We start from the raw sequence: 56579 nt of genomic DNA, 5'->3' as shown, positions 1-56579 counted from the left end.
GTCACAGGTCTGGCAGCTCTTTCGAATACAGCCAGGCCTGCCACAGCGGCTGCAGTGGCACGTCGGTGTAGGCGGCGGCCAGCCCGGTGAAATCGTCGGTGAATGCCGTGCTGTGGCGGTAGCGGGCCGTCCAATCCCTCAGCAGCGCAAAGAAATTGCGGTCACCGATCAGGGTGCGCAGCGCATGCAGGGTCAGTGCCCCGCGCTTGTAGACCCGGTCGTCGAACATGTCCTCGGGCCCAGGATCGGACAGCAGCAGGTCCTGGGGCTTGTCGCGCAGCCGCTGGTGATAGTGCTCGGCCCACTCTGCGGCGGTGTGGCCGCCGCTGTGTTCGGACCACAGCCACTCCGCGTAGCAGGCGAATCCCTCGTGCAGCCAGATGTCACGCCAGCGTCGCGCCGTCACCGAGTTGCCGAACCACTGGTGGGCCAGTTCGTGGGCGATCAGCCGTTCGGCGCCGCGGTGTCCGTCGCAGTGGTTGGCGCCGAAGATCGAGATGCCCTGGGCCTCCAGCGGTATCTCAAGGTCGTCTTCGGTGACCACCACGGTGTAGCCGCTGGCCAGCGGATAGGGGCCGAACATCTTGATGAAGAGCTTCATCATCTGCGGCTGATCTTCGAAGTCGTGGTCGAAATTGCGGCGCAACCGGGCGGGCAGCACCGCGTGCATCGGTACCGGTGTCTTGGCGAGCCGCTGGCTCTCGTACTGGCCGATCTGCAGGGTGATCAGGTAGCTCGATGTCGGTTCGGCCTGCTCGTAGGTCCACACGGTGTGTCCGGCGCGGGCTTTTCGGGAGATCAACTCGCCGTTGGCCAGGGCGTAATACGGGCTGTCGGTGCTGATCTGGATCCGGTAGCTGGCCTTCGAGCTGGGATGGTCGTCGCACGGGAACCAGGAGGCCGCCCCGTTGGGTTGGCCGGCCACCAGGGCGCCGTTCGACAGTTCTTCGAAACCGACTTCACCCCAAAAGGTTTCGATGGGGCGCGGGGTTCCGTTGTAGCGGATGACGACGGTCATCGCGGCGCCGGCCGGCAGTGCCGAGGACATGGTGACCGACAACTTCCCGCCCGAACATCGGTACCGGGCCGGACGGCGGCCGTTCACCGAAACCCGCGACACCGTAAGGGCGTCGGACAGGTCGAGGGTGAAGGTGCGCACCGCGGCCAACGTCACCGCGGTGATCGTGGCGGTCCCCGCCAGTCGGTTGATCGCCACCTTGTACTCGAGGTCGAGTTCGTAGCGCGACACCCGGTACCCGAAATTGCCGTTGGTGGGCAGATACGGATCGATGACGGGCGGAGGTACCAACTTCTTTGCGGCTTTCTTCGATCGGGTCACGCGGCGGGGTCTTCTGTCTTCTTCGCAGTCTTGTCGGAGGACTTGTCGGCCGCACGTTTCTTGCCGAACATGTTCCACGGCGCGATCGGGTTGCCCTGCCAGCGCGTCGACGGTGGTACTTCGTCGCCCCGCATCACCAGTGAGCCCGGCCCGACGGTGGCGCCGGCACCCAGGCGTGCCGCGGGCAGTGCCACGCAGTGCGGCCCCAGCGTCGAACCTTCTTCGAGCACAACGCTGTCCAACCGCATGATGCGGTCGTGGAACAGGTGGGTCTGCACCACGCAGCCGCGGTTGACGGTGGACGCGGTCGCGAGCGTCACCAGATCGGCTTCGGGCAGCCAGTAGGTTTCGCACCACACGCCGCGCCCGATCGACGCGCCCAGCCCCCGCAGCCACAGGTTCATCACCGGGGTGCCGCTGGCGGCACGGGCGAACCAGGGTGCGGCGACGGTTTCGACGAAGGTGTCCGACACCTCGTTGCGCCACACGAACGACGACCACAATGGATGTTCGACCGCGCGAATCCGGCCGACCACCAACCACTTTGCGATCACCGCGATGGTCCCGGCCACCGTGCCGGCGACCAGTAGGACCACGCCGGCGGACAGTGCCGCCCACAGGAAGCCGAACCGGATCGTCACGGCCTGCATCGCACCGAGCACCGCGATACCGATCGCGAAGGTGACGATCACCGGGATCAACCGGCAGGTCTCGACGGCCGAACGCATGATCTTGAGCCGGACCGACGGATGGAACGTGCGTAGCGCATCGGCGGCGGTGGCGTTGCGGCGCAACCGGACCGGTGGGCTGCCCAGCCAGGACGAGCCGGCCTTGGCCTTGTGAGGCGTGGCCGACAGCACGGCCACCAGGCCGTCGTTGGGCACCTTGCGGCCCGGCTGCGTGATGCCGGAGTTGCCGAGGAAGGCCCGCTTGCCGATCGTCGCTTTGGCGACATGGATCCAGCCGCCGCCCAGTTCGTAGGAGGCCACCATGGTGTCGTCGGCCAGGAACGCGCCGTCCTGCACCTCGGTGAACTTCGGGGTGAACAGGGCCGTCGAGATCTCGGTGTCCCGGCCGACTTTCGCGCCGAGCACCCGCAGCCACCAGGGCGTGAGCAGGCTGGCGTAGATCGGGAACAGATAATTGCGGGCCGCGTCCATCAGCCGTTCGGTGGTCCACAACTGCCAACCCACCCGGCTGCGCACGGGGTGGTAGCCCTCCGAAAGCCGGACCGAGAGTAGGCGGACCCCGATCACCGTCAGCGCTGCATACGTCAGCATTGAGACCGCGGCCGCGGCCGGCGTCCAGGCCAGCGCGGGCAGTAGCGCCTCGGCCGGCGAGGCAGTGCCGTGCACGCCCCAGACGATCACCGCGAGCCCCGCGGCCAGTGCCAGTAGCGGCAGGCCTGCCAGCAGTAATGAGGACACCCCGTACACCGCGACCCACACCGGCGCGCGCCGCGGCCGGTGATCGGGCCACGGGTGGCGGGCCTTGCCGGACTTCACGGCGGGTGAGCCCTTCCAGAACTGACCGTTCTTGACCTTGCCGGTCACTGCCGATCCGGGCGCCACATCGGCGTTCTTGCCGACGCTGGCCCCGGGCAGCAGCGTGGTGCGGGTGCCGATCGTGGCGTCGTTGCCGATCGACACCGGCCCGACATGGAACAGGTCGCCGTCGATCCAGTGCCCGGTCAGGTCCACCTCGGGTTCGACCGAGGCGCGGTGACCGAGTTTGAGCATGCCGGTCACCGGCGGCGCCGAGTGCATGTCGACGCCCTTGCCGACGCTGTTGCCCAGGGCGCGGGCGTAGTAGACCATCCACGGCGCACCGGCCAGGTTCTCCGCGCCGCTGGCATCGGCCAGCCGCTCGGCGATCCAGACCCGTAGGTGGACCGCGCCGCCGCGGCGATAGGTGCCGGGTTCGAGTCCGGTCAGCAGCATCCGGGCGAACAGCACCGCGATGCCCATGCGGCCCAGCGGCGTGACGAACAGCAGGAAGCCGGCCAGTACCCACCACCAGCTGAGCGGGTGCGCCCACGACACGATTCCCGAGACGGCGGCCAGGTTGTTCAGCAGTGCCAGCCAGACCACCCACTGCATGCCGGTCAGGGTGGCCAACGGGAGCGACAGTGCGACCTGTGCGGCCTGCGTCAGCAGCGGCGTCGGTTTTACCTCGCGGGATTCGATCTTCGGTGGCGGCTTGAGCTCGTCGAGGTAGCCGGCCAGTGAACCGAGCCGGGGGTGGTCGTAGAGGTCGGCGACGGTCACCAGCGGGTAGCGCTGGCGCAGCGCGGCCACCAACTGTGCGGCGGACAGTGAGCCGCCGCCCAGCGCGATGAAATCGGCCTCCGGGCCTTCGACGGGCGTACCGAGCACGTCGCGCCACAATCCGGCCAGCCAGCCCATGGTGCCGTCGAGTTCGGGGGCGGCGTGATCGGCACCTCCGGGCGGCGGCCACGGCAGTGCGTTGCGGTCCACCTTGCCCGACGTGCGGGTCGGGAGTTCGTCGAGCAGCACCAGGCGGGGCACCAGGGCGGCCGGAAGCGACTCGGACAGGGCGGTCCGGGCGGCGGCCAGGTCGAATTCCGGATCGGCACTGGCGATGTAGCCGACCAGCAGCGGGGTGCCGCTCGCGGTCTTGCGCACCGCGGCCGCGCCGCCGCTCACGCCGGGCAGGTGCACGAGTGCGTTGTCGACCTCACCCAGCTCGATGCGCCGTCCGCCGACCTTCACCTGATCGTCGGCGCGGCCCTGGAAGTACAGGCCGTCGGTCTCGAGCCGCACCAGGTCGCCGCTGCGGTAGGCCCGGCTCCAGCCCAGTGTCGGCATCGGGCCGTACTTCTCTGCGTCCTTCTCGGGGTCGAGGTAGCGGGCCAGCCCCACGCCGCCGATCACGAGCTCGCCGACGTCGCCGATCGCTACCGGCAGGCCGTCTTTGTCCACGACCGCCAGATCCCAGCCGGCCAGCGGCAGGCCGATGCTGACCGGGCCCTGGCCGTCCAGTTGTGCCGCGCAGGCCACGACCGTCGCTTCAGTGGGGCCGTAGGTGTTCCACACCTCACGGCCGTCGACCGCGAGCCGGGCCGCCAGCTCGGGTGGGCAGGCCTCGCCCCCGAAGATCAGCAACCGGACCGCTTCGAGCGCCTCGGCCGGCCACAGCGCCGCCAGCGTCGGCACCGTGGACACCACGGTGATGTCGCGGCTCACCAGCCACGGGCCCAGATCCATGCCGCTGCGCACCAACGAGCGTGGGGCGGGCACCAGGCAGGCGCCGTGCCGCCAGGCCAGCCACATCTCCTCGCATGAAGCGTCGAAGGCGACCGACAGCCCGGCCAGCACCCGGTCACCGGGTCCAATCGGGTTGTCCTGTAGGAACATCCGCGCTTCGGCGTCGACGAACGCGGCGGCACTGCGATGGGTGACGGCCACACCTTTCGGGGTGCCGGTCGAGCCCGAGGTGAAGATGATCCACGCGTCGTCGCGCCCCAGCGGCTCGGCGGCCCGCCAGCCGCGCGACGAACCAGGCCCGCGGACCAGGCCGGCCTCGGTGATCACCCCGACCACGTTGGCCTCGCCGAACACCAGCTCGGCCCGCTCGTCGGGGTCGTCGGCATCCACCGGGACGTAGGCCGCGCCGCAGGCCAGCACCGACAGGATCGCCACGTACAGCGCATAGCTGCCCGAGGGCATCCGGATTCCGAGCTTGTCGCCGCGGCCGATCCCGCGCGCTGCCAGCCAGGACACACTGTCGGCGACGTCGGCGATCAGCTCGGAGTAGGTGAGCTGTACGGAGCCGTCGTCGAGGGCCGGTGCATCGGGAAAACGCCGGGCCGTGTCGTGCAGGATGTCGACGAGCGTGCGTGGCTCGGGGGCCAGTGGGGATAGCACGTATTGCGGTGGAATCTCGTGTGCACTGGCGGCAGCTGTCACGACTACAAACTACTAAGCCTGCGGCGCGACGGCTCACCGGTCGGGCGCGGCGTGCCGGTTCGATTTCGATTCGAGGGTCCGGTCAGGCAGACTGGTCGGCGGAGGGGAGTATTCCTTTCGCCGCGATGTCGTCATCACGTCGGTCGTCAATGGATCGATCGGTGTCGCGGGCCGGTGCCGGTCACCGGTGGAAGAGACCTCCGGCGTTTTGACGACCGGAGGATTTCTCGATGCAGGTAACCCAGCTGGAATGGATCATCACCCTGGCGGTGACGATCGCCGTTCTGCTGTTCGACGTCGTCGTGATCGGGCGACGCCCCCACGAACCCAGTACGCGGGAGACCGCGACGTACCTATCGATCTACATCGGCATGGCGGTGGCCTTCGGCGTGTGGGTGTGGTCCTTCCACGGCAGCCAGTTCGGGGTGGAGTTCTTCGCCGGGTGGCTCACCGAATACAGCCTGTCGGTCGACAACCTGTTCATCTTCTTGATCATCATGGCCAGCTTCAAGGTGCCGAGGATCTACCAGCAGCAGGCCCTGCTGGTCGGCATCATCCTGGCGCTGATCTTCCGCGGCATCTTCATCGCGCTCGGCGCGGTCGCGATCAACGAGTTCTCCTGGGTGTTCTACATCTTCGGCGCGTTCCTGGTGTACACCGCGATCAACCTGGTCCGGAACACCGACCACGACGACGACGGCGACAACGGTGTGGTGCGGTTCGCCCGTAAGCACCTGCGCACCACCGACAAGTGGGACGGCCTCAAGCTGTGGGTGCACGAGAACGGCAAGCGGCTGATGACGCCGATGTTCCTGGTCATCGTCGCCCTGGGCACCACCGACCTGCTGTTCGCGCTGGACTCGATCCCGGCGATCTACGGGCTGACCCAGGAGCCCTACCTGGTGTTCACCGCCAACGTGTTCGCCCTGATGGGTCTGCGGCAGCTGTACTTCCTGCTCGGTGACCTGCTCAAGCGGCTCGTCTACCTGTCGCAGGGGCTGGCGTTCATCCTGGCCTTCATCGGCGTGAAGCTGGTGCTGCACGCGCTGCACGAAAACGAGTTGCCGTTCATCAACGGTGGCGAGCCCGTGCATGTCCCCGAGATCCCGACATTGGCCAGCCTGGGCGTGATCATCGTGACGCTGGCCATCACCACCGCAGCGAGCCTGTACAAGACCCGGGTGCGTGACGCGCGGTAATCCCTTGGATTCCGGCTGAGCGCAACTATTCGTCCCGGCGCGACGTATCTCTAACGTGGCCGGGGTGCGGATATTCGTGGCGGATGCCGAGGCGTGGACCGAGCTGACCGACGGTGAGGCGCCGACGGCGCGGATCTCCGCGCCCGACCTGGCTCAGGCGCGCCGGATCCGATCCGGCCTCAAATCCGAGGACGACGACGTCTCGGTGATTCTCGACGTCACCGTCGCGGTCGCCGGGGACTACCGCTCGGCCCGCTGCAGCCTGACCGTGGCCGGGCCCGAGGCGCAGGTGCGCTACATCGGGACGGTTGACGGCCTGGCCGGCCTGATCGCCGACATCGAGGCCGCCGAGGTGGCCGACGGGGTGACCCTGATCCCGGCTACGGCGGGCCAGGACCCGCGCGGGCTCGGGACCGATGTGCTGCGCCGCCTCGAGCTGCGGTCTCAGACCCGGGCTTCCTGGATGGCCTCGTAAAACAGGTTGAGGTAGCGGGCGGTGCGTTCGGATCCCTCGACGCCGGGCCCCATCCTGTTCATCACATAGGCGAACGTGGCGCGGTGATCGGGGTTGCACGTCTCCCACGAGCCACCCCAACCGCCCCAGAAGCAGATCTTGCCGTCCGGGACGTAGGACACGGTCTGCGGCTGCGGCAGACCGAATCCCAGACCCCAGCGCAGCGGGTGGCCGAGCAGCACCAGATCGGGGCCTTCGAGTTGCAGCTCGAAGATCGACTCGACCGTCTCGGGCTTGAGCAGGGTGACGCCGTCCACCGTGCCGCCCATCGAGATCACCGACAGGATCCGGGCCAGCGACCGCGCATTGCCGTGCCCGTTGCCCGCACCGATGTCGGCGGCGCGCCAGGCCGCGGAGTTCGCGATCTCCGGGGACGGCGTCCCCATGAACGTTTTGAGCGCGATCTCGGAGAGCGCCTCGAGTGGAATGTCGAGGGGTTCGTCGGCCGCGATGATGTCGGCAGTGCGGTGGTGGTCTTCGGGTCGGGCGCCGATCTGGAAGTCGGCGCCCAGCGGACCCGAGATCTCGTCGCGGACAAAGTCTTTGAGTGTCTTTCCGGTGACCCGCCGCAGCACCTCCCCGATCAGGTGTCCATGGGTCAGGGCGTGGTAGCCGGATGCGGTGCCCGGCTCCCACCACGGCGCCTGGGCGGCCAGCGCGGCCGTGGACTTCTCCCAGTCGTAGCTGTCTTCGATGGCGAACGGCTGGTCCCAGCCTGACAACCCTGAGCTGTGGGTCAACAGATGCCAAAACTCGATGTCCTGCTTGCCGTTTGCGGCGAAATCGGGCCAGTACTCGGCCACCTTCGTGTCAGCGGTGATCAGGCCGCGGTCGATCAGCATGAGTCCGGCCAGTGCCGTCACCGTCTTGGTGGACGAGAAGACATTCACGATGGTGTCGGCGTCCCACGTGCGGGTCCGCGCCGCATCGGCGTATCCGCCCCACATGTCGACGACGGGCCGGCCGTCGATGTCGATCGCGATGGCCGCGCCGGTTTCCTCCCCGCTGGCGATCGCCTCTGCCAACGCATCGCGGATCGAAGTGAAGCGGGCGTCGCAGTGGCCGTGCACGAGGTCATCCATCGCGACATCATGCGGGACCGACGCCCGCCGCGGGCGCGATTGAGTCGACGGGTGAATCCGCCGCAGCCCGCGGTCCGGCCGCAGGCCAAAGTCGCCTGCGGATGTAGTTGCGGATCATGCAGTTCCGGTGCGCACTGCCACAACATGGGACCGGCTGCAACGTGCGGTAACGCCCCGATTCACCGAACCGGCGTGACCAGCTCGCCGGACTCCAGAAACCGGTCCAGGTTGGCCAGGACCAGCGCTTCCATGGCCGCCCGCGTTTCCACCGTGCCACTGGCGACATGGGGCAGCAGCACCACGTTGTCCAGTTCCGTCAACGCCGCGGGGACGTTCGGTTCGTCGGTGAACACGTCGAGGCCCGCGCCGGCCAGGCGGCCGTGTGTCAGCGCCTCCACCAGGGCGTCCTGGTCGACCACGGTGCCGCGGGCGATGTTGACCAGGTAGCCGTCCGCTCCGAGTGCATCGAGCACCTCCCGGTCCACGAGGTGGCGGGTGCCGGGGCCGCCGGCCGCGGCGACCACGAGTACCTGAACGCGGTGGGCAAGCTCGACCGGTGAGTCGACGTATTGGTATGGGCTGTCGGGGATCTGCCTGCGGTTGTGGTAACTGATCGAGCAGCCGAACGCCGCCAGGCGGGTGGCGATCGCCCCGCCGATCCGGCCGAGCCCGAGAATGCCCACCTGCGACCCTGAAACCTGATGCGTCAGTGGGTAATTCCCGTCAGAAACCCAGCGTCCGGCCCGCAGGTAGCGGTCGGCGGCCGAGAACTGCCGCATGGTGTCGATGAGCAGGCCCACCGCGGTGTCGGCGACGCAGTCGTCGAGCACGTCGGGGGTGTTGCTGACGCCGATACCGCGGGCCGCAGCCGCGTCCACGTCGATGTTGTCGTACCCGACGCCGAAGTTCACCACGGCTTTCAGATTCGGCAGTGCCGTCATCAGATTCGGGTCGACGCGGGTCACACCCGAGACCACGATCGCGGTGATCTCGGCAGCGTGTTCGGCCAGGAACGCGTCACGGGCGTTCCCGTTGGGCAGGGTGTAGGCCTGGTAGTCGGTGCGCAGGGTTGCCGCGAGCGAGGGCTTGAGCGGGCCGATTTGCAGCACGCGGCGGGCGGAAATGGGCATGGCCGTCCTCGGTCGCTGCACGTCAGGCGATGAAATCGATTCTGCTGCACCAGGCTACGCCAGTCTGTGGAACGAGGCGGCTACCAGTTGTAATAGCCGCCCTCGGGCCCGAGCATGCGTTCGAGCCGGGCCCGGTTGATGCGGGCCAGTTCGTTGCGGACCACCTTGCGTTCGGTGTCGCGGTCGTTGTGCAGCCGGTCGATGATCCCGGCCATGGCCCGGTGCGCACAGCAGTCCTCGACGAACATCACGAAGCCGAACCCGAACTGATCGTCGTAATGCCGGACCTCGGAGTTGAGCTGGGCCATCACCGCGGGATCGTCGTCCCACACCGAGCACTGTTCGCACACCGACTTCGGACTGCGGGGGCGCCGCCCGATGTGCGGATAGGCCTGCAGCACGCGGTCGATGGAATCCTCACCGAGACTGAACAGCAAGGCATCGGCCTGCCGGAACAGCGCGGCATGGTCGGTGAACGGACGCCCACCGGCCAGATCGGTCGCGAGCACCACGCTGTAACAGCACTCGTACACGGCGTGCACCGCACGGCGCGTCGGCAATGCGTTGTACGCCTCAAGCCCCATGCCCTGATGCATCAACACCTGGTCAAGCATGAAAGGCATAGAGCACAGGGGGGTTACCCCGTGTTACAGCCAGGGAAATTCAGTGATCTGAGCTCTTGAACCGCTCGACCGAACGCTGCAGCTCGGCTTCGGCCTCTTCGCGGCCCACCCAGTCGGCGGTCTTGACGAACTTGCCCGGCTCCAAGTCCTTGTAGTGCACAAAGAAGTGCTTGATGGCGTCGAGTTCGAACTGCGACACGTCACCGAGGTCCTGGATGTGGTCCCAGCGCGGATCCCCGGCGGGCACGCACAGCAACTTGTCGTCGCCGCCGGCCTCGTCGGTCATCTTGAACATCGCGACCGGGCGGGCTTCGACGGTGCAGCCGGGGAACACCGACTCCGGCAGCAGCACGAGTGCGTCCAGCGGATCGCCGTCCTCGCCGAGAGTGTCCTCGAAGAATCCGTAGTCGGCGGGGTAACCGAACGAGGTGTAGAGGTAGCGGTCGAGCTTGACCCGGCCGGTCTCGTGGTCAACCTCGTACTTGTTGCGCGAACCCTTCGGGATCTCGATGACGACGTCGAACTTCACCGTCGCGGCTCCTTCGCATCTGCGGTCAGGCTTGGGTCGTCGGGCGACGACGCGGGTCAACCCTAATCGAGCGATAGTCTGGCCTAAACGGGTGGCTCGTTCCCACCACCGGCAGAGCAGGAGAAATATGCGGCCCACTCGGTGGCGGCAGTCCACCCATGTGGCGGTTGGCGTCGTGGTCCTGATGCTGGTCGCCGGCGTCGTCGCGCTTGCTGCCGTGCTCACCGGTCACCGCTCCAGCGATGCCGCGGCGGTCACGCCCGCGCCTCCGCCGGCGACCGCCAGCCCGGGGATCGTCCCGGTCGACATGTCGGCGCCGACTCCGACCGTGAGCGGCCTGGCCGCGGCGCTGGCACCGGCGCTGGCGAACCCCGATCTCGGTCAGGTGACCGGCCGGATCACCGACGGCGAGACCGGCGCCGAACTGTGGGAACAGAATTCCGGGGTGCCGATGCAGCCCGCCTCGGTCAACAAGGTGCTGACGACGGCCGCCGCACTGCTCACGCTGGACCGCAATGCACGGCTGGCCACCACGGTTCTGGCCGTCGACTCGCAGCCCGGTCTGGTGGTGCTCAAGGGCGGCGGGGACACCACGCTCTCGGCGGCGCCCGATGACACCGACACCTGGTACAAGGGTGCGGCCCGGATCAGTGACCTGGCTCAGCAGGTGCGCGGCAGCGGTATCACGGTCACCGCGGTGCGGGTGGACACCAGCGAGTACAGCGGCCCCACGATGGCGCCGGGCTGGGATCCCGCCGATATCGAGGGCGGTGACATCGCACCGATGGAACCGGTGATGGTCGACGGCGGACGTATCCAGCCGACGACGGTGGAATCGAGACGGTCGACGACACCGGCGCTCGACGCGGGCCGGGCCCTGGCCACCGCCCTGCGGGTGGACCCGGCGACGGTGACGGTGCTGCCCTCCGAGGTCTCGGGCGGTAGGCAGATCGCCGCGGTTCAGTCCGCCCCCCTGATCGAGCGACTGCGTCAGATGATGAACGAATCCGACAACGTGATGGCCGAGTCGATCGCCCGCGAGGTCGCCGCCCAACTGCACCGGCCGCAGAGTTTCGACGGCGGCGTCGACGCGGTGACGAGCCAACTCGAGGGCATCGGCATCGACATGTCGGCCGCCAAGCTGGTCGATTCCAGCGGCCTGTCGACCGACGACCGGCTGACCGCCCGGATCCTCGACGAGGTGGTCAACATCGCGGCAGGCAACACCGAACCGGACATGCGGCCGCTGGTGGATCTGCTGCCCATCGCCGGTGGCAGCGGCACGCTGTCCAACCGCTACGTCGACACCGACGCCGGGCGTGACGCTGCGGGCTGGCTGCGGGCCAAGACCGGATCGCTGACCGGGACCAATGCGCTGGCCGGCATCGTCACCGACGACAACGGCCGGGTGCTGACGTTTGCGCTGATCTCGAACAACGCCGGCCCGACCGGACGTACCGCGATCGACGATCTGGCCGCGGTGCTGCGGTCGTGCGGATGTGGCACGTGAGCGAGCGGGTAGCGATGACCGCGGGCCGCGCGGTCGACTGGGACTTCGCCGCGACGGTCGGGGCGAAGCTGGCCCGGTCGTCCCCACCGTCCACGGACTACACCCGCAACCAGGTGATCGAGCAGCTCTCGGAGAGTTCGAAGGCCGCCGAGCTGCCGGTACGCGAGGTGACGGGTCTGATCGAGGGGGCGGAGGTGCCCGAGGCCCGCGTGGTGGATCGTCCCGAGTGGATCCGTGCGGCCACCCGTTCCATGCGGGTGATGACCACCGGAGCCCGATCCGGTGACGAAAGTGACGCGCAGAAGCCGGGGTTCATCACCGGACGGGTGACCGGGGCGCAGACCGGCGCTGTGCTGGCATTCATCTCCACGGGCATCCTCGGGCAGTACGACCCGTTCGGCCCCGACGGTGGCGAGCTGCTGCTGGTGTATCCCAACGTCATCGCGGTGGAACGCCAGTTGCGCGTCGCCCCAGCTGATTTCCGGCTGTGGGTGTGCCTGCACGAGGTCACCCACCGGGTGCAGTTCCGGGCCAATCCCTGGCTGGCCGACCACATGTCACAGGCCCTGGCGGTGCTGACCCAGGATGCCGGCGAGGACGTCACCGAGATGGTGGGGCGGCTCGCGGAGTTTGTCCGGAATCAGCGCAATGATCAAGCGCCGGAAGCCAATTCGACCGGTGTGCTCGGCCTGATGCGTGCGGTGCAGGCCGAGCCCCAGCGTCGTGCACTGGATCAGCTGCTGGTGCTGGGCACATTGCTGGAGGGCCACGCCGATCACGTGATGGACGCCGTCGGCCCTGCGGTGGTGCCCACGGTGTCGACGATCCGGCGTCGCTTCGACGACCGCAGACAGCGCAAACAGCCGCCGCTGCAACGGTTGGTACGCGCACTGCTGGGCTTCGACGCCAAGATGAGCCAGTACACCCGGGGCAAGGCGTTCGTCGACCACGTGGTCACGACCGTCGGGATGGCCCGGTTCAACACCGTCTGGTCGAGCCCCGACACCCTGCCGCTGCCCGAAGAGATCGACGAACCGCAACGATGGATCGCACGGGTGCTGTAGCCGCGCTGCGGCAGGCAGTGGTGGCCGCCGGCGAGCGGATCGACGGCGGGAACTGGTGTGTGGCCCTGTCCGGCGGCCCGGACTCCCTGGCGTTGACCGCGGTCGCGGCGGCCCTGCGGCCCACCACTGCGCTGATCGTCGACCACCGGCTGCAAGTCGGGTCGGATGCCGTCGCCGACACTGCGCGCGCCCAGGCGTTGGCACTGGGATGTATTGCAGCTCAAGTTATTTCAGTCGATGTCGGCCGTTCCGGGGGGCCGGAGGCCGCCGCACGTCAGGCGCGCTATGCGGCCCTGAACGCGGCCCGCGACGGCGCACCGGTACTGCTCGGCCACACCCTCGACGATCAGGCCGAGACGGTGCTGCTGGGGCTGGGCCGCGGATCGGGTGCCCGCTCGATCGCCGGCATGCGCCCGCACGACCCGCCGTGGCACCGGCCGCTGCTGGGGGTGCGGCGCACGCTGACCCACGCGGTCTGCGACGAACTCGGCCTCACCCCGTGGCAGGACCCGCACAATGCCGAACCCCGGTTCACCCGGGTCCGGTTGCGGCACGAAGTGCTGCCGCTGCTGGAGGACGTGCTCGGCGGCGGCGTGGCCGAGGCCCTGGCCCGCACCGCGATCGCGCTGCGGGAGGACACCGAGACCCTCGACGCCCTGGCCGGTGAGGCCCTGGCGGGGGCGCGCACCGAGGCCGGAGGTCTGGACACCGCCCGGTTGGCGCAGTTGCCCGCTGCGCTGCGCCGGCGGGTGATCCGGGCCTGGTTGCTGGACGGCGGCGCGTGTGATCTGACCGACATCCAGATCCGCGGGGTCGACCGGCTCGTGACGGCCTGGCGCGGACAGGGCGGCGTGGCTGTCGGGTCCGGGCTGCGCAAACAGCGGTTGTTCGCGGCGCGGCGCGATGGGGTGCTGAGGATGCACACCGAACCGGTCTAGCGATCCGCGTTGGAAAGCGGACCCCTCGCATGGCACGCTGTTGCAGTGGCTGTCGACTCTGCAGAGCTGTATGCGGGAGACATCAAATCGGTGCTGTTGTCCGAGGAGCAGATCCGGACCCGCACCGTCGAACTCGCCGAGATGATCGCCGAGCAATACCGAGACAACCTGGGCAACGACGACCTGCTGTTGGTCACCGTGCTCAAGGGCGCGGTCATGTTCGTCACCGATCTGGCCCGGACCATCCCGCTGCCCACGCAGCTCGAGTTCATGGCGGTCAGCTCCTACGGCTCGTCCACCTCCTCCTCGGGCGTGGTGCGCATCCTCAAAGACCTCGACCGCGACATCAATGACCGTGACGTGCTGATCGTCGAGGACATCATCGACTCGGGGCTCACCCTGTCCTGGTTGCTGCGCAACCTGGCCACCCGTCGTCCGCGCTCGCTGCGGGTGTGCACGCTGCTGCGCAAGCCCGAGGCCGTCAAGACCGAACTGGACGTCGCCTACGTGGGCTTCGACATCCCCAACGAGTTCGTCGTCGGCTATGGCCTGGACTTCGCCGAGCGTTACCGCGACCTGCCCTACATCGGCACCCTCGAACCGAAGGTGTACGAAACGCCCTGACCGGCGCAGAATTCGGGGGATGAGCACAGCCCTGCGGATCTGCCCCTTCTGCGAGGCCACCTGTGGCCTGACGTTGACCATCTCCGACGGCCGCGTGACCGGCGCCCGCGGCGATCGCGACGACGTGTTCAGCGCGGGATTCATCTGTCCGAAGGGCGCCAGTTTCGGTGAGCTCGACAACGACCCGGACCGGCTGACGCGCCCACTGGTCCGCCGCGCCGGCGTGCTGACCGAGACCACCTGGGATGAGGCCTACACCGGCATCACCGAGCGCCTCGGCGCGGTGATCGCCGCGCACGGCGGCGGCTCGGTCGGGATGTATCTCGGCAACCCGAACGCGCACACCATCGCGGGCAGCCTGTATGCGCCGCTGATCATCAAGGGCCTGGGCACCCGGCAGGTGTTCAGCGCCAGCACGCTCGACCAGATGCCCAAGCACGTCGCACTCGGCCTGATGTTCGGCAGCCCGGCCGCGTTCACCGTGCCCGATCTCGACCGCACCGACTATCTCGTCATCATCGGCGCGAATCCGCTGGTGTCCAACGGCAGCCTGGCCACCGCCGCCGATTTCCCCGGCAAGCTGCGGGCGTTGCGCAAACGCGGCGGCAGGCTCGTCGTGATCGATCCGGCCCGCACCCAGACCGCCAAACTCGCCGACCGGCACCTGGCCCCGCGGCCCGGTACCGACGCCGCGCTGCTGTTCGCGATCGTGCACGTGCTGTTCGAGGAGGGTCTCGTCGATGTCGGTGAGCTTGCCGAGCACGTCAACGGCATCGAGCAGGTCCGCACACTGGCCGACGAGTTCTCACCCGAAGCTGTCGCCGCGGCCTGCGGGTTGGACGCTGCGGAGATCCGGGAACTGGCCCGTGAGCTCGCGGCGGCGCCGACGGCGGCCGTCTACGGCCGGATCGGCACGTCCACAGTCGAGTTCGGGACCATCGGCAGCTGGCTCGTCGACGTGATCAACATCCTCACCGGCAACCTCGACCGACCGGGCGGGGCGATGTTCGCGCTCGGCGCGGCGGCCCCCGCGCCGCGTCCGCCGAAACCGGGGCGCGGCTTCAAGACGGGAAGGTGGGCGAGCCGGGTTTCGGGATATCCCGAAGTGCTGTCCGAACTGCCGGCCGCCGCACTCGCCGAGGAGATCGACACCGCCGGCGAAGGTCAGATCAAGGCGATGATCACCATCGCCGGAAACCCGGTGCTGTCCGCACCCGACGGCGACCGGCTCGACAGGGCACTCGACAGCGTCGAATTCATGCTGAGCGTCGACCCCTACCTCAACGAGACCACCCGCCACGCCGATGTCATCCTGCCGCCGCCCCCGCCGGCCTGCAGCGCCCACTTCGATGTCGCCCTGAACAACCTCGCGGTCCACAACAACGTGCGGTACTCGTCGCCGGCGCTCCCGCTCGACGGCCGGCCCGACGAGCCCGAGATCCTGTCCCGGCTCGCCCTCATCCTCTACGGCATCGGCGCCGACGGTGATCCCGCACTCGTCGACGCCCAGGTGATCGCCACGACCTTGGCGAAGGAGACGGGCGACCCCGGTTCGCCGGTGGCCGGGCGTGACGTCGATGAGCTCACCGCGATGCTGTACCCGGGCCCCGGCTATGAACGCCGCCTCGACATGATGCTGCGGCTCGGGCCCTACGGCGACGCGTTCGGCGCCAAGCCGGACGGGCTCACCATGGAGCGGCTGAAGGCCAACCCGCACGGCATCGACCTGGGGCAACTGCGACCGCGGATCCCGGAGATCCTGCGAACCCCAAGTGGGCGGATCGAACTCGCGCCGGAGCCGATCGTCGCCGACGTGGCGCGGCTGCGCGACGCGCTCGGCCGCACGTCCGGCGGGTTCCTGTTGATCGGCCGGCGCCATCTGCGGTCCAACAACAGCTGGATGCACAACCTGCCGGCACTGTCGGGCGGCTCCAACCGGTGCACCCTGCAGATCCACCCCGACGACGCTGCGGATCTGGGACTCACCGACATCGCGGTGATCAAGGGCCCGGGCGGTGAGCTGTCGGCCCCGATCGAGGTGAACGACGGCATGCGGCGCGGCGTGGTCTCGCTACCGCACGGCTGGGGTCATGACCGCGGCGGCACCGGCCAGCAGCTCGCGGCCAGTCGGCCCGGGGCCAACGTCAATCAGCTCAACGACGGCACCCATCTGGATCCGCTGTCGGGCACCGCGGTGCTCAACGGCATTCCCGTCGACATCGCGCCCGCGGGCTGAGCCGGTGAATAGAAACTCCTTGTTGACTTTGAGCTGACGCCGCATTTTTGCGGGTAGTAGTGTGCGTGGTTTCAAAGTGAACGGAAACCGCAGTACAGCTAGGTGAGCTCCCAGATCACCGTCACCGAGAAGTCCACGGTCTGCTGACCGGGTTCCAGCGGAACGGCCTGCATCGCGGCACGCGGCATCGGGGTGGGCGTGGGCGGGGTCGAGCCACCGGACTGTTCGGAAATCGAGATCACCTTGCCCAGGTGCAGTCCGGACAATCCGGCGTACTGCTCGGCGCGGTTCTTGGCGTCGTCGAATGCCCGGGCGCGGGCGTCGCGCACCAGGTCCGAGTCGTCCTCGATCGAATAGTCGACCGAGTTGATGCGGGTGGCGTCCCCTCCGGTGCCGGCGATCAACGCCAGGGTCTGCGAGGCCTTGGCGGTGTCGCGGATCTTGACCTTGATCGCGTTGCTGGCGCGGTAACCCGAGATCGTGTTGTCGTTGAACTGCGGTTGCACGCTGACCTGGGTGGTGCTGATGTCCTTGCGGTCGATGCCCGATCCGACCAGCGCATCGATCACGGCCTGCTGCCGTTGGCTGGACTGGTTGAGGGCGCCGGACACATCCGGGGCGGTGAACTCCACGGCGACATCGGCGGTCAGGGTGTCCGGAACGCCCTGCACCTGACCAGATCCGACGACGGTCACCTGCCGGGCGTCGGCCGGCGATGCCCCGCCGGGTCCCGAGGTCGCATCGCACGCGCTTGCGCTGACGGCGATCAATCCCGCCGCGGCAACGCCCAGCACCCGTAACTTCGCATTCCCAGCGATCGGCATGACCGAACCCTACCGGGACATCACGGCGTCACCAGGACTTTGCAGTGCCGCTCGGGGGAGGCGAGCTCGTCGAACGCGGTGCCCACGCCGTCGAGGCCCACCGTCCCGGTGATCATCGGTGCGACGTCGATCTCACCCTCGGCGATGGAGCGCAACGAGTTCGCGAACTCGGTCGGGTCGTAGCCGAAGACGAACTGGATGTTGACCTGCTTGGTGATCGCGTAGAACGGGTGCACGGTGTCGGGCTGCATGCAGACCCCGGCCACCACCAGTCGGACGCCCACGGGAGCGCGGCGCAGCACGTCGTCGATGAGCCCAGGGGCGCCGACGGCCTCGAACACCACCGCGGGCCGGCACTGGTGGAACGGTGAATCCGCGGCCGGATCCAGCGTGATGTGGGCGCCCATCGTGGCCGCGAGTTCGCGCCGGGTGGGGGAGAAGTCCGACGCCACAATGGTTTCCACGCCCCGTAGTTTCAGTGCGGCGACGATGGCGACGCCGACGGGGCCGCAGCCGATGACGAGTGCCGCCTCGCCGGGTTCGATGCGCGATGCGTTGACCGCGTGCAGGCCGACGGCCATCGGTTCGGTGAGTGCGGCGTGTGCGGCACTCAGACCGTTGGGTACCGGCAGCAGTAGCGGCGCCGACAGCAGCATCTTCTCGGCGTAGCCGCCGACGGTGGTGTTGCTGTACACAATCGGGGCGATCCCGCCGGTCGAGATCAGCACCGGTACGGAGGTCACCAGTGTCCCGGCGGCGGGGGCTTCAGTTCCCGGTCCGGCGTCGAGGATCTCGGCGCTGAACTCGTGGCCCATGAAGACGTCACCGGCCAGGTCGATGTCCATGTCGGGCACACCCTCCAGGTCGGCGCCCGCGGCCAGCATGTCGGCGCCGTGGGTGGCGAAATGCAGGTCGGACCCGCAGATTCCGCAGGCTTTCACCTCGACCAGCACCTGCCCCGGGCCGGGCACCGGGTCGGGCACGTCGTCGCGGACGATCATCCGGCCGTCACGCAGGACCGCGGCCTTCACCGATTCTTCTCCCCATTGCTCTCGGAAGTGTGTTCGGTGATGGCGTTGACGATCGCCTGCCCGGCGCGGCCCAGCAGTTGATCCCGCATGCCCTTGGCCCAGTCGTGCGATGCCCGTGCGGCCGTGAGCTGGCCTTTGAAGTGCGGGATCACCTCACGGGCGAAAAGTTCGTAGGAATGGAAGGTGGCCGCCGGTGGTGCCCAGTCGTGGCCGAGGAGCAGGAGGGTGCCGAACCCGCCGGAGCGGTCCAGCAGGTCCTGGATATAGGTGATCGCGTCGGTGGTGGTGCCGATGCAGCAATTGCCGCCTGCCGCACAGTTTTCCACGAACTCATAGGCGGAAGGGGCTGGACCGGTTTCGTTGGAGAGCGGCACGAAGCCGGCTGCGCCGAAGTAGTTGGCGAAATCCTGCAGGCCGTATGTGCAGTCCTCGATGGCCTGCTCGCGGGTGTCGGCGAGATGGATGATGCCGAGCACCCGCCAGTCGGCCCGGTCCGGTTCGGGCCGGCCTGATTTGGCGGCCTGCTCACGCACGGTGTCCCAGGTGGTCTCGATGGCCGCGTAGCCGCCGGGCACCGACATCGACAAGGACAGCAGGGATGTTCCCAAGGCCCCGGCCAGTCGCGGTCCGGACGGGGAAACCATTGCCGCGGTGGATATTTCGGGGTACGGCCAGGTGTAGGGGCGGATGTGCAGCGCGGCGTCGCGCAGGGTGAACCAGTCGGTCTTGCGGTTGATCCGCTCATCGGGCGCGGCGCGGAACAACGCCAGGATCGCCTCCAGGGATTCCTGCATCATCGGCCGCTGATCCACCGGGTCGATGCCCATCATGTAGGCGTCCGAAGGCAGCGCACCAGGCCCGGTTCCGAACATCACCCGGCCGCGCGTGAGGTGGTCGAGCAACACCCACCGGTCGGCCACCATGAGCGGGTGGTGATACGGCAGCGACACCACGCCGGTGCCCAGCCGGATGTGTCTGGTCCGTTCGGCCGCGGCGGCGATGAACACCTCGGGACAGGCGATGAGTTCGTAACCGCCGGAATGATGTTCGCCGAACCAGGCCTCGTCGTAGCCGAGCCGGTCCAACGCCTCCACCCGGTCCATGTCGTATTGCAGTGCGGTGGTCGGGGATTGGCCGACCGGGTGAAACGGCGTGATGAAAACGCCGAAATTCAACGGACTCACTTCAGATCCTCCAGGAACTCCAACAGCACTTTGTTCACCTCATCGGGACGTTCCTGTTGCAGCCAGTGCCCGGCGCCGTCGACCAGCACCTCGCGGTAGTCACCGGTGGCCACGTCCCGCACCCGGTCGCGCGGGGTGAAGCCCAGCACCGGGTCGCCGGTGCCGGCCACGAACAGCAGCGGGACGTTGATGGTCTGGGCCTTCATTCGACCTGAGCCCGGGTCGGTGAGCTCCCAGTTCCGGTCGAAGTTGCGGTACCAGTTCAGCGGCCCGGTGAAACCGGTCTCGGCGTAGGCCTGCACGTAGTGCTCGAACTCGTCGGCCGTGATCCAGTCCGGCAGGGGCGGCAGCGGTCGCTCCGACAGGCTGTCGGGGGGAGCGCTGATGCCTTCCATCGCGATCATGCGGCGCAGCGACTGACGCACATCGGCGCCCAGTGCGGCGTCGGCGACGCCGGGTTCCTGGAAGTACAGGATGTAGAAGAAGTTGTCCCCGACGATCTTGCGCCAGATCTGCGTCGGCGGCCCGGACGCCCGCGGGACCGGGGGCACGCTCAGCGCGGCCACCGCGGCGACCCGATCGGGGAAGAACAACGGAAAGTTGGTGACGACGGGCGAGCCCCAGTCGTGGCCGATGAGCACCGCCTGCTCGGCGCCGACATCATCGAGCAACCCCGCGATGTCGGCGGTCAGCTCCACGATGTTGTAGGCATCGATGTCCTCGGGCCGTGATGAGCCACCGTAACCGCGCTGGTCAGGGGCCAGGACGTGATAGCCGGCGGCCGCCAGCACGGGGATCTGGTGTCGCCACGAATAGGCCAGCTCGGGGAACCCGTGGGCCAGCACCACCACCGGATTTCCGTGCTCACCCGCCTCGGTCACCTTCAACGTCACGCCATTGGTGTCGACTAACCGCTCGGTCGGTGTGAGCACGATCTCACCCAAGCACAGCGGCCCGCCGTCGGCTAGATACCGTCGGGAACTGCCGGACGTTGGTGTAGCGGTAGCCTAAAACCCTCAACTGCGCACGTTGGAAGGACCGGGCCGAACTCGGCCGAGTGATCGATGAACCGCAAAAATGTGATCCGTACGCTGACCGTGATCGCGGTCGTGCTGTTGCTGGGCTGGTCGTTTTTCTATTTCAGCGACGACACCCGCGGCTACAAACCCGTCGACACCTCGGTGGCGGTGGCCCAGATCGGTGCTGACAACGTCAAGAGCGCCCAGATCGACGACCGCGAGCAACAGCTGCGGCTCGATCTGAAGAGCGGCAAGGACGAGACCGAGAACAGCGACAAGGTCATCACGAAGTACCCGACCGGCTATGCGGTGAAGCTCGTCGACCAGCTCGATGCCAAGCACGTCAAGTTCGGCACCACCGTCAACCAGGGCAGCTTTCTCGGCTCGATGCTGATCTACATGCTGCCGTTGCTGCTGCTGGTCGGCCTGTTCGTGATGTTCTCCCGGATGCAGGGCGGCGGCGGCCGGATGGGCTTCGGCTTCGGCAAGTCGAAGGCCAAGCAACTGGGCAAGGACATGCCCAAGACCACCTTCGCCGACGTCGCAGGCGTCGACGAGGCGGTCGAGGAGCTCTACGAGATCAAGGACTTCCTGCAGAACCCGTCGCGCTATCAGGCGCTTGGCGCCAAGATCCCCAAGGGCGTGCTGCTGTACGGCCCGCCCGGAACCGGCAAGACCCTGCTGGCCCGTGCCGTCGCCGGTGAGGCCGGCGTCCCGTTCTTCACGATCTCCGGTTCGGACTTCGTCGAGATGTTCGTCGGTGTCGGCGCCTCGCGCGTCCGCGACATGTTCGAGCAGGCCAAGGCCAACAGCCCGTGCATCATCTTCGTCGACGAGATCGACGCCGTCGGCCGCCAGCGCGGCGCGGGCATGGGCGGCGGTCACGACGAGCGTGAGCAGACGCTGAACCAGTTGCTGGTCGAGATGGACGGCTTCGGCGACCGTCAGGGCGTCATCCTGATCGCGGCCACCAACCGGCCCGACATCCTCGACCCGGCCCTGCTGCGGCCCGGCCGGTTCGACCGGCAGATCCCGGTGTCCAATCCTGACCTGGCCGGCCGTCGTGCGGTGCTCAAGGTGCACTCGGCGGGCAAGCCGATCGCTCCCGACGCCGACCTTGACGGCCTGGCCAAGCGCACCGTCGGCATGTCCGGCGCTGACCTGGCCAACGTCATCAACGAGTCCGCGCTGCTGACCGCACGCGAGAACGGCACCGTCATCACCGGTGCCGCGCTGGAAGAAGCCGTCGACCGCGTCGTGGGCGGCCCGCGCCGCAAGGGCCGCATCATCAGCGAGCAGGAAAAGAAGATCACCGCCTACCACGAGGGCGGGCACACCCTGGCCGCGTGGGCGATGCCCGACATCGAGCCGATCTACAAGGTCACCATCCTGGCCCGCGGTCGCACCGGCGGCCACGCCGTCGCGGTGCCCGAGGACGACAAGGGTCTGATGACCCGTTCCGAGATGATCGCCCGGCTGGTGTTCGCGATGGGTGGACGCGCCGCCGAGGAACTCGTCTTCCGCGAGCCCACCACCGGTGCCGTCTCCGATATCGAGCAGGCCACCAAGATCGCCCGCGCCATGGTCACCGAGTACGGCATGAGCTCCAAGCTGGGGGCCGTGCGCTACGGCACCGAGCATGGTGATCCGTTCCTGGGCCGCACCATGGGCACCCAGGCCGACTTCGGCCACGAGGTGGCCCGCGACATCGACGACGAGGTGCGCAAGCTCATCGAGGCCGCACACACCGAGGCCTGGGAGATCCTCAGCGAGTACCGCGACGTGCTCGACACGCTGGCCGGCGAGCTCCTGGAGAAGGAGACACTGCACCGCGTCGAGCTCGAGGCCATCTTCGGTGACGTCAAGAAGCGTCCCCGGCTGACCATGTTCGACGACTTCGGTGGGCGCGTGCCGTCCGACAAGCCGCCGATCAAGACCCCGGGCGAGATCGCCATCGAGCGCGGCGAGCCGTGGCCGCCGCCGGTACCCGAGCCGGCGTTCAAGGCAGCGATAGCCGCCGCCAGCCGGGAGGCCGAGCGGGCCAACGAGACCAACGGTGCCGGGGCGAACGGCGCCCCGCCGAACGGCTCTACCCAGCCCGACTACGGCGCGCCGGCCGGCTGGCACGCCCCGGGCTGGCCGCCCGCGCCGTCGCAGCCGGGATACCAGCCGCCGCAGCAACAGCAGGGCTACTGGTATCCGCCGCCGCATCCGTCGGGATGGCAACAGCCCCAGCCGTACCCCTATCAGCCTTATCCTCATCCCGGCCAGCCCCCTGCTCCGAATGAGGAGGCGGGTCAGGACCGTGCTCCTGACCGGTCCGACCGGCCCAACCCACCGGCCCACGGCTGATCCGAGAACGGAGGCTTCGATGTCGCAGTCGTTGCGCGAGCATCACAACAACACCGATGCGGCCACGCGGGTTTTCGACCAACCGCGTGCCGAGGCGGCTGTGCGTGAGCTGCTGATCGCCATCGGTGAGGACCCCGATCGTCAGGGTCTGCTGGATACCCCGGCCCGCGTGGCGCGTGCGTACAAAGAGCTGATGGCCGGCCTCTACACCGACCCGGATGCGGTGCTCAACACCACCTTTGACGAGGAACACGACGAGCTCGTGCTGGTCAAGTCGATCCCGTTGTACTCCACCTGTGAGCACCACCTGGTGTCGTTCCACGGGGTGGCTCACGTCGGATACATCCCCGGGGTGGACGGCCGGGTGACCGGTCTGTCGAAGATCGCCCGCCTGGTCGACCTGTACTCCAAGCGCCCGCAGGTGCAGGAACGCCTCACCGCCCAGATCGCCGACGCAATGATGCGCAAGCTCGACCCGCGCGGGGCCATCGTGGTGATCGAGGCCGAGCACCTCTGCATGGCCATGCGCGGCGTCCGCAAGCCGGGCGCGGTCACCACAACCTCCGCGGTGCGGGGACAGTTCAAGACCGACAAGGCTTCTCGGGCCGAGGCGCTGGAACTGATCCTGCGGAAGTGAACCCAGCCAGGCCGATGGTCCCTCGCGGAACGCGCGTGCAGGTCATGGGGGTGGTGAATGTCACCGACGATTCCTTCTCCGACGGCGGCAAGTTCATCGACCGCGACCGCGCCGTCGAACACGGGCTGGCGCTGGCCGCTGCCGGCGCCGCGATCATCGACGTGGGCGGGGAATCGACCCGGCCCGGCGCGGTGCGCGTCGACCCTGCGGTGGAGGCGGCCCGGGTCGCCCCGGTCATCGAAGCGCTTGCCTCCCAAGGCATCACGGTCAGCATCGACACCATGCACGCCGACGTGGCGAAGGTGGCCCTGGAAAGCGGTGCGCAGATCGTCAACGACGTGTCCGGCGGCCTGGCCGACCCGAACATGGCGCCGCTGCTCGCCGAGGCGAAGGTGCCGTGGATCCTGATGCACTGGCGTTCGGTCGGCGCCGAGCAGCCGCACCGCGCTCCGGGTTACGGCGATGTGGTGGCCGAGGTTCGGGCCGAACTGCTGACCGCGGTCGACGCCGCGGTCGCCGCGGGCGTTGCGCCGGAGCGGCTGATCATTGATCCGGGCCTGGGATTCGCCAAGACCGCACAGGACAATTGGGCCCTGCTGCATGCGCTGCCCGAATTCATCGCGACCGGGATCCCCGTGTTGGTCGGTGCGTCACGCAAGCGCTTCCTCGGAGCCTTGTTGGCCGGGCCGGACGGGACCCCGCGCCCACCGGACGGTCGCGAAACCGCCACCGCGGTGATCTCGACGCTCGCGGCCCAGCACGGGGCCTGGGGCGTTCGGGTGCACGATGTGGTGGCCTCCGTCGACGCGCTGGCCGTACTGGAAGCCTGGGAATCTGGAGGTCGGGTTGGCTGATCGAATTGAGTTGCGCGGCTTACGAGTTCGTGGCAATCACGGTGTTTTCGACCATGAGCGCCGCGACGGGCAGGACTTCGTCGTCGACATCACCGCATGGGTGGACCTGCGCCGGGCGGCAGCCACCGACGATCTCGCCGACACCCTCGACTACGGCGCACTGGCCCAGATGGCAGCAGATATCGTCGCGGGCCCGCCGCGGAACTTGATCGAGACGGTCTCGGCCGAGATCGCCGACGCCATCATGACTGACGAACGCCTGCACGCGGTCGAGGTTGTGGTGCACAAACCGAGCGCCCCGATTCCGCTGACCTTCGACGATGTCGCGGTGGTGGCCCGGCGCTCGAGACGAGGGAACAGTCAGTGACGTCCACAGTCCTCTCGATCGGGTCCAATCTCGGCGACCGGCTGGCCCGGTTGCAGTCGGTGGTCGACGGCCTCGGGAGTGCGGTTCGCGCGGTGTCGCCCGTGTTCGAGACCGACGCTTGGGGCGGAGTCGAGCAGGGTCCGTTCCTGAACGCGGTACTGCTCGCCGACGATCCGGGCCTCGACGGACACGGCTGGCTGCGACGCGGCCAGGAGTTGGAACAGGCCGCGGACCGGGTCCGGGAGCAGAGGTGGGGCCCGCGCACCCTCGACGTCGACCTGGTCGCCTGCCATGACGGTGGCGTCGAGGTGCAGTCGCGCGATGACGACCTGACGCTGCCGCACCCGCTGGCTCACCTGCGCGCATTCGTGCTGATCCCGTGGTTGGCGGTGGATCCGGATGCCACGCTGACGGTCGTCGGCCGGTCCCGCCGGGTCGCGCACCTGCTGGAGGAGATCGACCCGGCCGAACGGGCCGGGGTCAGGCGCACCGATCTGGCGCTGGACTTCCGTACCGAACCGGCGGCCGACTGATGGGCCCGACGCGCAAGCGCGATCTGGCAGGCGCGGTGGCCGTCGTCGCCATCGTCGGCTACGTGCTGGTCGGTGTGCTCTACCGGTGGTTCCCGCCGCTCACGATCTGGACCGGACTCTCACTGCTGGCGGTCGCGATCGCCGAGGCAGGCTGGGCCTTCTATGTGCGGGCCAAGATCAACGACGGGCAGATCGGGGTCGGTGGCGGCCGGCTGCACCCGCTGACGGTGGCCCGGTCGGTCGTCATCGCCAAGGCCTCGGCCTGGGTCGGCGCCATCGTGGCGGGCTGGTGGATCGGCGTGCTGGTGTACCTGCTGCCCCGGCGCGGCGAGCTGAGGGTGGCCGGCGAGGACACTCCCGGCGCGGTGGTGGCTGCGATCAGTGCCCTGGCGCTGATCGTCGCGGCCGTGTGGCTCCAGCATTGCTGCAAGTCCCCCGAGGAACCGCCGGACAACGGCGATACCGCGACCGAGTGAACGATTTCTGCCAGGCAGTTGGCCGAATCGCCGCATCGGTCCCCGGGCTAGATGAGCAGTGCCGGGTACAGTCGGCGCATGACCGTTCTGCCCCGCGGTGGTCGGCCACGGCGCGGCGGCCGAAGGCCAGGCTGGCTGCTCTTAACGGTATTGCTGGTGCTCGCCATTCTGGCCAGTTCCGCATTGGTGTTCACCGATCGCGTCGAGTTGCTGAAGCTCGCTGTCATCCTGGCCCTGTGGGCCGCCGTGGTGGCGGCCTTCGTCTCCGTGATCTATCGGCGCCAGAGTGACCTGGACCAGGCCAAGGCCCGTGATCTGAAGTTCGTCTACGACCTGCAGCTGGATCGCGAGATCTCGGCGCGGCGGGAGTACGAGCTGACCGTCGAAACCCAGTTGCGCCGGGAGCTGGCCTCTGAGCTGCGCGCCCAGGCCGCCGATGAGGTTGCCGCGCTGCGCTCCGAGCTGGCCGCATTGCGGGCGAATCTGGAGATCCTGTTCGACACCGACCTGGTGCACCGCCCGGCCATCGAGACCGACAAGAGCGCGGTGCGTACCGCGGGCCGCGTCACCGCCAGCCGTCTGGATGTGCCGGCGGTCGAGGTCACCGACATTCGCATGTCGCGTACCCAGGAAAGCCCGATCATCGACGTCCCGGCCGAACCCCATCCGCCGGAGAACGACTGGGTGACCTCAGGTGGCGTGCACCGGCTTCCGTCGCGGCCGGCGCCTGCCGGTGAGCAGCCGCGTCGTCGCCGGCGCCCGGAACCGCCTCGCCAGCAGGAAACCCCGCGCCAGCCGGAGCCCAAGGCGCCGCCGCGGCCCGAGCCCCAACCCCGGCCCGAGCCGCAACCCCGGCCCGAGCCGCAACCGATATTCCGGCCGGAGCCGCAACGTCAACCTCAGCCCCGGCCTGAGCCGCAACCTCAGCCTGAGCCGCAACCCCCGCGGCCCGAGCCGCAACCGGCCGCGCGTCGGCAGCCCGAGCCCCCGTCGACCTGGGCGCCGCCCCCGCCGCCGCCGACCATGCCCCCGATGCAGCCGTCACCCACAATCGAAGCCCCAGAACCCGAAGCCCCGGAGCCTGAGGCCCCGAGCACGCCGGCGCCGGCCGCCGAACCCGCGGCCACAGGTTGGCAACCCGCACCCGCCGAGGGGCAGTGGATTCCGGCAGGCGCACCGGGAAGCAACTGGGCTGCGCCGGCAGCCCAGAACGGTGTAGCAAACGAGTACGTCGGCCGGCGTCGCGCCCCAGAATCGACACCCACAGCGGCTCCGGCCCCTGAGCCGGCACCCGAGCCCGAGCCCACGCCGACTCCGGCGCCCGCGATGTCACCGGGTCAGGCTCCTGAGCCGCCGCCCCGTGGTCGTCATTCCGCCGCAGGTGAGGTTGCCGATCCCGGCCGGCCCGAGCAGGCGCAGCCGTCCCCGGCGTTGGCCACCGAATCCTCGCAACCACCCGAACCGCCGCGCCGGGGATCGCGGCACCGCAGCGACGACGAGCCCGAGCCGCCGAACGGGCACCATGCCGATGGGCAGTCGGTGAACGAGCTGTTGGCACGGTTCCAGGCGGGTCCCGCCGAAGGCGGGCGTCGCAGGCGCCGCGAGGAGTGAGCTAGTCTCGTGGCGACCGTCCGGTACCCGCAACGCGGGACTGGAACGTAAAACCATTTCAACCTGTGAGGTCGTCTGCGATGCAGCAGCCCCCTGCAAACGGGTGGTCCCCTCCTGAGGGATTGCGTCCGGCCAGGCTCAGCGTCGGCATCATTTCCGCCGGCCGGGTGGGTACTGCGCTGGGCTATGCCCTGGAACGTGTCGAACACGTGGTGGTGGCGTGCAGCGCGATATCCGAGGCGTCGCGGCTGCGGGCGCAGCGCCGGCTGCCCGATACCGCGATCCTTCCCGTCCCCGACGTGGCGCAGCGGGCCGAACTGTTGCTGTTGACCGTCCCGGACGCCGAGCTGGCATCTCTGGTGTCCGGCCTGGCCGCCACCGGTGCGGTGCGGCCCGGCACGATCGTGGTGCACACCTCCGGCGCGAACGGGGTCGCGGTGCTGGCCCCGCTGACCGAGCTGGGGTGCATTCCGCTCGCGATCCATCCCGCGATGACGTTCACGGGGTCCGACGAGGACATCACGCGGTTGCCCGATGCGTGTTTCGGTGTCACCGCGGCCGACGAAGTCGGCTATGCGATCGGTCAGTCGCTCGTGCTGGAGATCGGCGGTGAGCCGTTCCGGGTGCCCGAGCACGCGCGGACTCAGTACCACGCGGCGTTGGCGCATGCCAGCAACCACCTGGTCACGCTGGTGCTCGACGCAGTCGACGCGCTGCGGGCCTCACTGCGCGGCGAGGAACTGCTCGGTCAGGAGCTCGTCGGCGATGCACCCGGCGGTCTGCCCGAGCGGGTGGTCGGCCCGCTCGCCCGGGCCGCACTGGAGAACGCGCTGCAGCGCGGCCAGGCTGCATTGACCGGGCCGGTCGCACGCGGTGACGCCGCTGCGGTGACCGCGCATCTGAATGCCCTGCACGCATTGGATCCTCAACTGGCCCAGGCATATCGGGCCGACTCACTGCGTACTGCCCAACGTGCGCATGCGCCTGCGGCAGTGCTCGCAGCTCTCTTGGAAACAGGCCCGGAAACCAGCCCCGAAACGAGTCACGGATGACCCCCAGCACCACCCCCAAGTTCGTCGCCGGTGAGCTGAACGTCTATTCGGCACCCGCCGATGTCGGCGCCGTCACCCGGGCCCTACGCGCCAGCGGGCGTCGGGTCACCCTCGTGCCCACCATGGGTGCGCTGCACGAGGGCCATCTGACGCTGATCCGGGCGGCCAAGCGGGTTCCCGGCGCGGTTGTGGTGGTGTCGATCTTCGTCAACCCGCTGCAGTTCGGGGCCGGCGAAGATCTCGACGCCTACCCCCGGACCCTCGATGAGGACCTGGCCGCGCTGCGTGCCGAGGGCGTCGAGATCGCTTTCACCCCAACTGGTTCGGACATGTACCCCAACGGCCACCGCACGAGTGTGCAGCCCGGGACGGCCGGGGCCGAACTGGAAGGTGCCTCGCGCCCCGGACACTTCGCCGGGGTGCTGACGGTCGTGCTCAAGCTGCTCCAGATCGTCCGGCCCGACCGGGCCTTCTTCGGCGAAAAGGACTATCAGCAACTGGCGTTGATCCGGCAGATGGTCACCGACCTCAACGTCGAGGTACAGATCGTGGGGGTGCCCATCGTCCGCGAATCCGACGGACTGGCGATGTCGTCGCGCAATCGCTACCTCGACGCCGATGAGCGAGACCAGGCCGGAGCGTTGTCGGCGGCCCTGCTGGCCGGCAAGTACGCGGCGGCGGGCGGGGCGGCGGCCGCGGTCGACGCGGCCCGGGCGGTGCTCGACGAGGTGCCCGCCATCGACGTCGACTACCTGGAGGTGCGCGACCCGATGTTGGGACCCGCCCCGAGCGAAGGTCAGGCCCGGCTTCTGGTGGCCGCCCGGCTGGGCCGAACCCGGCTGCTGGACAACATATCTGTCGACATCGGAGCGTCGGCGGGAATCGACGGACACCCGCGCGTCGGTGACGGCGACAATCACGAACTGCCCTGGAGGAACTGATGCAGCGCACCATGCTGAAATCGAAGATTCACCGCGCCACGGTGACGCAGGCCGACCTGCACTACGTGGGCTCGGTGACCATTGACGCCGACCTGATGGAGGCGGCCGACCTGCTCGAGGGTGAGCAGGTGACGATCGTCGACATCGACAATGGTGCCCGCCTGGTGACGTACGCCATCACCGGCGAGCGCGGTACCGGGGTGATCGGGATCAACGGCGCCGCAGCGCATCTCATCCACCCGGGCGATCTGGTCATCCTGATCGCCTACGGGGTGATGGAGGATGCCGAGGCCCGTGCCTACCAGCCGCGGATCGTGTTCGTGGATGCCGACAACAAGCAGATCGACCTCGGTGAGCACGGCCACGATCCGGCCTACGTCCCAGAGGACGCGTCCGAACTGATGTCGCCGCGCTGATGCTGCTCGCCATCGACGTCCGCAACACCCACACGATCGTCGGGCTGCTCTCCGGTTCAGGGGATCACGCGAAAGTGGTGCAGCAGTGGCGAATCCGGACCGAATCAGAGGTGACTGCCGATGAGTTGGCGCTCACCATCGACGGCCTGATCGGGGATGACTCCGAGCGTCTGACCGGGGCCGCCGGGCTGTCCACGGTGCCCTCGGTGCTGCATGAGGTGCGCCTCATGCTCGAGCAGTACTGGCCGACGGTGCCGCATGTCCTGATCGAGCCCGGTGTGCGTACCGGTATCCCGCTGCTGGTCGACAACCCCAAGGAAGTCGGCGCGGACCGGATCGTGAATTGCCTTGCCGCCTATCACAAGTACGGCACTGCGGCGATCATCGTCGATTTCGGCTCGTCGATCTGTGTCGACGTGGTGTCGGCAAAGGGGGAGTTCCTGGGTGGGGCGATAGCACCCGGTGTGCAGGTGTCCTCGGATGCCGCCGCGGCCCGCTCGGCCGCCCTGCGCCGGGTCGAGCTGACCCGTCCGCGTTCGGTGATCGGCAAGAACACAGTCGAGTGCATGCAGGCCGGGGCGGTCTTCGGGTTCGCCGGGCTGGTCGACGGACTGGTCAGCCGGATCCGCGAGGACGTCGACGGATTCTCCGGCGACGACGTCGCCGTCGTGGCGACCGGTTACACCGCGCCGCTGGTGTTGCCGGACCTGCGCACGGTCGAGCACTACGACCCCCACCTCACCCTTGACGGCCTGCGGTTGGTGTTCGAGCGCAACCGTGACAGCCAGCGTGGCCGGCTCAAGCCCGCCAAATAGGCAGGAACCAATTCGCCCTTGTTGTGAGGTTGTGCACACCTAGGCTGCACTCGGTCCCCCGTCAGGATGCGGATAGTCCCTTGAACCGCCAGTCCAGCGGCGCGCGGTCCGTGCTCGCCGGCTTGTCGGCGTGCAATTGTGCGCTCGCGTGTTCATTTAAGCTGGCACTTTGTGAGCCCAGCCGATCGCGACGACGCGTCCCAGTCCCAGGTCGACCTTCCCGAGCAGTTCCGGATTCGTCAGGCCAAGCGGGAGCGGCTGCTGGCCGAGGGCCGCGAACCCTATCCGGTGACCGTTCCGCGTACGCATTCTCTGGCTGAACTGCGCAGCGCCTATCCGGACCTGGCCGCCGACACCCAGACCGGCGAGATGGTCGGTGTCTCGGGCCGGGTGGTGTTCGCCCGCAATTCGGGCAAGTTGTGCTTCGCGACGTTGCAGGAGGGCGACGGCACGCACCTGCAGGCGATGATCAGCCTGGCCCAGGTGGGGCAGGAATCGCTCGATGCGTGGAAGGCCGATGTGGACCTCGGCGACATCGTGTTCGTTCACGGCGAAGTGATCAGCTCCAAACGCGGTGAACTTTCCGTGCTGGCCGATTCGTGGCAGATGGCGGCCAAGGCGCTGCGCCCGCTGCCCGTTGCTCACAAAGAAATGAGCGAAGAAACGCGGGTGCGTCAGCGCTACGTGGATCTCATCGTGCGTCCGGAGGCGCGCAGTATTGCGCGTCAGCGGGTGGCGGTGGTGCGGGCGGTGCGTTCGGCACTGGAACGCCGGGACTTCCTCGAGGTCGAGACGCCTATGCTGCAGACTCTGGCCGGCGGAGCGGCGGCCCGGCCGTTCATTACCCACTCGAATGCGCTCGATGTGGATCTGTACCTGCGGATCGCGCCGGAACTGTTCCTCAAGCGCTGCATCGTCGGCGGTTTTGACCGGGTTTTCGAGTTGAATCGGAACTTTCGTAACGAAGGTGTTGATTCCACACACTCGCCGGAATTCTCGATGTTGGAGACATATCAGGCCTACGGCGACTACAACGATTCCGCGGTAGTCACCCGGGAGCTTATTCAAGAGGTCGCCGACGAGGCGATCGGCACCCGGCAAGTGCCATTGCCCGATGGCACTATCTACGATCTCGACGGGCAATGGGACACATTGGAAATGTATCCCTCGTTGTCCGAGGCTCTGGGTGAGGAGATCACGCCGGAGACATCAGTGGACTACTTGTGGGCTATTGCCGATCGGCTTGAGGTCGAGATTCCGCGTGACCGCGGCTATGGGCACGGAAAATTGGTCGAGGAACTCTGGGAACACACGGTGGGCGAGAAGTTGTGGGCCCCGACGTTCGTCCGCGACTTCCCGGTCGAGACCTCGCCGCTGACCCGCGCTCATCGCAGCATTCCCGGGGTGACCGAGAAATGGGACCTCTACATACGGCGTTTCGAGCTCGCCACCGGATATTCCGAACTCATCGACCCGGTAATCCAACGGGAACGATTCGAGGCCCAGGCCCGCGCGGCGGCCGCCGGTGATGACGAAGCAATGGTTCTCGACGACGATTTCCTTGCCGCATTGGAGTATGCGATGCCGCCGACCACCGGCACCGGAATGGGTATCGATCGCTTGTTGATGGCGTTGACGGGGTTGTCTATTAGGGAGACGGTTTTGTTCCCGATTGTTCGCCGTCACAGTAACTGAGTCACAGCAACTGAACTGCCGCGATCCACGCGTTGTTGGAAATGTGCGCGTTTTGTGGCACATTGGGGCGCGGATGCAGGATACTCAGGCGTAAGTCACCAATGCGTATGCAGAAGGGTTCGGTGCGGGGTAATGGCTAAAAAAGTGACCGTCACGCTGGTCGATGATTTCGACGGCGAAGCCACCGCCGACGAGACGGTCGAATTCGGTCTCGACGGTGTCACCTATGAGATCGACCTTTCCTCCAAAAATGCCACGAAGCTCCGTAACGACCTGAAGCAGTGGGTGGAGGCCGGGCGCCGGGTCGGTGGGCGCCGGCGCGGACGGGCAGCAGGCCCGGCCCGTGGCCGCGGCGCCATCGATCGCGAGCAGAGTGCCGCCATCCGCGAATGGGCCCGCCGCAACGGCCACAACGTGTCGACGCGTGGCCGCATCCCCGCTGATGTCATCGACGCTTTCCACGCCGCAACATAGACAACCGCAACGTAACCGATAGTTGCCAGCTCCGGACCGGTGAGAATTCCCGGTCCGGAGTTTTTCGCTAGTGGCGAACCCGAATCGGGGGGTTTTCGGAAACGAATCGTCTACCGGCGGCGTTGCTCATCTGCAGCACTCGATGTGGACAGCTTGTCCTGGGTCCAACCTCCGCACCCAGGGCGGCCGCCCATTAGAGTGGACGGTAGGTACTACGTGCGGGCTACGAGAAAACCGATATAACGAAGCCGTACGCGGGTATCGCTACGCGATGGAGAGCAGGTAACCACCGATGTTTGAGAGATTCACCGACCGTGCCCGCAGGGTCGTCGTCCTGGCGCAAGAAGAAGCCCGGATGCTCAACCACAACTACATCGGGACCGAGCACATCCTGTTGGGTCTTATTCACGAAGGCGAGGGCGTAGCCGCCAAGTCGCTGGAGTCGTTGGGCATCTCGCTGGAAGGCGTGCGCAGCCAGGTCGAGGAGATCATCGGCCAGGGCCAGCAGGCGCCGTCCGGTCACATCCCGTTCACGCCGCGCGCCAAGAAGGTGTTGGAGCTTTCGCTGCGCGAGGCGCTGCAGCTCGGCCACAACTACATCGGCACCGAGCACATTCTGCTCGGCCTGATTCGTGAGGGCGAGGGCGTGGCCGCGCAGGTGCTGGTCAAGCTCGGCGCCGAGCTGACCCGTGTGCGCCAGCAGGTCATCCAGCTGCTGAGCGGCTACCAGGGCAAGGAGGCCGCCGAGGCCGGCACCGGTGGTCGTGGTGGAGAGTCGGGTAACCCGTCCACCTCACTGGTCCTCGACCAGTTCGGCCGCAACCTGACCGCCGCCGCCATGGAGGGCAAGCTCGATCCGGTCATCGGCCGTGAGAAGGAAATCGAGCGGGTCATGCAGGTGCTGAGCCGGCGCACCAAGAACAACCCGGTGCTGATCGGTGAGCCCGGCGTCGGCAAGACCGCCGTCGTCGAGGGTCTGGCCCAGGCCATCGTGCACGGCGAGGTCCCCGAGACGCTCAAGGACAAGCAGCTCTACACCCTGGATCTGGGTTCGCTGGTCGCAGGCAGCCGCTACCGCGGTGACTTCGAGGAGCGCCTCAAGAAGGTGCTCAAGGAGATCAACACCCGCGGTGACATCATCCTGTTCATCGACGAGCTGCACACGCTCGTGGGTGCGGGTGCTGCCGAGGGCGCCATCGACGCCGCCAGCATTCTGAAGCCGAAGCTGGCCCGTGGCGAGCTGCAGACCATCGGTGCCACCACCCTCGACGAGTACCGCAAGTACATCGAGAAGGACGCCGCCCTGGAGCGCCGGTTCCAGCCGGTCCAGGTGGGCGAGCCGACGGTGGAGCACACCATCGAGATCCTCAAGGGTCTGCGCGACCGCTACGAGGCGCACCACCGCGTCTCGATCACCGACGGCGCGCTGGTGGCCGCGGCCACCCTGGCCGACCGCTACATCAACGACCGGTTCCTGCCGGACAAGGCGATCGACCTGATCGACGAGGCCGGCGCCCGGATGCGCATCCGCCGGATGACCGCTCCACCGGACCTGCGCGAGTTCGACGAGAAGATCGCCGACGCGCGCCGGGAGAAGGAGTCCGCGATCGACGCGCAGGACTTCGAGAAGGCGGCGAGCCTGCGCGACAAGGAGAAGACCCTGGTCGCTCAGCGCGGTGAGCGTGAGAAGCAGTGGCGCTCAGGCGATCTCGACGTTGTCGCCGAGGTCGATGACGAGCAGATCGCCGAGGTGCTCGGCAACTGGACCGGCATCCCGGTGTTCAAGCTGACCGAGGCCGAGACCACGCGTCTGCTGCGCATGGAAGATGAGCTGCACAAGCGGATCATCGGCCAGGAGGACGCTGTCAAGGCCGTCTCCAAGGCGATCCGCCGTACCCGCGCCGGTCTGAAGGACCCCAAGCGCCCGTCCGGTTCGTTCATCTTCGCCGGCCCGTCCGGTGTCGGTAAGACCGAGCTGTCCAAGGCGCTGGCCAACTTCCTGTTCGGCGACGACGACGCGCTCATCCAGATCGACATGGGCGAGTTCCACGACCGCTTCACCGCGTCGCGGCTGTTCGGTGCCCCTCCGGGCTACGTCGGCTACGAGGAGGGCGGCCAGCTCACGGAGAAGGTGCGCCGCAAGCCGTTCTCGGTTGTGCTGTTCGATGAGATCGAGAAGGCCCACCAGGAGATCTACAACAGCCTGTTGCAGGTCCTCGAGGACGGCCGTCTGACCGACGGTCAGGGCCGCACGGTCGACTTCAAGAACACGGTGTTGATCTTCACCTCGAACCTCGGTACCTCCGACATCAGCAAGGCAGTTGGCCTCGGCTTCACCCAGGGTGGCGGCGAGAACAACTACGAGCGGATGAAGCAGAAGGTCAACGACGAGCTGAAGAAACACTTCCGTCCGGAGTTCCTGAACCGCATCGACGACATCATCGTGTTCCACCAGCTGACTCAGGACGAGATCGTCCAGATGGTGGAGCTGATGATCGGCCGGGTCGGCAACCAGCTCAAGGCCAAGGACATGGCGATGGAGCTGACCGACAAGGCCAAGTCCCTGTTGGCCAAGCGTGGGTTCGATCCGGTGCTGGGTGCGCGGCCGCTGCGCCGCACCATTCAGCGCGAGATCGAGGACCAGCTCTCGGAGAAGATTCTCTTCGAAGAGATCGGCCCCGGTCAGTTGGTCACGGTCGATGTCGAGGGCTGGGACGGCGAAGGCAGCGGGGAGGACGCGAAGTTCACGTTCTCCGGTGCGCCCAAGGCGGCCGGTTCCGACGGCCCGGATCTGGCCAAGGCCGGAGCCACTGCGGAATAAGGTCCAGACGAAGAATGCCCCCGCCGTTTCGGTGGGGGCATTTTTCATACCTGCCGATGGGGAGATCTCCTGCGGGGTAGTTAGGATGCTGCTGTAATCGACAGGCAAAGGAATCTGGTGAGAATCCAGAACGGCCGCGCCACTGTTAACAGTCAGACCCTTACCTGTCACGACACGGACTGGGACGCGAATTCCCGGAAAGGCACGTAGATGACTTCCACTGACGCACGCAAGGTCCACGCCCGGCCGATCAACCTGTCGGCGACCAAGGCGGTGCTCTGGCTGACCCTGACGGCGTTCGTTGCCCTGCTGGCCCTCTACTTCGTCGGGATGGACCAGGGCGCGACCTCGGTTCTTGGCAACAACACGTACGTGCACGAGTTCGTGCACGACGCACGCCACTTGCTCGGTTTCCCCTGCCACTGATACGCAGGCGAGGCAACCGAATCAATGGAGAGACAACTCATTGGGCGCGGCATTCTGGCCGGCGCCCTGGCCGGCGTGCTCGCCTTCATCTGGGCGAAGCTGCTGATCGAACCAGTCATCGGTCGAGCGATCGACTTCGAGAACGGTGTCGGGGCGGCGCATGAGGCTGCCGAACATGCGCATGGCGCGGGAGGCCATTCCCACGGCGGCGAAGGCGCCGAGGTGTTCACCCGCGGTGTGCAATCCAACATCGGAATGGGCCTTGGCGTCCTGATCTTCAGCGTGGCGATGGGCGCCCTGCTGGCCGTCGTGTTCTGCGTGGTCTACGGCCGGGCCAACCTGTCCGCGCGGGCGGTCGCCGCCCTGACCGCCGGCGGCATGCTCGTCTCGCTGTGGATCGTCCCGGCACTCAAGTACCCGCCCAATCCGCCCGCGGTCAGCCTCGACGAGACCATCCAGCAGCGGACCCTGCTGTACCTGCTGCTGGTCGTACTCTCGGCGGGGCTGTTGGTCGGCTCGGTCCTGCTGGCACGTCGGCTCACGCCGAAGCTGGGGGCATGGAACGCCACCCTCATCGGCGCCGCGGACTACGTGGTGTCGATGGCCGTGGTCTTCCTGATCCTGCCGGGCATCCATGAGACCCCGTCGACGTTCCCGGCCGATGACCTCTACGAGTTCCGGCTGTATTCGTTGGGGACCCAGGTGGTGATCTGGGCGACGATCGGGCTGGTGTTCGGTGCCCTGGCATCGAAGGTGCTTGAAGGTAAGCGTCAGGAGCAACTGAGCGCGTGAGTGAGGTCGTCCGGCTGACGTTGGTGTCTCATGCGATGACCGACGCCACGGCGGCCGGACGATTCCCCACCGACGAGCCGCTGAACCAGCTGGGCCATCGGCAAGCCGACGCGACCGTCGAATTGGGCGTCGTCGACGCTGCGTACTGCGGCCCGGAGAAGCGGGCCCGTCAGACGGCCGAACTGTTGGGCTTGCCGGCGGTGGTCGAACCCCAACTGGCCGATCTGGATTTCGGGAGCTGGCGCGGCGGGGTACTGGGCAGGGTTCAGCCCGCCGATCTGGCGGTCTGGCTGACCGATCCGACCCGGGCGCCGCACGGCGGCGAATCCGTGGTCGATCTCGTCAAGCGGGTCCACGGTTGGATGGACAGCCTGGGCTCGGCGCGGGGACGGCTGGTCGCCGTCACCCACCCCGCGGTGATCCGGGCGGCCATCCTGGTGGCCCTGGATGCCCCGCCGAAGTCGTTCTGGCGCATCGACATCGCACCGATGAGCCGGACCGTGATGAATTTCCGCGGTCAGGCCTGGACGCTGCGCAGCACCACTTCCTGAGGCCCTAGATCTTCACCAGCATCGCGTCGAGGATGTTCTGCCGTTGCGCCAAAAACCCGAGCCCGCGAAGCGACACGTCCACCAGGGTATTACCCTTCACTGCGAATCCGCGTTCGACGACGAACTGCCCCGCCATTCGTGGCCCGTGCGAGTAGCCCTCCGGTTCGGCTCGCCCGACGTAGAGATCCAGCCCTGCTGCCGGGCCCGTTGAGGCGGATCCCATATCCAAATGCCGTTGAGGTCACTGGGGGTCGAAACTGTCGATGAGCCACTGCCCGTCGACTTTCTTCATGCCCACCCGCACCGCGCTCTGACTGTTGGAGGGTTCTGGGTTGTCCGTGCTGGTGGTGACTTGATTGATGAACACCAGAGCTGCTGCTGTGTCGGGGTTGTCGATGGAGATGACGCCGGACTGCACAACAGTTGTCGCGGTCTTGACGTTCTTCTGGCGCGCGGCAGGAAGGACGGTCTGCTGCGTGAAGTCCTTGTAGTAGTCGGCGAAGTCGCCCGTGGTTACCGCGAGCCCCGCGGCTATGTCCCGCTCGATGGTGTCGGAGGAGTAGGTCAGGATCTTCACGGTGCTGGTCGCCGCGGCGTCGGTGACGGCTTGCCGCAGGTCGGCCTGGTCGGCGAGGGCAATTGGTGCCGGGCGAGTCTTCGCGGCCAGCTGGAGGCCGCCGAGCACTGTGAGCGCTGCGATACCAACGGCCAACGCGGCGTTGATGATCCACAGAGCAGTCTGGCGGCCGGTCACGATGCGAACTCAACTTTCGAGGTCTTGAAGGTGCCGTCGACTTTCTCGATGGTCATGATCAGTCGCCAGCTTCGGGGAGCCTGGTCAGCGACGGTGTTGTTCGTTGTCTGTGACGCGGCCGCAACGAGAAGTACAGCGGTTTCGGTGTGATGGTCGAAGGACTTCAGTGCCACAGACCGTGTGGTCGCGGTCGTCGTGACGCCGCTGGCCTTCAACGTCTGGACGAAAGTCTCACGTTGAGAGGCGAAGTCGTCACGGAATGTTCCGGTCGAGTTGTCCAAGATCCAACCAACGTTGCTGTCGCCGTTCTGTGCACTCATCGACATCATGCGTTCGGTGAAAGACGTGGCGAAGTCGGCGTACGGCTGCCACTGCGTCGACGTCGCAGCATGAGGTGTGGGGCGCGACCATTGCCAGGCCGTGAACACGCCCGCACCGGCGAGCAACACGAGAAGGACCAGCATGACGGCCACCGCTGCAGCGATCCCGCGAGGTGATGTGGCCGGAACGGCGAATTGCGTTGGCGCCTGCGCGACTGCCGCCGGCATCGTCATCTGAGGATGGATCGACTGCGGCGCACCGAATACGACACCGGCGAGTGCCTGCGCAAAATCGGAGCACCTGGGGTAGCGGTCGGCGGGGGACTTGGCCAGTGCTCGCGTGAAAACCGGGTCCAGTCGCGCCAGCTCCGGCCGGAACTGAGACAAGGGAGGTGGCGCCGCGCTGAGGTGCTTGCCGATCACGACCGCAGGATTGGTATCGACGAACGGCGGTGTGCCCGCCAAGAGGTGAAACATCGTGGCGGCCAAGGCATATTGATCGGCGCGGCCGTCCAGCTGCGCGCCCAGCAACTGCTCGGGGGCGGCGTACGCCACGGTGCCCACCGTGGTGTTGGTCGCAGTCAATCCGTTGATGTCCCCAGTGCGGCGGGCAATGCCGAAATCGGCGAGGAGGATGCGTTGATCGGCGTGGTCGCTCTCACCGAGCAGAATGTTGGCGGGCTTGACGTCGCGGTGCAACATCCCGTGGCCGTGCGCGTAGTCCAAGGCTGAGGCGATCGCGGTCGCGATCGCCGTGACCTGGACCAGCGGCAGGCTCCCCGGGTACGCCCGCGCCAAGTTCGCGGCGTCCTGGCCGCGAACGTAATCCATTGAGATCCAGAGTTGGCCGTCGGCCTCGCCGCGGTCGTGCAAGGCGACGATGTTGGGATGCCACAAACTCGAGGCCAGTTCGGCTTCTCGGGTGAACCGGTCGCGGTAGTCGGGATCTTGCGAGGCGCTGGACGGCAGAATCTTGACGGCCTCCTGGCGTGGCAGCCGCGGGTGCTGAACCAGATAGACCTCGCCCATCCCGCCGGAGCCCAGCTGCTGCACCACCGTGAATCCGGCGAAATTCGACCCTGTCTGCAGCGGCATGCAGCGGATCGTACATTCCGCCAGTACAGGTCACGGGCCGAAGGCGGCAGCGTTGGCGGTGGAGTACCTGGGCCGAGCTAGCCCACGGGTGCCATGGCGAACGCCCGCTTGGCGATCTGGAGCAACCATCCCGCCGCGGTGGGGCTACGGAACTGCGGCCAGTTCAGCTGAAAACTGAACACCCACGGCTGCCCGGTGTAATCCACCGCGTACCAGCTGAAGGTCAGATCGCCGGGCAGGTTGCCGCCCTTGGCGCCGATGTACTTCCACTTCGCCGGATCCGGGTCGATGCCGGGCAGCGCCGAGAGGATGTCCTTCACCGGCGCGGCGGCGCCGTAGGCCGAGGCCTGCAGCGCGGCATGCACCCGGCAGATGTCGGCCGCACTGGCGAACCACTCGAGGCCGTCATTGGATGCCGGCGTATGGGTGCGGTACGGATCCGGTTCGTAGGGGCGGGAATTGGTCTGCTGGAGCAGCGCCACCCGATCAGCGGGGGAGGCGGTCTTCCACTGGTCGCGGAGGTTCGGTTCACCCCATCCGACCGAGAACACCTCGTGCATGGTCGGGAACGGAGTCATGCTGGCCGGATCGTGGTGTCCTGCGGTCACCAGTGCGCGTTCCACTGCGGCCGGACCCATCCGGCCGATCAGCAGGTCGGTGGCCATGTTGTCGCTGGCCGAGATCATCTGCTGGGCGGCGGTGCGCACCGTGATCTGAGCGCCGGGCGGCAGCTTGTCCAGCCCGGCGGAGCCGAGCTTCTTGCCTTCCTTGGTGATCGTGAGGTGATCGTCCCAACTCAGGGTGCCGGCCTTGACTGCGTCCGAAACTGCAAGCAGTACATAGAGTTTGAAGATCGAAGCCAGCGGCAGTGACATGTCGGTGTTGGTGCCGGCCACCTGCTCGCACTTGCCGTCGACCACTTTGGACGCGCGGTAGGAGTAGCGCGCGCCCGACTTGGTCAGCTCGGTGTCGATGTCCGACCACTTGTCGATCTTCGGCGGCACCAGCGTGACGTCGAAGCGGTCGACCAGCCCGCTGTCGTTGGTCCTCAGTTCGATGTCCTGGGCCACGTTGTAGGACGTGAGCACGTGCAATGTCGCCTGCGCGGCCCCGATGTCCACCGAGGTGACCTTGAACGGTCGATCCCACCAGATCGAGTCCATCTTGGTGCCCACCAGGTCGACCTTTTCGGGGGAGGCCAGGGTGCGCACGCCGATGGGGCCGATCGGCCAGTCGGAGTTGAGCATGTCCATGGTCTGCTTGGCCCGCAGACCGGGTGGGGTGATGGTGTCGATGTGCGCGCCGTAGGACACCTCGGCCGCCGGCGCGACGCTCGGCGCACAGCCACAAGCCAGGGCCGCGGCGACCGCTGCGATGGCCGTCAGGCCCACCGCACGGTGCAGCGTCCGGCCGTGGCTACGCCTGGGCAGCGGGCCCTGCAACGTCCAGCACAACCTCGAACTCCAGCAGCGATGCTCCGGTAGCCACCGGGTTGGCGTGCTGACCCTTGTGGGCCTCGGCGGCGCGCCCCGTAGCCCAGGCCTGGAAGGCCTCTTCGGTTTCCCACTGCGTCACCACGAAGTAGCGGTCCTCGCCCTTGACCGGGCGCAACAGTTGGAAGCCGAGGAACCCGGGCTGGTCATCGACGGAGTGTGCGCGGTTGGCGAACCGCTTCTCCAGTTCCGGGCCTGCGTCGGCCGGTACCTCGATGGCGTTGATCTTCACGACAGGCATGCTGTTCAGGCTACCCGGCGTCCCCGGCAAGATAACGGCATGGTCACAGATCTGCTCACTCACAGAGGAGGGCGCGGCGAGCCCATTGTCCTGGTGCACGGCCTGATGGGCCGCGGCAGCACCTGGTCACGCCAATTGCCGTGGTTGACCGCGTTGGGCGAGGTTTACACCTACGACGCACCGTGGCACCGCGGGCGCGATGTGGTCGATCCCTATCCGATCAGTACTGAGCGTTTCGTGGCGGATCTGGGTGAGGCCGTGGCCGCGCTCGGTCGGCCGGTGATCCTGGTGGGGCATTCCATGGGTGCGCTGCATTCCTGGTGTCTGGCCGCGGCCCGCCCGGAACTGGTCAAAGCGGTGGTGGTGGAGGACATGGCCCCTGACTTCCGGGGACGCACCACTGGGCCCTGGGAGCCGTGGGTGCATGCCCTTCCGGTCGAGTTCGGTTCGGCTCAACAGGTTTACGACGAGTTCGGGCCCGTCGCGGGTCGGTATTTCCTGGAGGCTTTCGACCGGACGGCGACGGGTTGGCGACTGCACGGGTACCCGCAGTGGTGGCTGGACATCGCTGCCCAGTGGGGAACGCGGGACTACTGGCAGCAGTGGCGGGATGTAGGTGTGCCGACCTTGCTCATGGAGGCGGGCAATTCGGTGGCACCCCCCGGGCAGATGCGTCAGATGGCCGAAACCGGTCAGGACACAAGGTATTTGCACGTGCCTGGCGCGGGTCACCTGATCCACGACGACGCGCCCGAGGTGTACCGGGAAGCCGTGACGGGATTTCTAGCGACGCTCGCCTAGAGCCCCTGCGCTCGGCCACGACGGCTGGTGCTCGAAACGGCTTCGTATGGCATCGAGATCGTGGCCCGCGCGGTACGTCTCGTAATCGGGCTGGTTGAGGTCGAACAGATCGAGGCGGAAACGCAGGACGTTGCTGCGCTGTGCCGCCCAGCTCACCGCTGCGGCGACCACGAAGGGCGAGATCAGGATGATCAGGGCGAGTGCAACAGTCATGGCAGTAATTGTTGTGAGGAAAATATACCGCCAACAGTGGCAGCGCTGACACCTTAGGATAAAATGCTGCCATGCTGAGAAGCGTCTCCACCCTGGTGCTGGACGGCCTGGCGGTTTTCGAGTTCGGGGTCATCTGTGAGGTTTTCGGGATCGATCGGTCCGCGGACGGGGTGCCGAACTTCGACTTCAAGGTGTGCGGGCCCGAGGCGGGGCAGCCGCTACGAACATCCGTCGGGGCGACGCTGACCCCTGAATACGGTCTGGATGCACTGCAGGGCGCCGACCTGGTCGCGATCCCCGCGATCGGTGGCACGGACTACCTGCCCGAGGCGCTCGAGGCCGTGCGTGCCGCCGCCGACGCGGGATCGATCATCCTGACCGTGTGCTCGGGTGCGTTCCTGGCCGGCGCCGCGGGCCTGTTGGACGGACGGCCGTGCACCACACATTGGATGCACGCCGACGACCTGGCGCGCAGGTATCCCACCGCGCACGTTGATCGCAACGTGCTGTTCGTCGACGACGGCAACCTGATCACCAGCGCGGGCACCGCGGCGGGCATCGACGCGTGCCTGCACCTGGTTCGCCGTGAACTCGGCAGCGAGGTGACCAACAAGATCGCCCGGCGCATGGTCGTCCCACCGCAGCGCGACGGCGGCCAGCGCCAGTTCATCGACCAGCCCATTCCGGTGAGGTGTTCGGAAGGTTTTGCGCCGCACCTGGATTGGATCATGACCAACCTGGACAAGCCGCACACCGTGACGACCTTGGCCAGGCGGTCTGCGATGTCCACGCGTACCTTCGCCCGCCGGTTCGTCGAGGAGACCGGCACCACGCCGATGCAGTGGATCACTGATCAGCGGGTGCTCTATGCGCGCAGATTGCTCGAAGAGACGGATCTGGATGTCGACCGGATCGCCGGGCAGGCCGGGTTCGGTACCGCGACGCTGCTGCGCCATCACTTCCGCCGGGTCATCGGATTGACGCCTTCGGACTATCGACGCCAATTCGCCTGCGGTACAGACGAAGAGGCCGTCACGGCATGACGTGTCAGCCGTCGGGCTGGCAGGCCACGTTGACGTAGACCGTGGTGTGCTGGGACGGATCGATCCGGTACCCGCTCTCGTCGATGTTGGAGTCGGCAAGACCGTGTACGCCGGTCACCCGACAATTCGACAGGCCCGTGTTGGCGTTGGAGTTGATCTGCACGTGATACCCCCTGCTCTGCAGGTCGCGCACGGTATCGGCGGCCGATCCAGTGCTGGACGGGGCGGCATTGGCCGGGGCCGCGAGTCCCAGTCCCAGTCCCATCGCCGTACACGCAAACGTCGCTAAGATTTTGCTTGACATAGATCCGTTCTATGTGAAGCAGCGCGAAAATGGTGTGCTGCAGCCCGGATTCATGCCGAGCTCATGTAATTTCACCTTCGCCGGCCAGTGCGAACAGACCATCGGCGGTCTGCTCCACCAGGCCGTCCACCAGCAGTGAGTCCAGTGCCCGGTCGCGTTGGGCGGTGTCGGTGAGCCAGGCCACGTCCAGTTGGGCACGGGTGACCGGAGAACTGCTGTCGCGCAAGACATCCAGCAGCTTGCCGCGGACCTGGCGGTCGGTTCCGGCGTAACGCTGCACCCGCTTGGCGATCGTTGCGGCGGGGTAACCCGCGGTGCGCCAACGACACCGGCTCAATGGGCAGCCGCCACACTGCGGCGCGCGGGAAGTACACACCGTTGCACCCAACTCCATCAGGGCGGCCGAGAAGACGGGTGCGGTCGCATCGGGCGGCAGCAGTGCGGCCACGTCGTCCAGGTCGCGCGCCCGTGCGGGCGCGTCCGCCTGGCCGTGCAAGACCCTGGTGACCACGCGGCGCACGTTGGTGTCGACCACCGGAACGCTCGCCGAATATGCGAAGCAGGCCACCGCACGCGCGGTGTACGCGCCGATGCCGGGCAAGGTCAGCAGCGTCTCGACGTCGGTGGGTACCTCATCGCCGTATTCGCCTGCGATCACCACAGCACACTCGTGCAGGCGCTTGGCTCGCCGCGGGTACCCCAGCTTGCCCCAGGCTCGCAGCACCTCGGCCGATCCGGCGGCCGCGGTGGCCGACGGCGTGGGCCACCGCTCGATCCAGGCCAGCCAGATCGGCTCGACCCGGGCAACCGGCGTCTGCTGCAACATGAACTCGCTGACCAGAATCTGCCACGCGGAAACGCCTGGTCGGCGCCAAGGCAGGTCACGCTGGGCGGATTCATACCAACCTACTAATTCGCCCGGGTCGATGCTCATCGGCGCCTCATGCAGAATGGCTGGCATGCCCAATTCGAATCCGGTGTCCGCGTGGAAGGCACTCAAGGACGGTAACGCCCGCTTCGTGGCGGGCGAACCGCAGCATCCAAGCCAGGACATCGCTCGCCGGGCCAAGCTGGCGCACGGCCAGAAGCCCACCGCCGTCGTGTTCGGCTGCGGTGACAGCCGCGTCGCCGCGGAGTTGCTGTTCGACCAGGGCCTGGGCGACATGTTCGTGGTGCGTACCGCAGGCCACGTCCTCGACAACGCGGTTCTGGGCTCCATCGAGTACGCGGTGTCGATCCTGAACGTGCCGCTGATCGTGGTCCTCGGCCATGACAGCTGCGGCGCCGTCAAGGCCGCCATCAACGCCCTCGACGACGGCGAGATGCCCGGCGGCTACGTGCGCGACATCGTCGAGCGGGTGACGCCGTCGATCCTGATGGGACGGCACTCGGGTCTGACCCGGGTCGACGAGTTCGAGGCGTACCACGTCAAGGAAACCGTCAGCCAGCTGCGGATGCGTTCGGCCGCCATCGCCCAGGGTCTGGCCGCGGGCACGCAGGCAATCGTCGGCGCCACCTACCACCTGTCGGACGGTCACGTGGAGTTGCGCAGCCATCTCGGCAACATCGGCGAAGCCTGAGAATTTCGCTGCAGCCTCCGACACGCCGGGGCGCCTCGGGCAACTGGGTATGACCTGGGCTTACCGTGAAAGCCGTGTTGGATCTCGAACCTCATGGGCCACTGCCCTCGCAGATTTACTGGCGGCGCCGGGCGCTGGCCATCGGAATCGCGGTAGTCGTCGTGGGGATCGTCGCCGCGATCGTCGCGGTGATCATGACCAGCAGCTCCGGGGCCGAGACCAAGTCCGCCGACGAACCTTCCGCCGCCGCGCCGCCCCCGCTGCCGGGGGAGAACCCCGAGGTCAAGACCCCGGTGGTGCCGCCGGCTCAGCATGCGCCGCCGCCGACGGCCACGCCGACGGCCGCGGTCACTCCGCCGCCGTTGCTCAAAGAAGGCGATGACTGCCCGGATTCGACCCTGGCGGTCAAGGGCATCACCAGCCAGCCCCAGTACGTGGTGGGTGAGCAGCCGAAGTTCACCATGGTCGTGACCAACATCGGCCTGGTCGCCTGCAAGCGTGACGTGGGTGCCGCGGTGCTGGCCGCCTATGTGTACTCGCTCGACAACAACCGGCTGTGGTCGAATCTGGACTGCGCGCCGTCCAATGAGACCCTGGTCAAGACGTTCAACCCGGGGGAGCAGGTGACCACCGAGGTGACCTGGACCGGCATGAGCTCTGCGCCGCAGTGCCCGATGCCGCGTCAGCCGATCGGGCCTGGCACCTACAACCTGATGGTGCAGCTGGGCAATTTGAGATCGGCGCCGGTGCCGTTCATCCTGGCCCAGCCCAATCCACAGCAGCCCGGGCCGCCGGCCGAGGGCGCACCACCGGCCGAGCCGGTCGCACCGGGTAACTGACGCTCAGGCCAACCGGTCGGCGATGGTCGACTCGGCCAGCAGGGACAACCCTTCGCGGATGTGCCGGGCCCACATCGACCCGATGCCGTCCACCGACTGCAGATCGTCGGCGCTGGCAGCCAGCAGGCCTTGCAGCGAGCCGAACGAGCGGACCAGCAGATCGACGTGGGCGAACTGCAGTCGCGGTATCCCGGCCATCGCGCGGTAACCCCGTGAGCTCATCGCCGAGTCCTGCGCCTCTGACGTCGACGGGTATCCGAAAACTCTTGCCAGCGTGGTGAAGTCGAGCAATTCACTGTCGGTGAGGGCATCCAGCTCATCGAGTGTCGACCCGACCTGTGCGGCGGTCGGCGGATCCGGCAGGGCGTGGTAATCACGCACGATCAGCTCACGCGCGGCCTCGTTGTCGCCGACGAGTTCGTCGAGCTGAAGTTTGAGCTGGCGGCCGTCGGTGCCGAGCTCGACGACGTCGGCGTCGATCTCAAGGCTGATCCGCCGCACCATCTCCAGGCGCTGCACCACGGTCATGACGTCGCGCAGTGTCACGAAGTCCTCGATCTCGGCGGTGGACAGCTGCTTGCTGACCTCGTCCAGCCGGCCCTTGTAGCGCTCCAGTGTGTTGATGGTCTGGTTGGCCCGCGACAGGATGGTCGCCGAATCGGGTACCACGTGCCGCTCCCCGGCGACATAGACCGTCACGATGCTCATCGAGTGGCTCACCGAGATCACCGGATAACCGGTCTGGATCGCGGTGCGCTCGGCGGAGCGGTGGCGGGTACCGGATTCGTCGGTGGGGATCGACGGGTCAGGCACCAACTGGACGTTGGCCCGCACGATGCGGCTGCCGTCGCTGGACAGCACCACCGCGCCGTCCATCTTCGACAGCTCGCGCAGGCGGGTGGGGGCGTAACGCACGTCGAGGGCGAACCCGCCGTCGCAGATGGTTTCCACGCTGTCGTCGTAGCCGAGCACGATCAGCGCGCCCGTCTTTCCGCGCAGGATGCGTTCCAGGCCGTCGCGCAGCGGGGTGCCGGGCGCTAGGCGGCCGAGGGTTTCCCGAAGCGTCGGCCGCGCCAGATGCACGACGGTGCGGCTGGTTCTGGCACCGGAGTTCACGGCCATCAATTCTCCTAGGGTCGGCCGCTATTGTCCGTGATCCTATTGATTGCTGGCAATCGCGATGTCCTTCAGTGCCCGCAATGCCGCCCCGATGTGATCGACGGTGATGACGCGCAGCCCGGCGGGCGCGCTGGTGACTCCGGGCGGCACCACGGCAATCGTGAAACCCAGCCGGGCGGCCTCGGCCAGCCTGCGGTCGATGCCGGTGACCCGGCGCAGATCGCCGACCAGGCCCACCTCACCGATCACCACGGCGTTCATCGGCAGTGCGATGTCGAGATAAGCCGAGGTGATGGCGAGCGCCACGGCCAGGTCCGAGGACGGATCGGTCAGCCGCATGCCGCCGACGGTCGACACGTACAGGTCGTGGCCGCCGATCGGCAGCGCGCAGCGCGTCTGCAGCACCGCGCTGATCATCGCCGCGCGGGCCGAATCGATACCGCTGACCGCACGCCGTGGCGGGCCCACCGGTTGCACGGACAGCGCCTGCACCTCGCCGATCATCGGGCGCTTGCCGTCCAGGGTGACGGTGACTGCGGTGCCGGGAACTGCCGCCGGACGCTGGTCGAGGAACAGCCCGGACGGATCGCTCACACACTCGATCCCGTTGTCGTGCATCTGAAAACAGCCGACCTCGTCGGCGGCGCCGAACCGGTTCTTGACCCCGCGCACCAGGCGCAGGCTCGACGTGGGATCACCCTCGAAGTGCAGCACCACGTCGACCAGATGCTCGAGGGAACGCGGGCCGGCGATGGCGCCGTCCTTCGTCACGTGCCCGACCAGGATCATGGCCACCGCCGGGTCTCCGACAGCGGTTTTCGCGTAGCCGGTCAGCGCCGTGGTCACCGCGCGGACCTGCGTGACCCCGCCGGTTACCCCGTCGGCTTCGGTGGTGGACATGGTCTGCACCGAATCCACCACCACCAGGCTGGGTTTGACCTCGTCGATGTGACCGAGGGCGATCTGAAGATCGGATTCGCCTGCCAGATAGACGTTGTCGTGCGTGCAGGCGGTGCGTTCGGCGCGCAGCCGGATCTGGCCCGCCGATTCCTCGCCGGACAGGTACAGCGCGCGGCGGCCGGTGTGCGCCCAGCGGTTGGCTACCTCGAGCAGCAGAGTGGACTTGCCGACTCCGGGATCCCCGGCCAGCAGCGTGACCGAACCGGCCACCAGGCCGCCGCCGAGAACCCGATCCAGCTCACTGACCCCGGTCGCGTAATGCCGGGTGATACCCGGATCGATCGAGGTGATCGGTACCGCCGGAGACGTCGGGGCCACCGAACGAAACGAGGATCCGCCCGACCTGCCGCCGGAGACCGCGAGAACGGCTACCTCGTCGACGGTGCCCCAGGTACCGCAATTGGCGCACCGGCCCACCCATTTCGGGGTGGCATGCTGACACTCCGAGCAGCGGTATTGCGAACGTACTTTCGAAGCGGCCACGCCGTGACAGTAACGGCTGCCCCCGACATCGGCGGTGTGCACGCGCCGGTCGGGGCCCCGCGGGTCAGCGGTGCGTCAGGTCAGTGATGCCCGCCGGCTTCGCCGCCCTCGGTGGGCTGGTCGCCGCTCTTGTCGCGCCGCGGCGCCTCGCCTGCCGAGATCGGCACGGCGACAGTGGTTTCACCGTTCTCGAACTTGAACGTGAAGTCGTAGAGCAGGCCGTTGGTGACCGGCTTGGTCAGGGTGACCTTGGCGGTCACGGCGTCGGCGGCCTCGGTCTTCTCCAGCGGCTTCAGCTGGCCGTCGGGCTCGCCCACCACGAGGACGCCGCCCGCCGGGATGGTCTGATCCCCGCTCAGTGCCACGTCGCCGACAGTGGTCTTGATCGAGACGAGCTTGTCGGCCTTCTCGGTGGATCCGTTGGCTGCGACGAACAGCAGTTCGGCCTCGGAGCCAGGCTCGACGTAGTCCTTCTCCTGCGGCGCGCGCAGGTGCACGTTGCGCAGCGCGATCGCGCCGGACTGTGCGTTGACGCCGTTGACTGCGGGCTCCTGGGTCGCCGTCTGGGAGACCTGGCCGGCGCTGCAACCGGTGAGAACGGCTGCGGTCAGGCCACATGCGGCGAGACCGGCCGAGGCACGCATTGCGAAGCGGTTCACTCAAGCCTCCTGAGCTGGGTCGGCGTACTTCGACTATGCACAGTAGTAGGTGGCGTCGGCGGGCGGAATGCGAGGGCTTGGCAGACGGGGCTGAAGTGGGCTCGGCCACGGCGGTCCCGGGCCCGCAACGCCTTTGCGGGGGTACCCGTTTCGGGTGCTCGACGGGCCCGGTGGTTGCACGGTTTCGTCACCATGTCAACCCCTGTTCTTCACCTGCAATGCCCCTGACCTGCATAGTTGGTGCGCGTGTGATCTGGGCCCGTGTTAGGATGGACTAGCGAAAGGGGCTCGAATCAGATGATTTTTAAGGTCGGAGACACCGTCGTCTATCCACACCACGGTGCTGCGTTGATCGAGGCGATCGAAACCCGGACTATCAAAGGCGAGCAGAAAGAATATCTCGTCCTGAAAGTTTCTCAAGGGGATCTGACCGTTCGAGTGCCCGCAGACAACGCTGAGTATGTCGGTGTCCGCGACGTCGTGGGCCAGGAAGGTCTCGACAAGGTTTTCCAGGTGTTGCGGGCTCCGCACACCGAAGAGCCGACCAACTGGTCGCGCCGCTACAAGGCCAATCTCGAGAAGCTGGCCTCCGGTGACGTGAACAAGGTTGCCGAGGTTGTCCGGGATCTGTGGCGTCGCGATCAGGAACGCGGTCTGTCCGCGGGTGAGAAGCGAATGCTGGCCAAGGCCCGGCAGATTCTGGTCGGCGAGCTCGCGCTGGCCGAGAACACCGATGACGCCAAGGCGGAGACCATCCTCGACGAGGTTCTGGCCGCCGCGTCCTGACGCGTGGTGGCAACTACTGTCGCGGTCGTCCCGGCCGCCGGCTCAGGTGAGCGGCTAGGCGCGGGTAGACCCAAAGCGTTCGTCAAACTGGGGGACAAACCCCTGCTGGAGCATGCCCTCGACGGGTTGCTCGCCTCAGGGGTGATCGACAAGGTCGTGGTCGCGGTTCCGCCCGCGCTCACCGATGAGGCCACCTTGGTCTTCGGTGGGCGTGCGCAGATCGTGGCCGGGGGAGCCGACCGAACCGAATCGGTGGCGCTGGCCCTTGCGGCGGCCGGCGAACCGGATTTCGTCCTCGTGCACGACGCTGCCCGGGCGTTGACCCCTCCTTCGCTGATCGCCCGGGTGGTCGCGGCACTGGCTGACGGTCACGCTGCCGTCGTTCCCGGCCTCCCGCTGGCCGACACCATCAAGGCCGTCGATGCCAACGGCGCGGTACTGGGGACCCCTGAGCGGGCCGGTCTGCGGGCCGTACAGACCCCGCAGGGCTTCCACACAGACGTGTTGCGCCGCGCCTATCAACGGGCCGGGGCCGGTGTGGTCACCGATGACGCCTCGCTCGTCGAACAGATCGGTACGCCGGTGCAGGTCGTCGAGGGCGATCCGCTGGCCTTCAAGATCACCACTCCGCTGGACCTGCTGCTCGCCGAGGCCGTCATGGCGCGTGCCTCGTGAGAATTCCGAGGGTCGGGCTGGGTACCGACGTCCATCCGATCGAGCCGGGGCGGCCCTGCTGGCTGTTGGGGCTGCTTTTCGACGGCGCAGACGGCTGTGCCGGCCATTCCGACGGCGACGTGGCTGCCCACGCACTGTGTGACGCGCTGCTCAGCGCGGCAGGCCTTGGCGACCTCGGCGGGGTGTTCGGCACCGACCGGCCGGAATGGCGGGGAGTCACCGGCGCCGACATGCTGCGACATGTCCGCGGATTGGTGCAGACCGCGGGCTTCGAGATCGGCAATGCCACGGTGCAGGTGATCGGCAACCGGCCCAAGATCGGGCCTCGCCGGGACGAGGCCCAGGAGCTGCTCTCCGAGCTGATCGGGGCGCCGGTATCGGTGTCGGCCACCACCACCGACGGGCTCGGTCTGACCGGTCGGGGCGAAGGATTGGCCGCGATAGCCAGCGCTTTGGTGGTTCCTGCGGAATAGGCCGGTAAGCTGGCACGTCGTGACCGATCGCGCTCAAGCCGTCGCGTCGGGGTTTGCCTCCGATTTGCGGCTGTACGACACCATGGCGGGTGCCGTACGAGATTTCGTACCGCTGCGGCCGGGGCACGCTTCGATCTACCTGTGCGGTGCGACCGTTCAGGGCTTGCCGCACATCGGTCATGTCCGTAGCGGAGTCGCGTTCGATGTGCTGCGCCGCTGGCTGACCGCCAATGGATACGACGTTGCGTTCATCCGCAACGTCACCGACATCGACGACAAGATCCTCAACAAGGCGGCCGACGCAGGCCGGCCGTGGTGGGAGTGGGCCGCGACCTACGAGCGGGCGTTCAGTGCCGCGTACGACGCGCTCGGCGTGCTTCCGCCGTCGGCTGAGCCGCGGGCCACCGGCCACATCACCCAGATGGTCGAGCTCATCGACCGGCTGATCGAGAAGGGCCACGCGTACGCCGCGGGCGGCGACGTCTACTTCGACGTGCTGAGCCTGCCCGATTACGGCGCGCTGTCCGGCCACCGGATCGACGATGTGCACCAGGGCGAGGGTGCGGCGACGGGTAAGCGCGATCAGCGCGATTTCACGCTGTGGAAGGGCGCCAAGCCGGGCGAGCCGTCGTGGCCGACGCCCTGGGGCCGGGGACGCCCCGGCTGGCACACCGAGTGCGTGGCGATGTGCGAGGCCTATCTGGGCGCGGAATTCGACATCCACGCCGGGGGTATGGACCTGGTCTTCCCGCACCACGAGAACGAGATCGCCCAGGCGCAGGCCGCGGGCGATGGCTTCGCCCGGTACTGGCTGCACAACGGCTGGGTCACCATGGGCGGCGAGAAGATGAGTAAGTCGCTGGGTAACGTGCTCTCGATTCCTGCTGTGCTGCAACGGGTTCGGGCTGCCGAGCTGCGCTACTACCTGGGTAGCGCGCATTATCGGTCCATGCTGGAGTTCTCCGAGAACGCGCTGCAGGATGCGGTGAAGGCCTACAGCGGCATCGAGGATTTCCTGCACCGGGTGCGTAACCGCGTCGGTGCCGTCGCCGTGGGCGAGTGGACACCGAAGTTCGCGGCCGCACTCAATGACGACCTCGCGGTGCCGATCGCGCTGGCCGAGGTGCATGCCGCCCGCGCCGAGGGCAACCGCGCGCTGGACGCCGGCGATCACGACGGCGCGATGGCGCAGGCCACCGCGATCCGGGCGATGATGGGCATCCTGGGCTGCGATCCGCTCGACGAGCGTTGGGAATCGCGGGACGAGACCTCCGCGGCGCTGGCCGCGGTGGACGAACTGGTGCAGTGGGCATTGGCGGGCCGGGCCGAGGCCCGGACCAACCGGGACTGGGCGGCGGCCGACGCCATCCGGGATCGGCTCAAGGCGGCCGGCATCGAGGTAACCGACACCGCTGACGGTCCTCAGTGGGCACTGGTGGACGGGAACGGAGCATAGATGGCCGGGAATTCGCAGCGGCGCGGCGCAGTGCGCAAGGCGGGGACGAAGAAGGGGCCGACGGTCGGGTCCGGCGGCGTGCGTCGCCGTGGGCTGGAGGGCCGTGGGGCCACACCCCGCGCGGATCAGCGCCCGCACCACCCAGCGGCCAAGAAGGCCGCCAAGGCGGCGCGGCAGGCGCAGGGCCGGCACAAGAAGACCGACGACACCGAGTTGGTGCTCGGCCGCAACCCGGTGGTGGAGTGCCTGCGGGCCAAGGTTCCCGCCACCGCGCTGTATGTCGCGCTGGGCACCGAGGCCGACGAGCGTCTCACCGAATCCGTCCAGATCGCCGCTGACCGCGGTATCTCGATCCTTGAGGTGCAGCGCCACGACCTCGACCGGATGAGCTCCAATGCGTTGCACCAGGGCCTGGCTCTGCAGGTGCCGCCCTACAACTACGCCCATCCCGACGATCTGCTGAAGACGGCCCGGAATTCCGGGGAGCCCGCACTGATGGTGGCCCTCGACAACATCTCCGATCCGCGCAACCTCGGTGCCATCGTGCGTTCGGTGGCCGCGTTCGGTGGACACGGCGTGGTGATCCCCCAGCGCCGGTCGGCCTCGGTGACGGCGGTGGCGTGGCGCACCAGCGCCGGGGCTGCAGCTCGTACGCCGGTGGCGCGGGCGACGAATCTGACTCGGACGCTGAAGAGTTACGCCGATGCCGGTCTACAGGTGGTCGGCCTGGACGCCGGTGGCGACACCTCGCTCGACGAGCTTGAGGGCACCGGCCCGATGATCGTGGTGGTCGGCTCCGAGGGCAAGGGCCTTTCACGGCTGGTGCGGGAGAACTGCGATGCGGTGGTGTCGATCCCGATGGCGGGGCCGACGGAGTCGCTGAACGCCTCGGTCGCGGCCGGTGTGGTGCTGGCCGAGATCGCCCGTCAGCGCCGGGGTTAGGCGCATGTCCAAAGGGCGAAGCGCCAACAGCCCCACGGCCTTTCTTGCCTCCCCGCCGTTCACCCGGGAGGAAGTGTTCAGCGATCCCTGCCCGGTCCCCGAGGAGCCCGGCGCCTACGGCTGGTGGTTCCGTACCGTCCCCGCGAACATCGACGTTTCGGGGTGCCAACAGCGGGACGGACTGACGCTTCTCTACGTCGGAATCAGCCCGACCCGCCCGCCGGTGAGTGGGAAACCGCCCAGCACCCAGAATCTGCGCAAGCGGGTCAAGTACCACTACGGAGCGGCCAACGCCACCGCTGACGGCTCGACGCTGCGCAAGACGCTCGGCATCTTGCTCGCTGACGAGCTCGGCTTCAAGTTGCGCCGTATCGGCTCCGGCGACAAGCGGACCTTTGCCGGGGGAGAATCCGTTCTGACGCAGTGGATGGCGGAGAATGTCCTGGTGTCATGGATGGTTCACCCCGAACCGTGGTTCCTGGAGGAAAAACTGATCGCCGCGTTCGATCTGCCGCTCAACGGCCAGGAAGCGAACAAGGGCAACGCCTTCTACCCGGAGCTGAAGCGCCTGCGGCGCGTCGCGATGAACGATGCGAACAAGCTTCGGGTGCTCAAAGAGTGGTGAGCCGCCGGTCAGCCACCGATGAGTCGCAGGCTCAGCCACAATCCGAGTACGGAGGCCAGCAGGGTCCACGGCACGGTGACCAGCCCGATCCGGCTGAACTCGCTGAACCGCGCAGGCAGGCCTTCACGGTGAACCACCGTGCGCCACAGCAGGTTTGACAGCGAGCCGACGTAGGTCAGGTTCGGGCCGACGTTGACCCCGATCAACACGGCCAACACGGCAGCCGGACCGGCGCCGGCCACCAACGGCAGCAGCACCAGCACTGCGGGCAGATTGTTGACCACGTTGGCCAGCACGGCCGCGACAGCCGCCAGACCCAGTAGTGCAGGCAAGGAGTCGCCGACCGGAAGCACTCCCCGCATCACGTCACCGAGGCCGTTGTGGACGACTGCGTCCACCACCACCCCGAGGCACAGCACGAACGCCAGGAACGGCACATTGACCGCGCGTGCGATTCCGCCGATCGTGCTGCGGCGCTGTGCCAGACTGCGCACACCGAGCACCACCGCCCCGGCCAGTGCCGCCCATGCCGGCGACACGTCGAACACTGAGGTGACGACGAATCCCGCCAGCGTCAAACCCAACACCACGAGCACGAACACCGGAATCTCAGGCGGCGGCGGAGTCACCTCGACGGCCGGGCGATTCAACTCGTGGCGGAAAACCCAACGCAGCACGACGAATTCGACGCCGATCGCGGCCAGCCAGGGCAGCGTCATCACCGCGCTGAATTGGGTGAAGGACAGTCCGGCCACGGCGAAGGCCAACAGGTTGGTCAGATTCGACACCGGAAACAGCAGCGACGCGGAGTTGGCCAGATGCGCGCTGGCATAGGCGTGCGGCCGGGGCGGTATCGCCAGTGTGCGGGCGGTGGAGAGCACCACGGGCGTCAGCAGCACCACGGTCGCGTCAAGGCTCAGCACGGCGGTCGTCGTCGCCCCGATCAGGAACACCCGCGTCAGCAGCCGCCGGGAATCACCCCTGCTGGCCCGGGCCATCAGCGTGCCCGCGGCGTGGAACAGGCCCTCGTCGTCGCACAGGTGGGCCAGCACCAGCACGGCCGCCAGGAATCCGACGACCGGGAGCAGACGATCAACCTCGGCCAATGCGTCGTCCGGCGAGATCACGCCGCAGGCGATCAGCAGCCAGGCAGCCGGAATCGCCACGACGGCCTCGGGCCAGCCTTCGGGCCGCGCCAGCGCGAACACCAACACCACGGCCAGCAACACCAGGGCCAGAATCAACGGCGTGGGTCCTTTCGGCCAGTCGAACATTCGGTGACGATTTGCGCGGTCAGGCCATGCGGACCTGACCGTACCCGGCTAGCTCGATAGCGTTGCTGACCATGCGTCCGGCTGTTCCGATGGTCCTGTTGTTCGCTCTGGCTGCCGCGTTCGGATCCTGGCCGCGGGCCGTTGCCGAGCCCACCGGATTCGACTTGCAGTCGCACCGCGGCGGACGCGGAGAGACGACCGAGGAGTCGTTGCGGGCCTTCGCGAAGTCGTTGGAACTCGGGGTCAGCACGCTTGAGCTCGACATCGTGCTCACGAAGGACAAGCAACCTCTGGTGTGGCACGACCCGCGGATCGACGAGACCAAATGCACCGACACCGCCCCGGCGTTCCCGGGCGATCCGATGTACCCGTACGTCGGGCAACTGGTGCACGATCTCACGCTCGAGCAGATCCGCACGCTCGACTGCGGCAAGTTACTGAGCGGGTTTCCCGACGCTGAGGTGGTTCATGGCAACCGGGCCGCCACGCTGCCCGAGGTGTTCGAGCTGACCGATTCCTACCGCGCCGACGTGCGCTTCAACATCGAGACGAAGATCGAGGCGGACAAGCCCGAAACATCAGCTACACCACAGGAGTTCGTCGACGTCATCCTGGATGCCGTCCGGGTGGCCGGCAAGGTCGACAAGGTGGACATCCAGAGTTTCGACTGGCGCACACTGCCGTTGGTGCAGCGGGCCGAGCCGTCGATACCGAGGGTGGCGCTGTGGGATGACACAACCTGGATTCCCGACTCTCCGTGGCTGGGTGGGGTCAATCCGGCAGTGGACGCCGATCCGATCGCCGGCGCGATGTCGGCGGGTGCCACGGTTCTCTCGCCCCAATATCAGCTGGTGAA

The 56579-nt window shown here is 67.5% G+C and carries 58 protein-coding genes and 1 riboswitch (2 of these 59 only partly in view); of the genes, 35 read left to right on the top strand and 23 right to left on the bottom strand.

Annotated elements, in window-relative coordinates; translation table 11 throughout:
* The 3 genes in view from AB0I14_RS21895 to AB0I14_RS21885 are tightly spaced (each overlapping or abutting the next) and all read right to left on the bottom strand, a layout consistent with a single transcriptional unit that may run on beyond the window.
* Positions 1-5, bottom strand: the beginning of a protein-coding gene (locus AB0I14_RS21895) for a hypothetical protein (RefSeq protein WP_358025887.1). It extends 1246 nt beyond the left edge of the window; only the first 5 of its 1251 coding nucleotides appear in the window; its start codon is at positions 3-5; its stop codon lies off the left edge, out of view.
* The gene (locus AB0I14_RS21890; RefSeq protein WP_358025885.1) at positions 2-1339 is read right to left on the bottom strand and encodes a M1 family metallopeptidase; all 1338 of its coding nucleotides are present in this window, start codon (positions 1337-1339) and stop codon (positions 2-4) included. Before AB0I14_RS21890 ends, AB0I14_RS21895 begins: the two co-directional genes overlap by 4 nt.
* The gene (locus AB0I14_RS21885; RefSeq protein WP_358025883.1) at positions 1336-5268 is read right to left on the bottom strand and encodes a Pls/PosA family non-ribosomal peptide synthetase; all 3933 of its coding nucleotides are present in this window, start codon (positions 5266-5268) and stop codon (positions 1336-1338) included. Before AB0I14_RS21885 ends, AB0I14_RS21890 begins: the two co-directional genes overlap by 4 nt.
* A 230-nt stretch (positions 5269-5498) precedes the next feature.
* Here AB0I14_RS21885 and AB0I14_RS21880 point away from each other — a divergent pair, with 230 nt between their 5' ends.
* Together AB0I14_RS21880 and AB0I14_RS21875 are read left to right on the top strand one after the other, a co-directional pair.
* Positions 5499-6467, top strand: coding sequence for a TerC family protein (locus AB0I14_RS21880; protein ID WP_358025881.1), 969 nt, complete (start codon positions 5499-5501; stop codon positions 6465-6467).
* Positions 6468-6522: 55 nt separating this feature from the next.
* Positions 6523-6942: a hypothetical protein gene (locus AB0I14_RS21875; RefSeq protein ID WP_358025879.1), complete on the top strand. Its 420-nt coding sequence runs from the start codon at positions 6523-6525 to the stop codon at positions 6940-6942.
* On the opposite strand, the gene AB0I14_RS21870 is transcribed toward AB0I14_RS21875, so the two are convergent.
* The 4 genes from AB0I14_RS21870 to AB0I14_RS21855 all read right to left on the bottom strand — a co-directional run bounded on the left by AB0I14_RS21870 (position 6912) and on the right by AB0I14_RS21855 (position 10345).
* A complete protein-coding gene (locus AB0I14_RS21870) occupies positions 6912-8063 on the bottom strand; it encodes a serine hydrolase domain-containing protein (protein ID WP_358025877.1) in 1152 nt (383 codons plus the stop codon). The two genes, AB0I14_RS21875 and AB0I14_RS21870, sit on opposite strands and share 31 nt — an antisense overlap.
* A 179-nt stretch (positions 8064-8242) precedes the next feature.
* A complete protein-coding gene (locus tag AB0I14_RS21865; RefSeq protein ID WP_358025875.1) occupies positions 8243-9193 on the bottom strand; it encodes a 2-hydroxyacid dehydrogenase in 951 nt (316 codons plus the stop codon).
* 80 nt (positions 9194-9273) lie between these two features.
* On the bottom strand, positions 9274-9807 hold the full coding sequence (locus tag AB0I14_RS21860) for a 2-oxo-4-hydroxy-4-carboxy-5-ureidoimidazoline decarboxylase (RefSeq protein ID WP_358025873.1): 534 nt from the start codon (positions 9805-9807) through the stop codon (positions 9274-9276).
* 49 nt (positions 9808-9856) lie between these two features.
* On the bottom strand, positions 9857-10345 hold the full coding sequence (locus AB0I14_RS21855; RefSeq protein WP_358025871.1) for an inorganic diphosphatase: 489 nt from the start codon (positions 10343-10345) through the stop codon (positions 9857-9859).
* A gap of 127 nt (positions 10346-10472) precedes the next feature.
* On the opposite strand from AB0I14_RS21855, the gene dacB reads away from it, so the two are divergent.
* From dacB to AB0I14_RS21830, 5 genes are read left to right on the top strand one after another with little or no spacing between them, the layout of a single operon-like run.
* Complete coding sequence (dacB, locus tag AB0I14_RS21850; RefSeq protein WP_358025869.1) at positions 10473-11855, top strand: D-alanyl-D-alanine carboxypeptidase/D-alanyl-D-alanine-endopeptidase; 1383 nt, start codon at positions 10473-10475, stop codon at positions 11853-11855.
* Positions 11843-12919, top strand: coding sequence for a zinc-dependent metalloprotease (locus AB0I14_RS21845; RefSeq protein WP_358025867.1), 1077 nt, complete (start codon positions 11843-11845; stop codon positions 12917-12919). Before dacB ends, AB0I14_RS21845 begins: the two co-directional genes overlap by 13 nt.
* Positions 12898-13857, top strand: a complete 960-nt coding sequence (gene tilS / locus AB0I14_RS21840; protein ID WP_358025865.1) for a tRNA lysidine(34) synthetase TilS — start codon at positions 12898-12900, stop codon at positions 13855-13857. Before AB0I14_RS21845 ends, tilS begins: the two co-directional genes overlap by 22 nt.
* Before the next feature lie 45 nt (positions 13858-13902).
* Positions 13903-14481 carry a hypoxanthine phosphoribosyltransferase gene (gene hpt, locus AB0I14_RS21835; protein WP_358025863.1) on the top strand — a complete coding sequence of 193 codons (579 nt, stop codon included), beginning with the start codon at positions 13903-13905 and terminating at the stop codon, positions 14479-14481.
* A 19-nt stretch (positions 14482-14500) separates the two neighbouring features.
* Entirely contained in the window at positions 14501-16717 is a 2217-nt protein-coding gene (locus tag AB0I14_RS21830; RefSeq protein WP_358025861.1) for a molybdopterin-dependent oxidoreductase, read from the top strand.
* A 98-nt stretch (positions 16718-16815) separates the two neighbouring features.
* Here AB0I14_RS21830 and AB0I14_RS21825 read toward each other — a convergent pair whose 3' ends face one another.
* From AB0I14_RS21825 to AB0I14_RS21810, 4 genes are read right to left on the bottom strand one after another with little or no spacing between them, the layout of a single operon-like run.
* Positions 16816-17541 carry an SIMPL domain-containing protein gene (locus AB0I14_RS21825; protein WP_358025859.1) on the bottom strand — a complete coding sequence of 242 codons (726 nt, stop codon included), beginning with the start codon at positions 17539-17541 and terminating at the stop codon, positions 16816-16818.
* 20 nt (positions 17542-17561) lie between these two features.
* The gene (locus AB0I14_RS21820; RefSeq protein WP_358025857.1) at positions 17562-18572 is read right to left on the bottom strand and encodes a zinc-binding dehydrogenase; all 1011 of its coding nucleotides are present in this window, start codon (positions 18570-18572) and stop codon (positions 17562-17564) included.
* Positions 18569-19756 carry an LLM class flavin-dependent oxidoreductase gene (locus tag AB0I14_RS21815; RefSeq protein WP_358025855.1) on the bottom strand — a complete coding sequence of 396 codons (1188 nt, stop codon included), beginning with the start codon at positions 19754-19756 and terminating at the stop codon, positions 18569-18571. The genes AB0I14_RS21820 and AB0I14_RS21815 overlap by 4 nt, the downstream gene beginning before the upstream one ends.
* On the bottom strand, positions 19753-20688 hold the full coding sequence (locus tag AB0I14_RS21810; protein ID WP_358025853.1) for an alpha/beta hydrolase: 936 nt from the start codon (positions 20686-20688) through the stop codon (positions 19753-19755). Before AB0I14_RS21810 ends, AB0I14_RS21815 begins: the two co-directional genes overlap by 4 nt.
* A 132-nt stretch (positions 20689-20820) precedes the next feature.
* Between AB0I14_RS21810 and ftsH the strand changes: the two genes are divergently transcribed.
* The 17 genes from ftsH (at position 20821) to AB0I14_RS21725 (ending at position 37588) form a co-directional block, all read left to right on the top strand.
* Positions 20821-23127 (top strand): ATP-dependent zinc metalloprotease FtsH, encoded by a 2307-nt coding sequence (ftsH, locus tag AB0I14_RS21805; protein ID WP_358025851.1) that lies wholly within the window; start codon positions 20821-20823, stop codon positions 23125-23127.
* Positions 23128-23146: 19 nt separating this feature from the next.
* The gene (folE, locus tag AB0I14_RS21800) at positions 23147-23764 is read left to right on the top strand and encodes a GTP cyclohydrolase I FolE (RefSeq protein WP_358025849.1); all 618 of its coding nucleotides are present in this window, start codon (positions 23147-23149) and stop codon (positions 23762-23764) included.
* A 14-nt stretch (positions 23765-23778) separates the two neighbouring features.
* Entirely contained in the window at positions 23779-24618 is an 840-nt protein-coding gene (gene folP / locus AB0I14_RS21795; RefSeq protein ID WP_358026386.1) for a dihydropteroate synthase, read from the top strand.
* A complete protein-coding gene (gene folB / locus AB0I14_RS21790; RefSeq protein ID WP_358025847.1) occupies positions 24611-24985 on the top strand; it encodes a dihydroneopterin aldolase in 375 nt (124 codons plus the stop codon). Before folP ends, folB begins: the two co-directional genes overlap by 8 nt.
* Positions 24982-25518 (top strand): 2-amino-4-hydroxy-6-hydroxymethyldihydropteridine diphosphokinase, encoded by a 537-nt coding sequence (gene folK / locus AB0I14_RS21785; protein ID WP_358025845.1) that lies wholly within the window; start codon positions 24982-24984, stop codon positions 25516-25518. The genes folB and folK overlap by 4 nt, the downstream gene beginning before the upstream one ends.
* The gene (locus tag AB0I14_RS21780) at positions 25518-25994 is read left to right on the top strand and encodes a DUF3180 domain-containing protein (protein WP_358025843.1); all 477 of its coding nucleotides are present in this window, start codon (positions 25518-25520) and stop codon (positions 25992-25994) included. The genes folK and AB0I14_RS21780 overlap by 1 nt, the downstream gene beginning before the upstream one ends.
* A gap of 78 nt (positions 25995-26072) precedes the next feature.
* The gene (locus AB0I14_RS21775) at positions 26073-27605 is read left to right on the top strand and encodes a DUF6779 domain-containing protein (RefSeq protein WP_358025841.1); all 1533 of its coding nucleotides are present in this window, start codon (positions 26073-26075) and stop codon (positions 27603-27605) included.
* Positions 27606-27685: 80 nt separating this feature from the next.
* Complete coding sequence (locus AB0I14_RS21770) at positions 27686-28657, top strand: DUF2520 domain-containing protein (protein WP_358025839.1); 972 nt, start codon at positions 27686-27688, stop codon at positions 28655-28657.
* Complete coding sequence (panC, locus tag AB0I14_RS21765) at positions 28654-29598, top strand: pantoate--beta-alanine ligase (RefSeq protein WP_358025837.1); 945 nt, start codon at positions 28654-28656, stop codon at positions 29596-29598. Before AB0I14_RS21770 ends, panC begins: the two co-directional genes overlap by 4 nt.
* A complete protein-coding gene (gene panD / locus AB0I14_RS21760; protein WP_358025835.1) occupies positions 29598-30014 on the top strand; it encodes an aspartate 1-decarboxylase in 417 nt (138 codons plus the stop codon). Before panC ends, panD begins: the two co-directional genes overlap by 1 nt.
* A complete protein-coding gene (locus tag AB0I14_RS21755; RefSeq protein ID WP_358025833.1) occupies positions 30014-30829 on the top strand; it encodes a type III pantothenate kinase in 816 nt (271 codons plus the stop codon). The genes panD and AB0I14_RS21755 overlap by 1 nt, the downstream gene beginning before the upstream one ends.
* Before the next feature lie 171 nt (positions 30830-31000).
* Positions 31001-32524: a lysine--tRNA ligase gene (gene lysS / locus AB0I14_RS21750; protein ID WP_358025831.1), complete on the top strand. Its 1524-nt coding sequence runs from the start codon at positions 31001-31003 to the stop codon at positions 32522-32524.
* A 132-nt stretch (positions 32525-32656) separates the two neighbouring features.
* Positions 32657-32998 (top strand): histone-like nucleoid-structuring protein Lsr2, encoded by a 342-nt coding sequence (gene lsr2, locus AB0I14_RS21745; RefSeq protein ID WP_036442478.1) that lies wholly within the window; start codon positions 32657-32659, stop codon positions 32996-32998.
* Between the two features lie 292 nt (positions 32999-33290).
* Positions 33291-35819, top strand: coding sequence for an ATP-dependent protease ATP-binding subunit ClpC (clpC1, locus tag AB0I14_RS21740; protein WP_358025829.1), 2529 nt, complete (start codon positions 33291-33293; stop codon positions 35817-35819).
* Between the two features lie 64 nt (positions 35820-35883).
* Positions 35884-35998: riboswitch (cobalamin riboswitch) on the top strand.
* A 31-nt stretch (positions 35999-36029) separates the two neighbouring features.
* On the top strand, positions 36030-36245 hold the full coding sequence (locus tag AB0I14_RS21735) for a CbtB-domain containing protein (RefSeq protein WP_358025827.1): 216 nt from the start codon (positions 36030-36032) through the stop codon (positions 36243-36245).
* A 24-nt stretch (positions 36246-36269) separates the two neighbouring features.
* A complete protein-coding gene (locus tag AB0I14_RS21730) occupies positions 36270-37037 on the top strand; it encodes a CbtA family protein (RefSeq protein WP_358025825.1) in 768 nt (255 codons plus the stop codon).
* The gene (locus AB0I14_RS21725) at positions 37034-37588 is read left to right on the top strand and encodes a histidine phosphatase family protein (protein WP_358025823.1); all 555 of its coding nucleotides are present in this window, start codon (positions 37034-37036) and stop codon (positions 37586-37588) included. The genes AB0I14_RS21730 and AB0I14_RS21725 overlap by 4 nt, the downstream gene beginning before the upstream one ends.
* Positions 37589-37592: 4 nt before the next feature.
* On the opposite strand, the gene AB0I14_RS21720 is transcribed toward AB0I14_RS21725, so the two are convergent.
* The 5 genes from AB0I14_RS21720 to AB0I14_RS21700 form a co-directional block, all read right to left on the bottom strand.
* Positions 37593-37811, bottom strand: a complete 219-nt coding sequence (locus AB0I14_RS21720; RefSeq protein WP_358025821.1) for a hypothetical protein — start codon at positions 37809-37811, stop codon at positions 37593-37595.
* Between the two features lie 18 nt (positions 37812-37829).
* On the bottom strand, positions 37830-38342 hold the full coding sequence (locus AB0I14_RS21715) for a hypothetical protein (protein WP_358025819.1): 513 nt from the start codon (positions 38340-38342) through the stop codon (positions 37830-37832).
* Positions 38339-39757 carry a serine/threonine-protein kinase gene (locus tag AB0I14_RS21710; RefSeq protein WP_358025817.1) on the bottom strand — a complete coding sequence of 473 codons (1419 nt, stop codon included), beginning with the start codon at positions 39755-39757 and terminating at the stop codon, positions 38339-38341. Before AB0I14_RS21710 ends, AB0I14_RS21715 begins: the two co-directional genes overlap by 4 nt.
* A gap of 77 nt (positions 39758-39834) precedes the next feature.
* The gene (locus AB0I14_RS21705; RefSeq protein ID WP_358025815.1) at positions 39835-41199 is read right to left on the bottom strand and encodes a serine hydrolase; all 1365 of its coding nucleotides are present in this window, start codon (positions 41197-41199) and stop codon (positions 39835-39837) included.
* Entirely contained in the window at positions 41174-41491 is a 318-nt protein-coding gene (locus tag AB0I14_RS21700; RefSeq protein ID WP_358025813.1) for an antibiotic biosynthesis monooxygenase, read from the bottom strand. Before AB0I14_RS21700 ends, AB0I14_RS21705 begins: the two co-directional genes overlap by 26 nt.
* 39 nt (positions 41492-41530) lie before the next feature.
* On the opposite strand from AB0I14_RS21700, the gene AB0I14_RS21695 reads away from it, so the two are divergent.
* A complete protein-coding gene (locus AB0I14_RS21695; protein WP_358025811.1) occupies positions 41531-42292 on the top strand; it encodes an alpha/beta hydrolase in 762 nt (253 codons plus the stop codon).
* Here the strand turns inward: AB0I14_RS21695 and AB0I14_RS21690 are convergent.
* Positions 42275-42505, bottom strand: a complete 231-nt coding sequence (locus AB0I14_RS21690; protein ID WP_358025809.1) for a hypothetical protein — start codon at positions 42503-42505, stop codon at positions 42275-42277. The two genes, AB0I14_RS21695 and AB0I14_RS21690, sit on opposite strands and share 18 nt — an antisense overlap.
* 71 nt (positions 42506-42576) lie before the next feature.
* Here AB0I14_RS21690 and AB0I14_RS21685 point away from each other — a divergent pair, with 71 nt between their 5' ends.
* Entirely contained in the window at positions 42577-43548 is a 972-nt protein-coding gene (locus AB0I14_RS21685; RefSeq protein WP_358025807.1) for a helix-turn-helix domain-containing protein, read from the top strand.
* A 4-nt stretch (positions 43549-43552) separates the two neighbouring features.
* On the opposite strand, the gene AB0I14_RS21680 is transcribed toward AB0I14_RS21685, so the two are convergent.
* Entirely contained in the window at positions 43553-43813 is a 261-nt protein-coding gene (locus AB0I14_RS21680; RefSeq protein ID WP_358025805.1) for a hypothetical protein, read from the bottom strand.
* Between the two features lie 100 nt (positions 43814-43913).
* Positions 43914-44786, bottom strand: a complete 873-nt coding sequence (locus AB0I14_RS21675; protein WP_358026384.1) for an A/G-specific adenine glycosylase — start codon at positions 44784-44786, stop codon at positions 43914-43916.
* A 25-nt stretch (positions 44787-44811) separates the two neighbouring features.
* Between AB0I14_RS21675 and AB0I14_RS21670 the strand changes: the two genes are divergently transcribed.
* Together AB0I14_RS21670 and AB0I14_RS21665 are read left to right on the top strand one after the other, a co-directional pair.
* A complete protein-coding gene (locus tag AB0I14_RS21670; protein WP_358025803.1) occupies positions 44812-45432 on the top strand; it encodes a carbonic anhydrase in 621 nt (206 codons plus the stop codon).
* A 74-nt stretch (positions 45433-45506) separates the two neighbouring features.
* Positions 45507-46271 (top strand): hypothetical protein, encoded by a 765-nt coding sequence (locus AB0I14_RS21665; RefSeq protein ID WP_358025801.1) that lies wholly within the window; start codon positions 45507-45509, stop codon positions 46269-46271.
* Positions 46272-46274: 3 nt separating this feature from the next.
* Here the strand turns inward: AB0I14_RS21665 and disA are convergent, their stop codons facing one another.
* The 3 genes from disA to AB0I14_RS21650 all read right to left on the bottom strand — a co-directional run bounded on the left by disA (position 46275) and on the right by AB0I14_RS21650 (position 49492).
* Positions 46275-47354 (bottom strand): DNA integrity scanning diadenylate cyclase DisA, encoded by a 1080-nt coding sequence (disA, locus tag AB0I14_RS21660; protein ID WP_358026383.1) that lies wholly within the window; start codon positions 47352-47354, stop codon positions 46275-46277.
* A 75-nt stretch (positions 47355-47429) separates the two neighbouring features.
* Positions 47430-48833, bottom strand: a complete 1404-nt coding sequence (gene radA, locus AB0I14_RS21655; RefSeq protein WP_358025799.1) for a DNA repair protein RadA — start codon at positions 48831-48833, stop codon at positions 47430-47432.
* An 80-nt stretch (positions 48834-48913) separates the two neighbouring features.
* Positions 48914-49492, bottom strand: coding sequence for a hypothetical protein (locus tag AB0I14_RS21650; RefSeq protein WP_358025797.1), 579 nt, complete (start codon positions 49490-49492; stop codon positions 48914-48916).
* A gap of 297 nt (positions 49493-49789) precedes the next feature.
* Between AB0I14_RS21650 and carD the strand changes: the two genes are divergently transcribed.
* The 6 genes from carD (at position 49790) to AB0I14_RS21620 (ending at position 54449) form a co-directional block, all read left to right on the top strand.
* Entirely contained in the window at positions 49790-50278 is a 489-nt protein-coding gene (carD, locus tag AB0I14_RS21645; protein ID WP_003882506.1) for an RNA polymerase-binding transcription factor CarD, read from the top strand.
* Between the two features lie 3 nt (positions 50279-50281).
* Positions 50282-50953, top strand: coding sequence for a 2-C-methyl-D-erythritol 4-phosphate cytidylyltransferase (gene ispD, locus AB0I14_RS21640; protein ID WP_358025794.1), 672 nt, complete (start codon positions 50282-50284; stop codon positions 50951-50953).
* Entirely contained in the window at positions 50950-51426 is a 477-nt protein-coding gene (ispF, locus tag AB0I14_RS21635) for a 2-C-methyl-D-erythritol 2,4-cyclodiphosphate synthase (RefSeq protein WP_358025792.1), read from the top strand. Before ispD ends, ispF begins: the two co-directional genes overlap by 4 nt.
* A gap of 64 nt (positions 51427-51490) precedes the next feature.
* Positions 51491-52882: a cysteine--tRNA ligase gene (gene cysS / locus AB0I14_RS21630; protein ID WP_358026380.1), complete on the top strand. Its 1392-nt coding sequence runs from the start codon at positions 51491-51493 to the stop codon at positions 52880-52882.
* Positions 52883-53824, top strand: coding sequence for a 23S rRNA (guanosine(2251)-2'-O)-methyltransferase RlmB (rlmB, locus tag AB0I14_RS21625; protein WP_358025790.1), 942 nt, complete (start codon positions 52883-52885; stop codon positions 53822-53824).
* A 4-nt stretch (positions 53825-53828) separates the two neighbouring features.
* On the top strand, positions 53829-54449 hold the full coding sequence (locus AB0I14_RS21620) for a GIY-YIG nuclease family protein (RefSeq protein WP_358025788.1): 621 nt from the start codon (positions 53829-53831) through the stop codon (positions 54447-54449).
* Between the two features lie 8 nt (positions 54450-54457).
* Here AB0I14_RS21620 and AB0I14_RS21615 read toward each other — a convergent pair whose 3' ends face one another.
* Positions 54458-55723 (bottom strand): SLC13 family permease, encoded by a 1266-nt coding sequence (locus tag AB0I14_RS21615; RefSeq protein ID WP_358025786.1) that lies wholly within the window; start codon positions 55721-55723, stop codon positions 54458-54460.
* Between the two features lie 71 nt (positions 55724-55794).
* Here AB0I14_RS21615 and AB0I14_RS21610 point away from each other — a divergent pair, with 71 nt between their 5' ends.
* Positions 55795-56579: the 5' portion of a glycerophosphodiester phosphodiesterase gene (locus AB0I14_RS21610; RefSeq protein ID WP_358025784.1), read on the top strand. Its footprint extends 193 nt past the window's final position; 785 of the gene's 978 nt are visible here — the first part of the coding sequence; it begins with the start codon at positions 55795-55797; its stop codon lies off the right edge, out of view.

The sequence above is a fragment of the Mycobacterium sp. NPDC050441 genome, assembly GCF_040655355.1.
GTDB lineage: Bacteria > Actinomycetota > Actinomycetes > Mycobacteriales > Mycobacteriaceae > Mycobacterium.
The sequence above is the reverse complement of the archived record's forward strand: the minus strand, read 5'-3'. Positions and strand labels throughout refer to the sequence as shown.

Bases quoted from the DNA above. Each gene is read 5' to 3' on its own strand.
- AB0I14_RS21880 (WP_358025881.1), top strand. From the start codon at position 5,499: ATGCAGGTAACCCAGCTGGAATGGATCATCACCCTGGCGGTGACGATC.
- AB0I14_RS21870 (WP_358025877.1), bottom strand. From the start codon at position 8,063: ATGGATGACCTCGTGCACGGCCACTGCGACGCCCGCTTCACTTCGATC.
- AB0I14_RS21865 (WP_358025875.1), bottom strand. From the start codon at position 9,193: ATGCCCATTTCCGCCCGCCGCGTGCTGCAAATCGGCCCGCTCAAGCCC.
- AB0I14_RS21860 (WP_358025873.1), bottom strand. From the start codon at position 9,807: ATGCTTGACCAGGTGTTGATGCATCAGGGCATGGGGCTTGAGGCGTAC.
- dacB (WP_358025869.1), top strand. From the start codon at position 10,473: ATGCGGCCCACTCGGTGGCGGCAGTCCACCCATGTGGCGGTTGGCGTC.
- AB0I14_RS21845 (WP_358025867.1), top strand. From the start codon at position 11,843: ATGTGGCACGTGAGCGAGCGGGTAGCGATGACCGCGGGCCGCGCGGTC.
- tilS (WP_358025865.1), top strand. From the start codon at position 12,898: ATGGATCGCACGGGTGCTGTAGCCGCGCTGCGGCAGGCAGTGGTGGCC.
- AB0I14_RS21830 (WP_358025861.1), top strand. From the start codon at position 14,501: ATGAGCACAGCCCTGCGGATCTGCCCCTTCTGCGAGGCCACCTGTGGC.
- AB0I14_RS21825 (WP_358025859.1), bottom strand. From the start codon at position 17,541: ATGCCGATCGCTGGGAATGCGAAGTTACGGGTGCTGGGCGTTGCCGCG.
- ftsH (WP_358025851.1), top strand. From the start codon at position 20,821: ATGAACCGCAAAAATGTGATCCGTACGCTGACCGTGATCGCGGTCGTG.
- folE (WP_358025849.1), top strand. From the start codon at position 23,147: ATGTCGCAGTCGTTGCGCGAGCATCACAACAACACCGATGCGGCCACG.
- folP (WP_358026386.1), top strand. From the start codon at position 23,779: ATGGTCCCTCGCGGAACGCGCGTGCAGGTCATGGGGGTGGTGAATGTC.
- AB0I14_RS21780 (WP_358025843.1), top strand. From the start codon at position 25,518: ATGGGCCCGACGCGCAAGCGCGATCTGGCAGGCGCGGTGGCCGTCGTC.
- AB0I14_RS21775 (WP_358025841.1), top strand. From the start codon at position 26,073: ATGACCGTTCTGCCCCGCGGTGGTCGGCCACGGCGCGGCGGCCGAAGG.
- AB0I14_RS21770 (WP_358025839.1), top strand. From the start codon at position 27,686: ATGCAGCAGCCCCCTGCAAACGGGTGGTCCCCTCCTGAGGGATTGCGT.
- panC (WP_358025837.1), top strand. From the start codon at position 28,654: ATGACCCCCAGCACCACCCCCAAGTTCGTCGCCGGTGAGCTGAACGTC.
- panD (WP_358025835.1), top strand. From the start codon at position 29,598: ATGCAGCGCACCATGCTGAAATCGAAGATTCACCGCGCCACGGTGACG.
- AB0I14_RS21755 (WP_358025833.1), top strand. From the start codon at position 30,014: ATGCTGCTCGCCATCGACGTCCGCAACACCCACACGATCGTCGGGCTG.
- lsr2 (WP_036442478.1), top strand. From the start codon at position 32,657: ATGGCTAAAAAAGTGACCGTCACGCTGGTCGATGATTTCGACGGCGAA.
- clpC1 (WP_358025829.1), top strand. From the start codon at position 33,291: ATGTTTGAGAGATTCACCGACCGTGCCCGCAGGGTCGTCGTCCTGGCG.
- AB0I14_RS21735 (WP_358025827.1), top strand. From the start codon at position 36,030: ATGACTTCCACTGACGCACGCAAGGTCCACGCCCGGCCGATCAACCTG.
- AB0I14_RS21730 (WP_358025825.1), top strand. From the start codon at position 36,270: ATGGAGAGACAACTCATTGGGCGCGGCATTCTGGCCGGCGCCCTGGCC.
- AB0I14_RS21720 (WP_358025821.1), bottom strand. From the start codon at position 37,811: ATGGGATCCGCCTCAACGGGCCCGGCAGCAGGGCTGGATCTCTACGTC.
- AB0I14_RS21710 (WP_358025817.1), bottom strand. From the start codon at position 39,757: ATGCCGCTGCAGACAGGGTCGAATTTCGCCGGATTCACGGTGGTGCAG.
- AB0I14_RS21700 (WP_358025813.1), bottom strand. From the start codon at position 41,491: ATGCCTGTCGTGAAGATCAACGCCATCGAGGTACCGGCCGACGCAGGC.
- AB0I14_RS21695 (WP_358025811.1), top strand. From the start codon at position 41,531: ATGGTCACAGATCTGCTCACTCACAGAGGAGGGCGCGGCGAGCCCATT.
- AB0I14_RS21690 (WP_358025809.1), bottom strand. From the start codon at position 42,505: ATGACTGTTGCACTCGCCCTGATCATCCTGATCTCGCCCTTCGTGGTC.
- AB0I14_RS21685 (WP_358025807.1), top strand. From the start codon at position 42,577: ATGCTGAGAAGCGTCTCCACCCTGGTGCTGGACGGCCTGGCGGTTTTC.
- AB0I14_RS21680 (WP_358025805.1), bottom strand. From the start codon at position 43,813: ATGGGACTGGGACTGGGACTCGCGGCCCCGGCCAATGCCGCCCCGTCC.
- AB0I14_RS21675 (WP_358026384.1), bottom strand. From the start codon at position 44,786: ATGAGCATCGACCCGGGCGAATTAGTAGGTTGGTATGAATCCGCCCAG.
- AB0I14_RS21670 (WP_358025803.1), top strand. From the start codon at position 44,812: ATGCCCAATTCGAATCCGGTGTCCGCGTGGAAGGCACTCAAGGACGGT.
- carD (WP_003882506.1), top strand. From the start codon at position 49,790: ATGATTTTTAAGGTCGGAGACACCGTCGTCTATCCACACCACGGTGCT.
- rlmB (WP_358025790.1), top strand. From the start codon at position 52,883: ATGGCCGGGAATTCGCAGCGGCGCGGCGCAGTGCGCAAGGCGGGGACG.
- AB0I14_RS21620 (WP_358025788.1), top strand. From the start codon at position 53,829: ATGTCCAAAGGGCGAAGCGCCAACAGCCCCACGGCCTTTCTTGCCTCC.
- AB0I14_RS21615 (WP_358025786.1), bottom strand. From the start codon at position 55,723: ATGTTCGACTGGCCGAAAGGACCCACGCCGTTGATTCTGGCCCTGGTG.